Origin of the sequence: Microbacterium hydrocarbonoxydans (assembly GCF_000956475.1) — a bacterium.
Lineage (GTDB): Bacteria > Actinomycetota > Actinomycetes > Actinomycetales > Microbacteriaceae > Microbacterium > Microbacterium hydrocarbonoxydans_A.
Map to the genome: position 1 here is coordinate 853,660 of NZ_JYJB01000010.1, position 54,685 is coordinate 908,344.

At 68.7% G+C, this 54,685-nt stretch carries 59 protein-coding genes and 1 tRNA gene (2 of these 60 running past the window's edge); 24 read left to right on the forward strand and 36 right to left on the reverse strand.

All coding sequences use genetic code 11. The annotated features are described in order from the left end of the window. From RS84_RS16715 to prmC, 16 genes are all read right to left on the reverse strand, one after another. Positions 1-683: the 5' portion of a PP2C family protein-serine/threonine phosphatase gene (locus RS84_RS16715; protein WP_045258869.1), read on the reverse strand. 115 nt of this gene lie to the left of the window's left edge; only the first 683 of its 798 coding nucleotides appear in the window; the start codon lies at positions 681-683; the stop codon falls past the left edge of the window. A gap of 179 nt (positions 684-862) precedes the next feature. Beyond that, positions 863-1,771, reverse strand: a complete 909-nt coding sequence (locus tag RS84_RS19750) for a DUF5684 domain-containing protein (protein WP_052676416.1) — start codon at positions 1,769-1,771, stop codon at positions 863-865. Between the two features lie 153 nt (positions 1,772-1,924). After that, complete coding sequence (locus RS84_RS19755; RefSeq protein ID WP_052676417.1) at positions 1,925-2,530, reverse strand: DUF4870 domain-containing protein; 606 nt, start codon at positions 2,528-2,530, stop codon at positions 1,925-1,927. Between the two features lie 114 nt (positions 2,531-2,644). Then, positions 2,645-3,391 (reverse strand): YaaA family protein, encoded by a 747-nt coding sequence (locus RS84_RS16730; RefSeq protein WP_045258870.1) that lies wholly within the window; start codon positions 3,389-3,391, stop codon positions 2,645-2,647. Positions 3,392-3,458: 67 nt separating this feature from the next. Beyond that, positions 3,459-3,719 (reverse strand): F0F1 ATP synthase subunit epsilon, encoded by a 261-nt coding sequence (locus RS84_RS16735; protein ID WP_045258871.1) that lies wholly within the window; start codon positions 3,717-3,719, stop codon positions 3,459-3,461. A 2-nt stretch (positions 3,720-3,721) separates the two neighbouring features. Further along, positions 3,722-5,176, reverse strand: a complete 1,455-nt coding sequence (atpD, locus tag RS84_RS16740; protein ID WP_045258872.1) for a F0F1 ATP synthase subunit beta — start codon at positions 5,174-5,176, stop codon at positions 3,722-3,724. A 21-nt stretch (positions 5,177-5,197) separates the two neighbouring features. Beyond that, positions 5,198-6,097 (reverse strand): F0F1 ATP synthase subunit gamma, encoded by a 900-nt coding sequence (locus tag RS84_RS16745; protein WP_045258873.1) that lies wholly within the window; start codon positions 6,095-6,097, stop codon positions 5,198-5,200. Between the two features lie 20 nt (positions 6,098-6,117). Beyond that, the gene (atpA, locus tag RS84_RS16750; protein ID WP_045258874.1) at positions 6,118-7,758 is read right to left on the reverse strand and encodes a F0F1 ATP synthase subunit alpha; all 1,641 of its coding nucleotides are present in this window, start codon (positions 7,756-7,758) and stop codon (positions 6,118-6,120) included. 47 nt (positions 7,759-7,805) lie between these two features. Then, positions 7,806-8,594 (reverse strand): F0F1 ATP synthase subunit delta, encoded by a 789-nt coding sequence (locus RS84_RS16755; protein WP_045258875.1) that lies wholly within the window; start codon positions 8,592-8,594, stop codon positions 7,806-7,808. After that, on the reverse strand, positions 8,594-9,133 hold the full coding sequence (locus RS84_RS16760) for a F0F1 ATP synthase subunit B (protein ID WP_045258876.1): 540 nt from the start codon (positions 9,131-9,133) through the stop codon (positions 8,594-8,596). Before RS84_RS16760 ends, RS84_RS16755 begins: the two co-directional genes overlap by 1 nt. A gap of 25 nt (positions 9,134-9,158) precedes the next feature. After that, positions 9,159-9,395 (reverse strand): ATP synthase F0 subunit C, encoded by a 237-nt coding sequence (atpE, locus tag RS84_RS16765; RefSeq protein WP_045258877.1) that lies wholly within the window; start codon positions 9,393-9,395, stop codon positions 9,159-9,161. Positions 9,396-9,441: 46 nt separating this feature from the next. Beyond that, positions 9,442-10,224, reverse strand: a complete 783-nt coding sequence (atpB, locus tag RS84_RS16770) for a F0F1 ATP synthase subunit A (protein ID WP_082062240.1) — start codon at positions 10,222-10,224, stop codon at positions 9,442-9,444. A 147-nt stretch (positions 10,225-10,371) separates the two neighbouring features. Beyond that, positions 10,372-10,878 (reverse strand): hypothetical protein, encoded by a 507-nt coding sequence (locus tag RS84_RS16775; protein WP_045258878.1) that lies wholly within the window; start codon positions 10,876-10,878, stop codon positions 10,372-10,374. Continuing rightward, complete coding sequence (locus RS84_RS16780; RefSeq protein WP_045258879.1) at positions 10,878-12,065, reverse strand: glycosyltransferase family 4 protein; 1,188 nt, start codon at positions 12,063-12,065, stop codon at positions 10,878-10,880. The genes RS84_RS16775 and RS84_RS16780 overlap by 1 nt, the downstream gene beginning before the upstream one ends. Next, the gene (locus RS84_RS16785) at positions 12,062-12,772 is read right to left on the reverse strand and encodes an L-threonylcarbamoyladenylate synthase (protein ID WP_045258880.1); all 711 of its coding nucleotides are present in this window, start codon (positions 12,770-12,772) and stop codon (positions 12,062-12,064) included. The genes RS84_RS16780 and RS84_RS16785 overlap by 4 nt, the downstream gene beginning before the upstream one ends. Positions 12,773-12,813: 41 nt before the next feature. Next, positions 12,814-13,674: a peptide chain release factor N(5)-glutamine methyltransferase gene (gene prmC / locus RS84_RS16790; RefSeq protein ID WP_045258881.1), complete on the reverse strand. Its 861-nt coding sequence runs from the start codon at positions 13,672-13,674 to the stop codon at positions 12,814-12,816. Between the two features lie 99 nt (positions 13,675-13,773). Here prmC and cysK point away from each other — a divergent pair, with 99 nt between their 5' ends. Then, a complete protein-coding gene (gene cysK, locus RS84_RS16795) occupies positions 13,774-14,712 on the forward strand; it encodes a cysteine synthase A (protein ID WP_045258882.1) in 939 nt (312 codons plus the stop codon). Beyond that, positions 14,712-15,290 carry a serine O-acetyltransferase EpsC gene (gene epsC / locus RS84_RS16800; protein ID WP_045258883.1) on the forward strand — a complete coding sequence of 193 codons (579 nt, stop codon included), beginning with the start codon at positions 14,712-14,714 and terminating at the stop codon, positions 15,288-15,290. Before cysK ends, epsC begins: the two co-directional genes overlap by 1 nt. Positions 15,291-15,340: 50 nt before the next feature. Here epsC and RS84_RS16805 read toward each other — a convergent pair whose 3' ends face one another. Next, the gene (locus RS84_RS16805; protein ID WP_045258884.1) at positions 15,341-16,885 is read right to left on the reverse strand and encodes a CitMHS family transporter; all 1,545 of its coding nucleotides are present in this window, start codon (positions 16,883-16,885) and stop codon (positions 15,341-15,343) included. 146 nt (positions 16,886-17,031) lie between these two features. Between RS84_RS16805 and RS84_RS16810 the strand changes: the two genes are divergently transcribed. Together RS84_RS16810 and RS84_RS16815 are read left to right on the forward strand one after the other, a co-directional pair. Beyond that, positions 17,032-18,690 (forward strand): ATP-binding protein, encoded by a 1,659-nt coding sequence (locus RS84_RS16810; protein ID WP_321163042.1) that lies wholly within the window; start codon positions 17,032-17,034, stop codon positions 18,688-18,690. Then, the gene (locus tag RS84_RS16815) at positions 18,687-19,340 is read left to right on the forward strand and encodes a response regulator (RefSeq protein WP_045258885.1); all 654 of its coding nucleotides are present in this window, start codon (positions 18,687-18,689) and stop codon (positions 19,338-19,340) included. Before RS84_RS16810 ends, RS84_RS16815 begins: the two co-directional genes overlap by 4 nt. A 10-nt stretch (positions 19,341-19,350) precedes the next feature. Here RS84_RS16815 and prfA read toward each other — a convergent pair whose 3' ends face one another. From prfA to lysA, 5 genes are all read right to left on the reverse strand, one after another. Beyond that, a complete protein-coding gene (prfA, locus tag RS84_RS16820) occupies positions 19,351-20,430 on the reverse strand; it encodes a peptide chain release factor 1 (protein ID WP_045258886.1) in 1,080 nt (359 codons plus the stop codon). An 8-nt stretch (positions 20,431-20,438) separates the two neighbouring features. Continuing rightward, complete coding sequence (gene rho / locus RS84_RS16825) at positions 20,439-22,364, reverse strand: transcription termination factor Rho (RefSeq protein ID WP_045258887.1); 1,926 nt, start codon at positions 22,362-22,364, stop codon at positions 20,439-20,441. Positions 22,365-22,541: 177 nt separating this feature from the next. Then, positions 22,542-23,471, reverse strand: a complete 930-nt coding sequence (gene thrB, locus RS84_RS16830; protein WP_045258888.1) for a homoserine kinase — start codon at positions 23,469-23,471, stop codon at positions 22,542-22,544. Between the two features lie 2 nt (positions 23,472-23,473). Next, positions 23,474-24,781, reverse strand: coding sequence for a homoserine dehydrogenase (locus RS84_RS16835; RefSeq protein WP_045258889.1), 1,308 nt, complete (start codon positions 24,779-24,781; stop codon positions 23,474-23,476). A 55-nt stretch (positions 24,782-24,836) separates the two neighbouring features. Next, positions 24,837-26,255: a diaminopimelate decarboxylase gene (lysA, locus tag RS84_RS16840; RefSeq protein ID WP_045258890.1), complete on the reverse strand. Its 1,419-nt coding sequence runs from the start codon at positions 26,253-26,255 to the stop codon at positions 24,837-24,839. Positions 26,256-26,404: 149 nt separating this feature from the next. On the opposite strand from lysA, the gene RS84_RS16845 reads away from it, so the two are divergent. Then, entirely contained in the window at positions 26,405-27,454 is a 1,050-nt protein-coding gene (locus RS84_RS16845; RefSeq protein WP_045258891.1) for a YihY/virulence factor BrkB family protein, read from the forward strand. Positions 27,455-27,480: 26 nt separating this feature from the next. On the opposite strand, the gene RS84_RS16850 is transcribed toward RS84_RS16845, so the two are convergent. Next, positions 27,481-28,329 carry a DUF2993 domain-containing protein gene (locus RS84_RS16850; RefSeq protein WP_045258892.1) on the reverse strand — a complete coding sequence of 283 codons (849 nt, stop codon included), beginning with the start codon at positions 28,327-28,329 and terminating at the stop codon, positions 27,481-27,483. 26 nt (positions 28,330-28,355) lie between these two features. Beyond that, positions 28,356-30,020, reverse strand: coding sequence for an arginine--tRNA ligase (argS, locus tag RS84_RS16855; protein WP_045258893.1), 1,665 nt, complete (start codon positions 30,018-30,020; stop codon positions 28,356-28,358). A gap of 71 nt (positions 30,021-30,091) precedes the next feature. Here argS and RS84_RS16860 point away from each other — a divergent pair, with 71 nt between their 5' ends. After that, positions 30,092-30,898 carry an SGNH/GDSL hydrolase family protein gene (locus tag RS84_RS16860; protein ID WP_082062274.1) on the forward strand — a complete coding sequence of 269 codons (807 nt, stop codon included), beginning with the start codon at positions 30,092-30,094 and terminating at the stop codon, positions 30,896-30,898. Positions 30,899-30,914: 16 nt separating this feature from the next. Further along, a tRNA-Arg gene (locus RS84_RS16865) sits at positions 30,915-30,987 on the forward strand. A 71-nt stretch (positions 30,988-31,058) separates the two neighbouring features. Here the strand turns inward: RS84_RS16865 and RS84_RS19380 are convergent. Further along, positions 31,059-31,202, reverse strand: coding sequence for a hypothetical protein (locus RS84_RS19380; RefSeq protein ID WP_160298189.1), 144 nt, complete (start codon positions 31,200-31,202; stop codon positions 31,059-31,061). Positions 31,203-31,357: 155 nt separating this feature from the next. Between RS84_RS19380 and RS84_RS16875 the strand changes: the two genes are divergently transcribed. The 5 genes from RS84_RS16875 to RS84_RS16895 all read left to right on the forward strand — a co-directional run bounded on the left by RS84_RS16875 (position 31,358) and on the right by RS84_RS16895 (position 34,082). Then, positions 31,358-31,666, forward strand: a complete 309-nt coding sequence (locus tag RS84_RS16875) for a hypothetical protein (protein ID WP_045258896.1) — start codon at positions 31,358-31,360, stop codon at positions 31,664-31,666. Positions 31,667-31,736: 70 nt separating this feature from the next. Further along, entirely contained in the window at positions 31,737-32,168 is a 432-nt protein-coding gene (locus RS84_RS16880; RefSeq protein ID WP_200892031.1) for a MarR family winged helix-turn-helix transcriptional regulator, read from the forward strand. Between the two features lie 14 nt (positions 32,169-32,182). Continuing rightward, complete coding sequence (locus RS84_RS16885; protein WP_045258897.1) at positions 32,183-32,605, forward strand: organic hydroperoxide resistance protein; 423 nt, start codon at positions 32,183-32,185, stop codon at positions 32,603-32,605. Between the two features lie 11 nt (positions 32,606-32,616). Continuing rightward, the gene (locus tag RS84_RS16890; RefSeq protein ID WP_045258898.1) at positions 32,617-33,594 is read left to right on the forward strand and encodes a zinc-binding dehydrogenase; all 978 of its coding nucleotides are present in this window, start codon (positions 32,617-32,619) and stop codon (positions 33,592-33,594) included. Between the two features lie 86 nt (positions 33,595-33,680). Beyond that, positions 33,681-34,082: a RidA family protein gene (locus RS84_RS16895; protein WP_045259284.1), complete on the forward strand. Its 402-nt coding sequence runs from the start codon at positions 33,681-33,683 to the stop codon at positions 34,080-34,082. 36 nt (positions 34,083-34,118) lie between these two features. Here the strand turns inward: RS84_RS16895 and RS84_RS16900 are convergent, their stop codons facing one another. Genes RS84_RS16900 through RS84_RS16920 form a run of 5 tightly spaced genes read right to left on the reverse strand, consistent with a single transcriptional unit; the run spans position 34,119 to position 38,139 of the window. After that, on the reverse strand, positions 34,119-35,195 hold the full coding sequence (locus RS84_RS16900) for a DNA polymerase IV (protein WP_045258899.1): 1,077 nt from the start codon (positions 35,193-35,195) through the stop codon (positions 34,119-34,121). A gap of 52 nt (positions 35,196-35,247) precedes the next feature. Then, positions 35,248-35,640, reverse strand: coding sequence for a DUF1304 domain-containing protein (locus tag RS84_RS16905; protein ID WP_045258900.1), 393 nt, complete (start codon positions 35,638-35,640; stop codon positions 35,248-35,250). A 26-nt stretch (positions 35,641-35,666) separates the two neighbouring features. Further along, positions 35,667-36,524: a CPBP family intramembrane glutamic endopeptidase gene (locus RS84_RS16910; RefSeq protein WP_045258901.1), complete on the reverse strand. Its 858-nt coding sequence runs from the start codon at positions 36,522-36,524 to the stop codon at positions 35,667-35,669. Then, positions 36,521-37,246, reverse strand: a complete 726-nt coding sequence (gene trmB / locus RS84_RS16915; RefSeq protein ID WP_045258902.1) for a tRNA (guanosine(46)-N7)-methyltransferase TrmB — start codon at positions 37,244-37,246, stop codon at positions 36,521-36,523. Before trmB ends, RS84_RS16910 begins: the two co-directional genes overlap by 4 nt. A 50-nt stretch (positions 37,247-37,296) precedes the next feature. Beyond that, a complete protein-coding gene (locus RS84_RS16920; RefSeq protein ID WP_045258903.1) occupies positions 37,297-38,139 on the reverse strand; it encodes a DUF3097 domain-containing protein in 843 nt (280 codons plus the stop codon). 122 nt (positions 38,140-38,261) lie between these two features. Between RS84_RS16920 and RS84_RS19715 the strand changes: the two genes are divergently transcribed. The 4 genes from RS84_RS19715 (at position 38,262) to RS84_RS16940 (ending at position 42,391) form a co-directional block, all read left to right on the forward strand. Continuing rightward, positions 38,262-40,283: a TPM domain-containing protein gene (locus tag RS84_RS19715; protein WP_045259285.1), complete on the forward strand. Its 2,022-nt coding sequence runs from the start codon at positions 38,262-38,264 to the stop codon at positions 40,281-40,283. A gap of 55 nt (positions 40,284-40,338) precedes the next feature. Beyond that, complete coding sequence (locus tag RS84_RS16930; RefSeq protein WP_045258904.1) at positions 40,339-41,085, forward strand: PspA/IM30 family protein; 747 nt, start codon at positions 40,339-40,341, stop codon at positions 41,083-41,085. Positions 41,086-41,147: 62 nt separating this feature from the next. Beyond that, the gene (locus tag RS84_RS16935; protein ID WP_045258905.1) at positions 41,148-41,951 is read left to right on the forward strand and encodes an arginase family protein; all 804 of its coding nucleotides are present in this window, start codon (positions 41,148-41,150) and stop codon (positions 41,949-41,951) included. Then, positions 41,951-42,391, forward strand: a complete 441-nt coding sequence (locus tag RS84_RS16940; protein WP_045258906.1) for a hypothetical protein — start codon at positions 41,951-41,953, stop codon at positions 42,389-42,391. The genes RS84_RS16935 and RS84_RS16940 overlap by 1 nt, the downstream gene beginning before the upstream one ends. On the opposite strand, the gene RS84_RS16945 is transcribed toward RS84_RS16940, so the two are convergent. Genes RS84_RS16945 through RS84_RS16955 form a run of 3 tightly spaced genes read right to left on the reverse strand, consistent with a single transcriptional unit; the run spans position 42,382 to position 44,073 of the window. After that, a complete protein-coding gene (locus RS84_RS16945) occupies positions 42,382-42,846 on the reverse strand; it encodes an SIP domain-containing protein (protein WP_152641865.1) in 465 nt (154 codons plus the stop codon). The two genes, RS84_RS16940 and RS84_RS16945, sit on opposite strands and share 10 nt — an antisense overlap. A 34-nt stretch (positions 42,847-42,880) precedes the next feature. Then, positions 42,881-43,600 (reverse strand): tyrosine-protein phosphatase, encoded by a 720-nt coding sequence (locus tag RS84_RS16950; RefSeq protein WP_045258908.1) that lies wholly within the window; start codon positions 43,598-43,600, stop codon positions 42,881-42,883. Continuing rightward, a complete protein-coding gene (locus tag RS84_RS16955; RefSeq protein WP_045258909.1) occupies positions 43,597-44,073 on the reverse strand; it encodes a carboxymuconolactone decarboxylase family protein in 477 nt (158 codons plus the stop codon). The genes RS84_RS16950 and RS84_RS16955 overlap by 4 nt, the downstream gene beginning before the upstream one ends. A gap of 171 nt (positions 44,074-44,244) precedes the next feature. On the opposite strand from RS84_RS16955, the gene RS84_RS16960 reads away from it, so the two are divergent. The 6 genes from RS84_RS16960 (at position 44,245) to RS84_RS16985 (ending at position 50,173) form a co-directional block, all read left to right on the forward strand. After that, complete coding sequence (locus RS84_RS16960) at positions 44,245-45,156, forward strand: alpha/beta fold hydrolase (RefSeq protein ID WP_045258910.1); 912 nt, start codon at positions 44,245-44,247, stop codon at positions 45,154-45,156. A gap of 90 nt (positions 45,157-45,246) precedes the next feature. Next, positions 45,247-46,767 carry an ABC transporter substrate-binding protein gene (locus RS84_RS16965; RefSeq protein WP_045258911.1) on the forward strand — a complete coding sequence of 507 codons (1,521 nt, stop codon included), beginning with the start codon at positions 45,247-45,249 and terminating at the stop codon, positions 46,765-46,767. Positions 46,768-46,774: 7 nt separating this feature from the next. Further along, entirely contained in the window at positions 46,775-47,725 is a 951-nt protein-coding gene (locus RS84_RS16970) for an ABC transporter permease (protein ID WP_045258912.1), read from the forward strand. Next, complete coding sequence (locus tag RS84_RS16975; protein ID WP_045258913.1) at positions 47,725-48,591, forward strand: ABC transporter permease; 867 nt, start codon at positions 47,725-47,727, stop codon at positions 48,589-48,591. The genes RS84_RS16970 and RS84_RS16975 overlap by 1 nt, the downstream gene beginning before the upstream one ends. After that, positions 48,588-49,379 carry an ATP-binding cassette domain-containing protein gene (locus RS84_RS16980; RefSeq protein WP_045258914.1) on the forward strand — a complete coding sequence of 264 codons (792 nt, stop codon included), beginning with the start codon at positions 48,588-48,590 and terminating at the stop codon, positions 49,377-49,379. Before RS84_RS16975 ends, RS84_RS16980 begins: the two co-directional genes overlap by 4 nt. After that, the gene (locus tag RS84_RS16985) at positions 49,376-50,173 is read left to right on the forward strand and encodes an ABC transporter ATP-binding protein (protein ID WP_082062242.1); all 798 of its coding nucleotides are present in this window, start codon (positions 49,376-49,378) and stop codon (positions 50,171-50,173) included. The genes RS84_RS16980 and RS84_RS16985 overlap by 4 nt, the downstream gene beginning before the upstream one ends. On the opposite strand, the gene RS84_RS16990 is transcribed toward RS84_RS16985, so the two are convergent. From RS84_RS16990 to RS84_RS17000, 3 genes are read right to left on the reverse strand one after another with little or no spacing between them, the layout of a single operon-like run. Further along, complete coding sequence (locus RS84_RS16990; RefSeq protein WP_045258915.1) at positions 50,162-50,773, reverse strand: GNAT family N-acetyltransferase; 612 nt, start codon at positions 50,771-50,773, stop codon at positions 50,162-50,164. The two genes, RS84_RS16985 and RS84_RS16990, sit on opposite strands and share 12 nt — an antisense overlap. Positions 50,774-50,777: 4 nt before the next feature. Continuing rightward, positions 50,778-51,488 carry a uracil-DNA glycosylase gene (locus RS84_RS16995; protein ID WP_045258916.1) on the reverse strand — a complete coding sequence of 237 codons (711 nt, stop codon included), beginning with the start codon at positions 51,486-51,488 and terminating at the stop codon, positions 50,778-50,780. Next, positions 51,488-52,270, reverse strand: coding sequence for an SDR family oxidoreductase (locus RS84_RS17000; protein ID WP_045258917.1), 783 nt, complete (start codon positions 52,268-52,270; stop codon positions 51,488-51,490). Before RS84_RS17000 ends, RS84_RS16995 begins: the two co-directional genes overlap by 1 nt. A gap of 150 nt (positions 52,271-52,420) precedes the next feature. Here RS84_RS17000 and RS84_RS17005 point away from each other — a divergent pair, with 150 nt between their 5' ends. Together RS84_RS17005 and metX are read left to right on the forward strand one after the other, a co-directional pair. Continuing rightward, positions 52,421-53,743 carry a bifunctional o-acetylhomoserine/o-acetylserine sulfhydrylase gene (locus RS84_RS17005; RefSeq protein ID WP_045258918.1) on the forward strand — a complete coding sequence of 441 codons (1,323 nt, stop codon included), beginning with the start codon at positions 52,421-52,423 and terminating at the stop codon, positions 53,741-53,743. Between the two features lie 187 nt (positions 53,744-53,930). Further along, positions 53,931-54,685, forward strand: the 5' portion of a protein-coding gene (gene metX / locus RS84_RS17010) for a homoserine O-acetyltransferase MetX (RefSeq protein ID WP_045258919.1). 454 nt of this gene lie beyond the right edge of the window; the window shows 755 of its 1,209 coding nt (coding positions 1-755); its start codon is at positions 53,931-53,933; its stop codon lies beyond the right edge, outside the window.

Consider the following 54,685-nt stretch of genomic DNA (forward strand, 5'->3'; position numbering starts at 1 on the left):
GCTGCGCCGGGATCGGCGTTCTCGTTGAGGAAGTGCTGGATGCCGTAGTCGGTGAGTTCCTTCGTCAGACCGTCGGAGCAGATGACGAAGCGATCACCTGCGCGCACGTCGATCGTGACATAGTCCGGCGCGGTGAGCTCGCTCGCTCCGACGGCCCTCGTGATCACGTTGCTGTAGGGATGGCCTTCGGCCTCATCCGGGCTGATCTTCCCGGCTGCGATCAGCTCCTGCACGACCGAATGGTCGGTCGTCACCTGCACCAGACGACCTTCGCGCAGAAGATACACCCGGGAGTCGCCGATGTTGAGCGCCACCCAGTGCAGGTCGTCGCCGTCTGCTTCGAGGAACACGCCCGTCAGAGTCGTCCCCGTGCCCTCGTCGGTCGTCTCCGGGTGGGCGGCGATGTCCCCCACCACCAGCTCGAGAGCGCTTTCGATCCCCGGCCGGTTCACCTGGCCCTCGGCCAGCAGCGCCTCGAGACGAGCGATCGTGCGCTGACTGGCGATCTCGCCCCCCGCGTGTCCGCCCATGCCGTCGGCGACGATGAACAGCGGGTACTCCGCGAAGAAGGAGTCCTGGTTGGTGTCGCGGCGCAGGCCGACGTCTGTGACGCCGGCCCATTCGAGCTGGAACCGCCGACCCCCGGCATCGATGCCGCGTCTCTTGGTCGTCGTCTCAGCCACGTGCCGCCTCCGAACTGCCTGCGGCGATCTTCGGGGCCTCAGGATACAGACACATCGTAGTGGACTCGTGATCCCTCGTCGGCGTGATGACCATGACTCCCACGTTATCGCGCGCAGGACGGCGCATGTGACGACGCAGGGCCCTCGACCGAAGTCGAGGGCCCTGCGAAGAGACCGGCTCAGGCCGGCGGTTGCATCGGATCGGCCGGCGGGACCGGCGGCACCGGCGGAGCAGGAGGCTGGGGCGCCGCAGGCGGAGCCGCAGGCGGCTGGGGTGCTGCCGGAGGGGCCGACGGCGGCTGCGGGGCGCGCGGCGGGAAGACGGGAGGCTGGGGCGCGGCGGGCTGACCGTAGCTCGGCTGCGCAGGAGGAACAGGAGCACCGTACCCCGGCTGCGCATACCCCTGAGGTGCGCCGTATCCGGGCTGCGCCGGAGGAACCGGCTGGCCGTAACCGGGCTGGCCGTAGCCCTGCGGAGCGCCATAGCCCTGCGGAGCGCCGTAGCCCTGCGGAGCGCCGTAGCCCTGCGGAGCGCCATAGCCCTGCGGAGCGCCGTAGCCGGGCTGACCATATCCCTGCGGAGCTGCGCCTGCCTGCACGGGCACGCCCTGCCAGACAGTCCGGTCGGCGAAGAAGCCGTTACCCGCCCACGAGGCCGGCACGATGTTCGGATTCCAGCGCGAGCTGTCGAACGCCACGATCGCCATCCACACGACAGGGAGGAAGATGAACAGAACCACCCATACCGAGTCCTTCTGCAGCTTGAGGCCGATACGCCACGCGGCCAGGATCAGCAGCACCTGCATGGCGATGGCGAAGAGAACGCCGATGCCGATCCAGGCGAGCAGGATCGTTCCGCCGATGCAGTAGAGGAGCAGCCACGGACTCACGTCGCCGAGCTTCAGGAAGATCATCGTGTTGTAGACAGGGACCCACGCACGCCATCTGTCCGTGATGCCGGCCTTGTCGAAGATCTTCATCATCAGGAAGGAGCCGACCACATAGCCGATCACGCTGCTGATGAGGATGATGGTGAAGTAGATGCCGAGGAACGCGTAGGCGCCGCTCTCGTATCCGTCGTAACCCATGAGACTCACATTTCTCTGGTCGTGGGGGCGGCTCTCGCCCCGCATTGGAGCACGCTCCGCATCGGCCATGCTATCGGCGGACGCTCGCTCAGATCCGCGCTCAGCGCGAGAAAGGCCTCCGACTGCGGGTCGAAGGCCTTTCTCGGGACAGAACTACTTGACCCAGTTGGGCGCCAGGTAGAACTTGCCCTCCTGGCCGGCCGCGAGCTGCGGCGGGACGTTGATCGCGTGGATGATTCCGATGATCAGCTGCGCCAGGCTGACCAGCGGCAGCAGGAACGCGCCGATGATCACGAAGCTCAGCACCACGCACGCCGCGTAGGCGATCGCGAGGACGATCTGGAAGTTCAGGTTCGCCGCGTTCGCGCGCTGGTAGTTGGGCGCGACCTTGTCCTTCTCGATGAGGAAGAAGATCAGCGCGGGGATCCAGCCGAAGAACACCGACAGCCAGAGGTTGATGGTGATGTTCGGCTGCACTGCCGCACCGTAACCCGGCTGAGCGCCGTAAGGAGCGCCGGCGGGTGCGCCGTAGCCGGGAGCGGGAGCGCCCTGCAACGGCTGACCGTAACCAGGAGCGGGCTGACCGTACGCCGGAGCGGGCTGACCATAACCCGGAGCCTGGCCGTAGCCCGGTGCGGGCTGACCCTGAGCGGGCGGAACGGGAGCAGACGGAGCAGCGGGGGGTGCCGGCGGCACGTTGGCCGCGCCGGTCTGATCGCCGCTGGTCGGATCCGCGGGACCGGTTGCATCGTTAGACATGGGAATTCCCTCCTAATGCGGCCCGTGCCCGGGCCGAGCACCCACTACTCTCCCACACCGCCAAAGTGGAGGCAACGACGCCGCGCGAAGCATTTACCTACGCGTTACACGGGGTCATTCGTCGACGACGAGCTCGAGAACACCCTCTTCATCGGTATCGGTGAAGAGGATGCCGTTCGTCGCCGCCCACGCGCGCAGCCCTCTCAGCGTGCCGAACCGCGGACGCTGCTCCGCGAGTGCTCGCACGAGAAGCCCTTTGGACTTCTTGTTGAAGTGGTTGAGCGCCCGCCCGTGCGCGGTGACGACGCGGACATAGGCGGAGGGGACGGATGCCGGAACGGGACCGAGCGCCACATACGCCTCGCTCCGGAGATCGAGGACGAACGACGGAGACTCCTCCGCGATCGCAGACGTCGTGGCCTGCGCCCAGTGGCGGCGGAGCGCCTGCACACCGGGCAGTGACGTCCCTGCCGAGAGCCGATAGGCGGGAATCGCGTCGAGAGCGCCGACCGGGCCGAAAGGTGCGGAGTGGATCCAGACATGGGCGCCGAGCCAACGTCGCGATGCTGCCGACAGCGAGCCGGCATCGAGCGCGTCGTAGAGAACACCCGTGTAGCGATCGGCCGCCGGCATCGTGGCTGCGGAGCGCAGCATCCGATTGTGCTCCACGTCCCCCGCCTGTCGCGGGCTGAGACCGAGCACCTTGCGGGCCGCCTCTTCGTTGGCGGCCAGATCGACGAGGGCGTCGATGACCGCGTGGCGCTCCCCCGCGAGGCTGGGCAGCTCCAGCTCGTCGACGGCGAGAGGTGCGCCGGACCCGCCGGGATGCTTGGTCTCCGAGGGAGGGAGCAGGATCTTCATGAGACCTCCGGGTACACGCCGAAGCGCAAGGCCCCGAGGGGACCTTGCGCTTCGGACGGAAATCGGATCAGGCGATGAGTGCCGCGTTGCCGGCCACGATCGTCAGGTTGTTCCCCTCCATGGAGAGGAATCCGTCCTGAGCGTTGGCCAGCACCTTGGTGCCGTCTTCCTGGGTGATACGGACCTGGCCTTCAGCGAGGATCGCCAGCACCGGCTCGTGTCCGGTCATGAAGCCGATCTCGCCCTCGACGGTCTTGGCGACCACGAGGCTCGCCTCTCCCGTCCAGACCTCCGCCTCGGCGGAGACGAGGCTGACATGCAGCGCCATGATCAGGCGTTCTCCTTCTGGATCTTCGCCCACTGCTCTTCGACGTCGGAGATGCCACCCACGTTGAAGAAGGCCTGCTCGGCGACGTGGTCGAAGTCACCGCGGCAGATCGCATCGAACGACTCGATGGTCTCCTTGAGCGGGACGGTCGAGCCCTCGACACCCGTGAACTTCTTGGCCATGTAGGTGTTCTGCGAGAGGAACTGCTGGATGCGACGGGCACGGGCCACGACGATCTTGTCTTCCTCGGAGAGCTCGTCGACACCGAGGATGGCGATGATCTCCTGCAGCTCCTTGTTCTTCTGGAGGATCTGCTTGACCGTGGTGGCGACGCGGTAGTGGTCCTCGCCCAAGTAGCGGGGGTCCATGATGCGCGACGTCGAGGTCAGCGGGTCGATGGCCGGGTACAGACCCTTCGACGCGATCTCACGAGAGAGCTCGGTGGTGGCGTCGAGGTGGGCGAACGTGGTCGCCGGAGCCGGGTCGGTGTAGTCGTCGGCCGGCACGTAGATCGCCTGCAGCGAGGTGATCGAGTGACCGCGGGTCGACGTGATGCGCTCCTGGAGGAGACCCATCTCGTCGGCCAGGTTCGGCTGGTAGCCCACGGCGGAGGGCATGCGGCCCAGCAGCGTGGAGACCTCGGAGCCGGCCTGCGTGAAGCGGAAGATGTTGTCGATGAAGAGCAGCACGTCCTGCTTCTGCACGTCGCGGAAGTACTCCGCCATCGTCAGAGCCGACAGTGCGACGCGCAGACGCGTCCCCGGCGGCTCGTCCATCTGGCCGAAGACGAGGGCGGTCTTGTCGAAGACGCCCGCCTCCTCCATCTCGTGGATCAGGTCGTTGCCCTCACGGGTGCGCTCGCCGACACCGGCGAACACCGACACACCACCGTGGTCCTGCGCGACGCGCTGGATCATCTCCTGGATGAGGACGGTCTTGCCGACACCGGCACCGCCGAACAGGCCGATCTTTCCACCCTGCACGTAGGGGGTGAGGAGGTCGATCGACTTGATGCCCGTCTCGAACATCGTCGTCTTCGACTCGAGCTGGTCGAAGTTGGGAGCCTTGCGGTGGATGGGCCAGCGCTCGGTCACCTCGATCGTCTCACCGGGCTCGGCGTTGAGGACCTCGCCGATCACGTTGAAGACCTTGCCCTTGGTCACGTCGCCGACGGGGACCGAGATGGCCTCACCGGTGTCGCGAACCTCCTGGCCGCGGACGATGCCGTCGGTCGGCTTGAGGGCGATGGCGCGGACGAGGTCGTCGCCGAGGTGCTGCGCGACCTCGAGCGTGATCTCGGTGGACTCGTCGCCGATGGCGATCGTGGTCTTCAGCGCGTTGTAGATGTCGGGGATCGAGTCGTGCGGGAACTCGATATCGACAACCGGACCGTTGACGCGTGCGACGCGCCCGGCGACCGCGGTCGCCGGCTTGTCAGCCGTGGCGGTGGGGGTCATTTTCGTCTCTCTCCTGATGGTCTATTTGCTCGACGAGAGGGCGTCGGCGCCGCCGACGATCTCTGCGATCTGCTGCGTGATCTCCGCCTGGCGCGCGTTGTTGCGCAGACGGGTGTAGTCGGTGATGAGCTTGTCGGCGTTGTCGCTGGCCGACTTCATCGCCTTCTGCGTCGCGGCCTGCTTGGCGGCGGACGACTGCAGGAGAGCGTTGAAGACGCGGCTCTGGATGTACACCGGCAGGATCGCGTCGAGAACGGTCTCGGCATCCGGCTCGAACTCGTACAGCGGGTAGACGGTGCTGCCGGCCTCCGAGTCGTCGGCCTCCGCGATCTCCAGCGGAAGCAGGCGCACGGACTCCGGCTCCTGCGTCATCATGCTGACGAAACGGTTGAACACGAGGTGGATCTCGTCGACGCCACCGGCCTCTCCCCCGCGGGTGAAGGCCTCGAGCAGCGTGGCCGAGATCTCCTCCGCGGTGTGGAAGGACGGGGTGTCGGTGTCGCCGGTCCACTCCGCAGCTGACGCGATGCGACGGAACTGGAAGTACCCGACGGCCTTGCGGCCCACGAGGTAGAACACCGGCTCCCTGCCCTCCGAGCGCAGGAGCTCCGCCACCTCGAGACCCTCACGGAGGATCTGCGAGTTGAAGGCTCCTGCGAGACCGCGGTCGGACGAGAAGATCACGACCGCGGAGCGGCGGATGTTCTCGGGCTCGCGGGTGAGCGGGTGGTCGACGTTCGAGTGCGTCGCGACGGCGGACACGGCCCTCGTCACGGCACGCGCGAAGGGGCTGGACGCCTTGACGCGTGCCATCGCCTTCTGGATGCGCGAAGCCGCGATGAGTTCCATCGCCTTCGTGATCTTCTTGGTCGTCTGAGCAGAAGAGATCTTCTGCTTGTAGACCCTGAGTTGAGCGCCCATGAATCAGTACCTTCGCGCGATTACGCGCGACGACCCTTGACGATCTTCTCCTGGTTGACGTCCTCAGCCTCGGCTGCGGCGTGCTCCTCGTGACCAGGGGCGCCGATCGCGTGACCCTTGCCGCCCTGGAACTCCAGGATGAACGCGTCCGTCTGCTTGTTCAGCTCGGCGACGGTGTCGTCGTCCAGGACGTTCGTCTCGCGCAGGGTGTCGAGCACCTTGGTGTTGCGACGCAGGTAGTCGAGCAGCTCGCGCTCGAAGCGCAGCACGTCCTCGACCTCGATCGAGTCGAGCTTGCCGTTGGTTCCGGCCCAGATCGAGACGACCTGCTCCTCGACGGGGTACGGCGAGTACTGGGGCTGCTTGAGCAGCTCAGTCAGGCGCGCACCGCGCGAGAGCTGACGACGCGAGGCCTGGTCGAGGTCGGACGCGAACATCGCGAACGCCTCGAGCGAGCGGTACTGCGCGAGCTCCAGCTTCAAGGTTCCGGAGACCTTCTTGATCGACTTGACCTGAGCGTCACCACCGACTCGCGAGACCGAGATACCCACGTCGACCGCAGGACGCTGGTTGGCGTTGAAGAGGTCGGACTGGAGGAAGATCTGGCCGTCGGTGATCGAGATCACGTTGGTCGGGATGTACGCCGAGACGTCGTTCGCCTTGGTCTCGATGATCGGCAGGCCGGTCATCGAACCCGCGCCGAGCTCGTCGGACAGCTTCGCGCAGCGCTCGAGCAGACGGGAGTGCAGGTAGAACACGTCACCCGGGTATGCCTCGCGGCCCGGCGGGCGGCGCAGCAGAAGGGACACGGCGCGGTAGGCCTCGGCCTGCTTCGACAGGTCGTCGAAGATGATGAGGACGTGCTTGCCGCCGTACATCCAGTGCTGGCCGATGGCCGAGCCCGTGTACGGAGCCAGGTACTTGAAGCCGGCGGGGTCGGATGCCGGAGCCGCCACGATCGTGGTGTACTCCAGAGCTCCGGCCTCTTCGAGCGCGCCCTTCACCGAGGCGATGGTCGAGCCCTTCTGGCCGATCGCGACGTAGATGCAGCGAACCTGCTTGTTGACGTCGCCCGACTCCCAGTTGGCCTTCTGGTTGATGATCGTGTCGATCGCGATGGCCGTCTTGCCGGTCTGGCGGTCGCCGATGATCAGCTGACGCTGACCACGGCCGACCGGGATCATCGCGTCGATGGCCTTGATGCCGGTCTGCATCGGCTCGTGCACCGACTTGCGCTGCATAACGCCGGGTGCCTGGAGCTCGAGCTCGCGGACGCCCTCGGTCGCGATGGCGCCGAGGCCGTCGATCGGGTTGCCGAGGGGGTCGACGACGCGGCCGAGGTAGCCGTCGCCGACGGGGACCGAGAGGACCTCACCGGTGCGGGTGACCTCCATGCCGGCCTGGATGCCGGTGAAGTCGCCGAGGACGACCACGCCGATCTCGTGCTCGTCGAGGTTCAGCGCGAGTCCCTTGGTGCCGTCGGCGAAGGTGACGAGCTCGTTCGCCATGACACCGGGCAGTCCTTCGACGTGCGCGATGCCATCAGCGGCGTCGATGACGGTGCCGACCTCGGTCGCGGCGGCCCCTGTGGGCTCGTATGCTGCGGCGAAGTCCTTCAGCGCGTCACGGATGACGTCGGGGCTGATCGATAGTTCTGCCATTGTCTTCCCTTTGTATCTGGGTGCGCGGTTCCCCGCGCGAAGTCGTGTTAGCCGACGAGCTTCTGGCGAAGATCGGCGAGTCGGGCGGAGATGCTTCCGTCGATGACGTCATCGGCGATCTGCACGCGCAGGCCTCCGACCACGGTGGGGTCGATGACCACGTTCAGCGAGACCTCGCCCTCATAGCGGCTCGACAGAGCAGCACCGAGACGGGCGCGCTGCGCATCGCTGAGCGGCGTTGCGCTGTGCACCGTCGCGACCCGGCGGCCGCGCTGAGCCGACACGATGTTGATCGCGCGGTTCAGCAGCTGGCGGATGCGACGCTCGCGCGGCTGGCGAACCAGCGACGAGACGATCAGGGTCGAACCGGCGCTGACGCCGTCGGTGAGAAGACGCTCGACGAGAGCTCCCCGAGCGTCTGCTCCTCCGAGGCTGCTGCCCAGGGCGAGCTCAAGCTCGGGATTCGCGGCGATCACGCGGGAGAAACCGAACAGTTCCGCCTCGATGTCGGCCTGAGGGTCTGCGATCGCCGTGGCGCGGATCGCGAGCTCCTCGATGCCGTCGACGAGCTCGGCAGCCGACGACCAGCGTTCGGCCACGACAGCCCGCAGAACATTCTGCGCGTTCTGCGAGTATCCGCCGAACACCGCTGCCACGACGTTCTGCCGTGCCTCGGCCGGAGCCGAGGGGTCAGCGAGCGCGCCGCTCAGATGCGACGAGTCGCCAACGGCGCGTGCTGCGGCGAAGAGCTCCCGCGCAGTGTCGATGCTGACGCCCGACGCCGCGGCAAGCGCCTGAGTGGATGCCGCGAGTGCCTGAGTGGTCGCGCTGCCCATTACTTGGCCGCCTCGAGGTCCGCGAGGAACCGGTCGACGACAGCGGTCGCACGAGCATCGTCGGAGAGCGTCTCGCCGACCACGCCGCCGGCGAGGTCGAGAGCGAGCGAGCCGACCTCGGTGCGCAGCGAGACCAGAGCAGCCTGACGCTCGGCCTCGATCTGCGTGTGAGCGGTCGCGGTGATGCGTGCGGCCTCACCGGACGCGGCATCCTTCGCCTCGGCGACGATCTTCTTGCCGTCCTCGCGGGCGGCCTCACGGATCTCACCGGCCTCGGTGCGAGCCTCGGCGAGCTGACGCGTGTACTCCTCGAGCGCGGCCTCAGCCTGCTTCTGAGCCTCGTCGGCCTTGGCGATGTTCCCCTCGATCGCGGCAGAGCGCGCGTCGAGCAGTGCGTACATCTTGGGCAGTGCGACCTTCCACACCACCAGCAGGATGATGATGAAGCAGAGGCCCGACCAGATGATGTCGTACCACTCGGGGAGCAGCGGGTTGTGACCCGCCTCCTCCGCAGCGGACGTGACAAGAGCGTTCAGCATCCTGTCTCCTTATCGAAACTGGCGGTCAGGACTGGAAGATGAAGTAGGTCGCGATGCCGATGAAGGCGAGCGCCTCGGTGAAGGCGATACCGATCCACATCAGAACCTGCAGGCGGCCGGCCAGCTCGGGCTGACGGGCGACACCCTCGATCGTCTTGCCGACGACGATGCCGACGCCGATGGCCGGGCCGATGGCTGCGAGGCCGTAGCCCACGGTGCCGATGTTGCCGGAGATTTCAGCGAGAACCGTAGTTGCGTCCACGGGTTTTTCCTTTCGTTGGGTGGGAAGGCAGTTGTTGCCGACCCGCTCAGTGCTCTTCTGCGACCGCGAGCTGGATGTAGACCGCGGTGAGGATGGTGAAGACGTAGGCCTGCAGGAAGGCCACGAGGACCTCGAACAGGGTGAAGGCGAAGCCGAAGGCGAGGGTTCCGGCGCCGAGAGCGATCCACCCGCTGCCGAGGGTGAACACGAAGAACTGCGTCGCCGAGAAGAACAGCACGAGCATCAGGTGCCCGACGATCATGTTCATCAGCAGTCGGAGAGTCAGCGTGACGGGCCGGATGATGAAGGTCGAGATGATCTCGAGCGGCGTGACGATGATGTAGAGGAACGGCGGCACGCCCGAGGGGAACAGCGAGTTCTTGAAGAAGTTCTTGGGGCTCTTCTTGATGCCGGCGTAGATGAACGTCACGTAGCTGATCACCGCGAGCAGAAGAGGGACGGCGATGATGCTCGTGCCGGCGATGTTCAGGAACGGGATGATGCCCGTGAGGTTCATGAACAGGATCATGAAGAAGAGCGTGGTCAGGATCGGCAGGAACCGACGCCCGTCCTTGCGACCCAGCAGATCCTCCGCGATGTTCACGCGGACGAAGTCCAGGCCCATCTCGACGACGCTCTGGAAGCGACCGGGGACGACGCGCATCTTCCGCGTGCCGAGCCAGAGGACGAGCACGACGATCGCCGTGGCCAGGAACTGGATGAGGTGGATGCGGTGGATGACCAGCGTGCCGATCTGGAAGACGGCATCCGGGAAGAACTCATCGATCGACGGTCCGTGGAACTCGCCGTCGGAGGCGAGTTTGGGCATCAGGGTCGCAGCAAGATTGAACAGCGCGGGCTCCAGCTTCGGGGCACCGGTCAGAACCGGGGCGACGATGGTCGGTGTGCTTCACAGCGCAAGCGCTCGCGGACGAGCGGCGGGCACGTGTCAACCCTATCAGAATCTGAGGGTTGCCTAAGACGCCGGACCGTTGTCAGGAGTACGATTCGCAGCCCCCGGCGCACGGTCTTCCGGCACCTCGGTGGGCAGCGACGCGTCGCTCACGACGGGCAGACGCATCCTCATCAGGACGACGACGTCGATCACGAGCGACATCAGCACCCCGGCGACGATCGAGAGCAGGAACACGGTCGGATGGATCCACGGCTGACCGCTCACGAGCACCATCACGAGGAAGAAGACGCCGAGCTTGACGAGCCATCCGCCGAGCACGATCGCGAAGAACAGCTGCACGTACAGCGGCTCGCCGTACCAGCGGTTGGCGACGAGGATGCTGATGCCCGTGATCGCGAGGAACAGGGCCGCGATCAGAACGCCCAGGAGGCCGCTGGCAAGGCCAGAGCCCTGTGCGACCACGAAGCCGACGACCCCGGCGATCACCGCGAGGACAGCTGTGGCCACCGCCGACCAGATCAGGGTGCGCCGCAGGATCGGCGTGCTGGAAACGGGACTCGGGCTCATCAGGGCTCCACGGTGTTCTGGTCTGGGGCGGCGGTGCTCTCGGATGCCGCAGCACCCGCCTTCTTGCGGCTGCGGGTGGGGTTGAGCGTGATCACGAGGCAGGCCGCGATGCCGACGACGCCGAAGCCGACCCCGGGCAGGTACTGCCCTGGCCAGTCCTCGCGCGCGCCGACGTACATCAGCAGCACCGCGAGCGAGATCACGGCGGTCCAGGCGTAGAAGATCAGGACGGCGTCGCGGTCGCGATGGCCGAGATCGAGCATCCGGTGGTGCAGGTGCTTGCGGTCGGGTGAGAACGGCGACCGTCCGGCGCTCATGCGCCGCAGCACGGCGAGGCCGAAGTCGAGCAGCGGCAGGAGCACCACGAGCAGCGGGAGGAGGATCGGGATGAACGCGCCGAGGAGCCCGGAGCGCCCGATGCGCTCCGGGTCGATGACGGACGGGTCGAGCTGACCGGTCAGAGAGATGGCCGAGGTCGCCATCAGCAGGCCGAGCACGAGCGCGCCCGAGTCGCCCATGAAGATCTTCGCGGGACTCCAGTTCATCGGGAGGAAGCCGAGGCAGGCTCCGATCAGCACCGCGGCGAGAAAGGTGGAGAGGTTGAAGAAGCTCGACGCGCCGGTGTCTCGGGTGACGATGTAGGAGTAGGCGAAGAACACGCCGTTCGAGATCAGGCAGACGCCCGCGACCAGCCCGTCCAGCCCGTCGATGAAGTTCACCGCGTTCATGACGATCACGATCGCGAACATGGTCATCGTGATGCTGAGCCAGCTCGAGAACACGAGCATGTCGCCGAAGGGCAGCGAGAGGATCTGCAGTCCCCCGCCGATCGTGATGACGCCGGCCGCCAGGAACTGGGCGCCCAGCTTGATCATCCAGTCGAGGTCCCAGAGGTCGTCGACCACTCCGATCACCGCGATCAGGAGAGCCGCGGCGAGGATCGACCACATCGCCTGCGGCGGCATCCAGATCGTCGAGAAGAACGGGTTCGCCGCGGAGACGCCGAAGGCCGCCGCGATGCCGAGGAAGATCGCGACTCCGCCGAGGCGGGGGGTCGGGGTCTTGTGCACGTCGCGCTCGCGGATGCCCGGGTAGAGCTTGAACCGCAGGCTCAGACGCCACACCACCGCGGTCAGCGTGAAGGTGATCGCGGCGGTGAGGATGATCGTGAAGAGGTACTGCTTCACGAATCCCCGTCCGCCTCGGGCGCGGGCGCGGACTCCGGCTCGAGCAGGTCGCCGAGGATCTCCTCGAGCTGGGCGCGGCTCACCGCACCCTGCCTCAGGATGCGGACCTGAGGAGCATCCGCCTCTCCCCCGCGCGTCACGAGCGAGGTGGCATCGATGATGGTCGACGCCACGCCCTCTCCACTGGGTCCGCCGTCGAGGTACACCGCGACGCTGTCGCCCAGCATCTGCTCGGCCTCCGCGGCCGAGACCGCGGCCGGATGACCTGTGAGGTTCGCGCTGGAGACCGCCAGGGGGCCCGTCTCGGCCAGCAGCTCGAGTGCGACCCGCCCTTCCGGCATGCGCACCGCGACGGTGCCCTTCGTCTCACCCAGGTCCCAGACCAGCGATGGCTGCGCGGGGAGCACGATCGTGAGGCCGCCCGGCCAGAAGGCGTCGATCAGCCGCTGCACGGGCTCCGGCACGCTCTCCGCCAGAGCGACGAGCGTCTCGGGCGAGCCGATGAGCACGGGCGGCGGCTGGTCGCGCCCCCGGCCCTTCGCATCGAGGAGGCGCTGGACGGCCGTGGGCGAGAACGCGTCGGCCGCGACGCCGTAGACGGTGTCGGTGGGGATGACGATGAGCTCACCGCGGCTGATGGCCTGACGCGCATGGCGCATACCGGCGAGCAGCTGCGACTCGTCACCGCAGTCGAAGATGGAAGACATGACGTGTCGATTCTAGTCGTGGGCGTCTGTACGACCGCAGGTCACGGGCGCAGAGCGGTCGTCACCCGGTCGCGGAGGGTGAGATCGCGGTGCGTGGCGGCTGCCCGCCACCCGTCGGCGGTCAGGATGCTGCGGATCTGCTCGCCCTGCAGCTCGCCGTGCTCGATCACGAGCAGCCCGCCGGCGCGCAGGAGCTCGAGCCCCCTCGTGCTGAGGATGCGGACGACGTCCAGCCCGTCCTCTCCCCCGTACAGGGCCATCGCCGGGTCGAACAGCCGCACCTCGGGGTCACGAGGGATCGCCGCGTCGGGCACATAGGGCGGATTGGAGATGACGACGGATGCCGTGCCGTCGAGCTCGCGGAACGCGTGCGCCAGGTCGTCGTTCACCAGCGTGAGGTTGTCGACGCCGGCGGCGTTGCGCTGCGCCCATGGGAAGGCGTCGGGCGACAGCTCGGCCGCGTACACCCGAGCGTGCGGCACCTCGGTCGCCATCGCGAGCGCGATCGCTCCGCTGCCCGTGCCGAGATCGATGCCGATCGGCTCGGGTTCGGCATCGTTGAGCAGCGCGTCGATCGCGTACTGCACCACCGTCTCGGTCTCGGGTCGCGGCACGAAGACACCGGGTCCGACCGCGAGCTCGAGGTGACGGAACGGCGCGGTGCCGGTGATGTGCTGAAGCGGCTCTCGGGCGCTGCGACGAGCGATCACGGCTTCGAACGCCGCCGCATCGGCATCCGACGCGGCGTCGCCGCGGATGATCGCCGCCTGCACCTCTCCACGGCGGATGCCGAAGACGTGGGCCGCGAGAAGCTCCGCATCGACCTGGGGATCGGGAACGCCGGCCTCCGCGAGGCGCTGCGCGGCGGCGCGCACGAGCGCGGCGATGGTGGTGTCGGGCATGCTCTCCAGCGTAGAGCGCAACGGTCCGTCACATATGCGCTGCGCAAAGCATGCTCCCCTAGGCTTGCGGCAGTCACCCCGTCTTGGAAAGGCTCACACATGCCCGGCATCCATTCCGACATCACGACCGCGTTCGGCAACACGCCGCTGGTCCGTCTGAACCACGTGACCGAGGGCCTCGGCTCCGAGGTCCTCGCGAAGCTCGAGTACTTCAACCCCGGCTCCAGCGTCAAGGACCGTCTCGGCATCGCGATCATCAACGCAGCCGAGAAGGACGGCTCGCTGAAGCCGGGCGGCACGATCGTCGAGGCCACGAGCGGCAACACCGGCATCGCCCTGTCGCTGGTCGGAGCTGCCCGCGGCTACAAGGTCATCCTGACCATGCCCGCATCCATGTCGAAGGAGCGCCGAGTCCTGCTGAAGGCGTTCGGCGCCGAGCTCGTACTGACGGACCCCACCGTGGGCATGAAGGGCGCCGTCGCCGAGGCCGAGCGCATCGCCGCCGACACCCCCGGTGCGATCCTCGCCCACCAGTTCGAGAACGCGGCCAACGCGCAGATTCACCGCGAGACCACCGCCGAGGAGATCTGGCGCGACACCGACGGCGAGGTCGACATCTTCGTCGCCGGCATCGGCACTGGCGGCACCATCACCGGTGTCGGACAGGTGCTCAAGGAGCGCAAGCCCGGCGTGCAGGTCATCGCCGTCGAGCCGACCGCGTCGCCGCTGCTCTCGCAGGGCACGCCCGGGCCCGCGAAGATCCAGGGCATCGGCCCGAACTTCGTGCCGCCCATCCTCGACACCACGGTCTACGACGAGGTCGTGACAGTCGAGTTCGAAGACGCACTGGCGACCTCGCGTGCACTCGCCGCGCGCGAGGGCCTGCTCGTCGGCATCTCCAGCGGCGCCGCCGCCTGGGCTGCGCTGCAGGTCGCCGCCCGCCCCGAGAACGCGGGCAAGAAGATCGTCGTGATCATCCCCGACACCGGTGAGCGCTACCTCTCCACTGCGCTGTTCGAGGACCTTCGCGAGGACTGATGCACCTTCCGATGTGGGTCGGGCGGATGCGCGAGGACGTCGCATCCGCCCGGCTTCGCGACCCCGCAGCCCGCGGCGGACTCGAGATCGCGATCCTGTACCCCGGTCTGCACGCCATCTGGGCGCATCGGGTGAACCACGCCCTGTGGGTGCGCGGACTGCGCTTCCCCGCCCGCCTCGGCTCCCAGGTCAGCCGCTGGCTGACCGGGGTCGAGATCCACCCCGGCGCGACCATCGGCCGTCGCTTCTTCATCGACCACGGCATGGGCGTGGTGATCGGCGAGACCGCGGAGATCGGCGACGACGTGATGCTCTATCACGGCGTCACGCTCGGCGGCCGCACCCGCGACTCCGGCAAACGGCACCCGACGCTGGAAGACGGCGTCGTCGTCGGAGCCGGCGCGAAGATCCTCGGCCCCATCGTGATCGGCGCGGGTACCGCGATCGGCGCGAACGCCGTTGTCACGAAGGACGCCCCCGCCGACTCGGTGCTCACCGGCATCCCCGCCAAGGCGCGCTCTCGCGTCGCCGGCGAGAACCTGGCGCACCTGCTGGCCGCACCCGACTACTCGATCTGATCAGCGCACGCGAAGAGGGATGCCGGGTGTCCGGCATCCCTCTTCGTCGTTCACTGCGCCACGAAGAACGGGATCGCGCCCGTGACCATGCCGACGCCGAGCATCACAAGCGAGACGATCGCGGCGCGCCACAGCACCTTGCGGTGATGGTCGCCCAGGTTCACGCTCGCGAGCGAGACCAGCAGCAGGATCGCGGGGACGAGCGGGCTCTGCAGGTGCACGGGCTGGCCCGTGATCGACGCTCTCGCCATCTCGACCGGGTCGATCCCGAAGTGCGCTGCGCTCTGCGAGAGCACCGGCAGGATGCCGTAGTAGAACGCGTCGTTCGACATGAAGAACGTGAACGGGATCGACAGGATGCCGGTGATGGGCGCGAGGAACGGTCCGAGAGCGGGCGGGAGCACATTCGTGATCCAGTTCGCCATGGCGTCGACCATTCCGGTGCCGGTGAGCACGCCCACGAGGACGCCGGCGGCGATGACCATGGAGACGACGCCGACGATGCTGGGGGCGTGCGCGACGATCTCGGACGCCTGGTCCTTGATGGTGCGGAAGTTGAGCAGGAGGGCGATACCCGCACCGACCATGAACACGTAGGGCAGCGGCAGGATGTCGAGCACCAGCAGCACCATCACGGCCACGGTGAGCACCAGGTTGAACCAGATCAGCTTCGGACGGAGCGTGGTGCGAGCCGGATCCAGCATCGTGTCGGCCATCGCGGTGTCTGCGGGGTCGACGCTCGCGGCGGCGACCGGGCCGTGACCGCCGGCGACCACGACGACGTTGCCCGTGTGCAGCGAGGCGCGCGCGCCCGGCTTGGGCTCTGCGCCGCGGAAGATCCTCGGCACGGTCGACAGGGCGCCCCCGTCGGCACTCGTGAGCAGTCCTTCGGAGTCGAGACGCCCGAGACGGCGGCGCTCCTGCAGGCCGAGGATCCAGGCGAAGCCCAGCGTCACGACGAGCCCGGCGCCCAGCGCCGGCAGCATCGGCACGAAGATGTCGGTCGGCTGCAGTCCCAGAGCCGTCGCCGCGCGAACAGTCGGTCCGCCCCACGGCACGATGTTCAGCGTGCCGTTCATGAGACCGGCGACGCAGGTGAGGACGACCGGGCTCATTCCGAGACGCAGGTAGATCGGCAGCATCGCCGAGGTCGTGATGATGAAGGTCGTGGAGCCGTCTCCGTCGAGCGACACCGCCCCGGCGAGGATGGCCGTGCCGAGAACGACCTTGGCCGGATCGTCGCCGAGCAGGCGTGTGATCACACGGATGAGCGGGTCGAACAGGCCCACGTCGATCATGATCCCGAAGAACATGATCGCGAACATCAGCAGCGCAGCCGTCGGCGCCATCTTGCCGATCGAGTCGAGGATCATGTCGCCCAGACCGAGGCCGGCGCCCGCGAACAGGCCGAACGCCGTCGGCACGAGGATCAGGGCGACCATGGGCGTGAGCCGCTTGGTCATGATGAGCGTCATGAACGCCAGGACCATGGTGAATCCGAGAAGGACGAGCACCCATTCCGGTGGCACGAACGCCACATCGTACGTGGGCGCCTCGTCGGCGGCCGAGAGCAGGCCGGTGAGCGCATCAGGCATGCGTTGACTCCTTCGTCGTATCTCCGTCGGCGATGACGGATCCTGAAGAGACTAGGGAATCGACGCTCCCCGGGTGCGGTATCCCGCATTCCCGGCCGTTGTGCGCGTAGCGTGAGTTCTGCGCATATTGCGCGAGAGGAGCACCGGTGCCCGGAAAGACGACGTCGATGAGGCCGCGCTTCGCCACGCGCGCCCTGCTGCTTCACCTCGCCACCGTTGTTCTCGTCGTCGTGCTGTGCACCAGTGTCTACCTGGTGCTCGCCGTGCAGCAGCTGCGCGCCGACGCCGAATCGACCGCGCTCGGCATCGCCCGCACGCTGGCGGAGGACCCGCAGGTCCGTGACGAGGTCTCCCGCATCTCGGCATCAGATCAGGCGCCGGATGCCGACGCCCTCCGCGACGGCGACCTGCAGCGCATCGCGTCCGGCGTCGCGGCACGCACCGGCGCGCTGTTCGTCGTGATCACCGACGATCACGGCATCCGCCTCGCCCATCCCACGCCGTCCCGCATCGGCGAGGAGGTCAGCACCCCGTACCAGCAGGTGCTGGAGGGCGAGGAGATCGTGGACTGGCAGACGGGCACTCTGGGCGAGTCCGCCCGCGCGAAGGTCCCTGTGCGCGATGACAGCGGCACGCCGGTCGGCGAGGTCAGCGTGGGCTTCGAGCGGGCCGGGGTCTTCGACGACCTCCCACCCCTGCTCACCCTGATGGCCGCGACGGCGGCAGGTGCCCTGGCGATCGCCGTGCTCGCCTTCCTGCTGTTGCGCCGCCGCTGGGAGCGACTCACGCTCGGCGTGCAGCCTGAAGAGCTCGTCGCACTCGTGCAGAATCAGGCGGCGGTGCTCAACGGCGTGGACGACGGAGTGCTCGCGGTCGACACGCGCGGCGTGGTGCGCGTGAGCAACGACGCATCCGACCGCCTGCTCGCACTCGACTCCCCCGTCGGCGCCCGCCTGGCCGATCTCGACCTCCCGCAGGCAGTGCGCGACGCGGTGACGGGAGCGCCCCGCGCATCGAGCACGGTCGTGGCTGATCGGATGCTGTACCTCGATTCTCGTCCGGTGGTGCGCGACGGGCGCTCGCTGGGACGCGTGCTGATCGTACGGGATCGCACCGACCTCGTCGCGCTGACCGAGCGGCTGGAGACCGTGCGCACGATGACCGCCGCCCTGCGCGTGCAGAGACACGAGTTCGCGAATCGCATGCACGTGGTGGCGGGGCTCATCGACGCCGACCGCGGCTCCGACGCCCGGGCCTTCCTCGGGGAGCTGATCGGACGCGGATCGGTGAACTTCCCCGTCGCCGGACTCGAGCTCCTCGCCGACCCCTTCCTGCACTCGTTCCTGGGCGCCAAGGGCATCGAGGCCGGCGAGCGCGGTGTCGCTCTGCGCATCGCCGAGGACACGCAGCTGATCGGAAGCGTGATCGCGGCCGAGGACGTCGCGGCCGTGCTCGGCAACCTCGTCGACAACGCCGTCACCGCGGCCGTGGCCGGCGAGCGGACTCCGCGCTGGGTCGAGGTGGCCGTGCTCGGCGACGGCGACGCGCTCGTCGTGACCGTCTCGGATTCGGGCGCCGGCCTCGCGGGCGTCGATCCGCTCGTTCCCGGATCGGGCCGCGACGACGACTCCGACCGGGTGCACGGTCACGGGCTGGGCATCCCGCTCTCCCGCGAGATCGCCCGTCGCAGCGGCGGAGACCTGTGGGTCATCGATCCTGGCGGCCCCGACGGCGGCGCCGTGTTCGCGGCGCGCATCGGAGGCGCGGTCGATCCAGCCTCGACAGAACTGAAGGAGCGGCCATGACCGGAACCCTGCGAGTCCTCATCCTCGACGACGATTTCCGCGTCGGGCAGCTCCACCAGGGCATCGTCGACGATCACCCCGGATACACGGCGCTGACTCCTGTGCGCTCGATCGCCGAGGCGAGAGACAGCATCCGCTCGTCGTCACCGGACCTCCTCCTCGCCGATGTCTTCCTCCCCGACGGCGACGGCATCGGCCTCGTGCGCGACGCCGGGGTCGACGCGATACTCATCTCGGCGGCCGACGACGCCGCCACCGTGCGCCGCGCTCTGCGGTCGGGGGCGGTCGGATATCTCGTCAAGCCCTTCGAGCGCCGGGCGCTCACAGGCCTGCTCGACCGCTTCGCGCGCTACCGGAACCTCGTGAGCGGCGACCGCCCGCTCCGTCAGGAGGACGTGGATCGTGCGCTCGCGATCCTGCACGGCGCCGGCGAGCCCGTCTCGCTGTCGCGATCAGCGACGGAGCAGCTCGTCTTCGCCGCTCTCGGAGACGGCGAGGCCTCGGCCGCCGAGGTCGGCGAACGCGTCGGCATCTCCAGGGCCACCGCGCAGCGGCATCTGGCTGCCCTGGCTGCTCGGGATGTCGTCGAGGTGCGCCTTCGCTACGGAGCCACCGGGCGCCCGGAGCACCGGTACGCGGCGCGCGCCTGAGCCGGACGCGTCAGGACTCGGAGCCGAGAGCGGCGAGGCGCGCCTCTTCATCGGCCTGGATGGCGGATTCGATGATCGGCTCGAGAGCGCCGTCCATCACCTGGTCCAGGTTGTACGCCTTGAATCCGGTGCGGTGATCCGCGATGCGGTTCTCCGGGAAGTTGTAGGTGCGGATGCGCTCGGAGCGATCCATCGTGCGGATCTGCGACTTGCGGGCGTCGGATGCCACGGCATCCAGCTCCTCCTGCTGCCTGGCGAGCAGGCGGGCGCGCAACACGCGCATCGCCGCCTCCCTGTTCTGCAGCTGCGACTTCTCGTTCTGCATCGAGACGACGATTCCCGTGGGCACGTGCGTGATGCGCACCGCCGAGTCGGTCGTGTTCACCGACTGGCCGCCGGGACCCGACGAGCGGAACACGTCGATCTTCAGATCGTTCTGGTCGATCTGGATCTCCTCCGGCTCGTCCACCTCGGGGAAGACCAGCACGCCCGTCGTCGAGGTGTGGATGCGCCCCTGCGACTCGGTCGCCGGGACCCGCTGCACACGGTGCACTCCGCCCTCGTACTTGAGGTGAGCCCACACGCCCTGCGCAGGGTCGGTGGATGAGCCCTTGATCGCGACCTGGACGTCCTTGTAACCGCCGAGGTCGGACTCGTTGCGCTCGAGGAGCTCGGTCTTCCAGCCCTTCGACGCCGCGTACTGGATGTACATGCGCAGCAGGTCGGCGGCGAACAGCGCCGACTCCGCACCGCCCTCGCCCGCCTTGATCTCCATGATCACGTCACGGGCGTCGTCGGGGTCGCGCGGGATCAGCAGACGTCGCAGCCTCTCCTGTGCGGCTTGCAGCCCCTCTTCGAGAGCCGGCACCTCCTCGGCGAAGGCGTCGTCCTCACGGGCCAGTTCCCGCGCTGCGTCGAGGTCATCGGATGCCGCCACCCACGCATCGTAGGCGGCGACGATCCGCGACAGCTCGGCATAGCGGCGGTTGACCCGCTTGGCCCGTGCAGCATCCGCGTGCACCGCCGGGTCGGAGAGCTCCTCCTGGACCCGGCGATGCTCGTCGATCAGAGACTGTACGGACTCGAACACGCCCGACCTCAGCGGATGTTGCTGTCGTGACCGCCCGCAGGCAGCGTCGGGATCGACTTCTGCATCTGCACCAGGAACTCGACGTTCGAGTGGGTCTCCTTGAGCTTGCCGAGCACGACCTCGAGGGCCTGCTGCTGGTCGAGACCCGCGAGGGCGCGACGCAGCTTCCAGGTGATCTTGACCTCGTCGGAGCTCAGCAGCATCTCCTCGCGACGGGTGCTCGAGGCGTTGACGTCGACCGCGGGGAAGATGCGCTTGTCGGCGAGGGCCCGCGACAGGCGCAGCTCGCTGTTGCCGGTGCCCTTGAACTCCTCGAAGATGACCTCATCCATCTTGGAGCCGGTCTCGACGAGCGCGGTGGCGAGGATCGTGAGCGATCCGCCGTTCTCGATGTTGCGCGCGGCTCCGAAGAAGCGCTTCGGCGGGTAGAGGGCAGAGGCGTCGACACCGCCGGTGAGGACACGACCCGACGCCGGTGCCGCGAGGTTGTACGCACGACCGAGGCGCGTGATCGAGTCGAGCAGCACGACGACGTCGCGGCCCAGCTCGACGAGGCGCTTGGCGCGCTCGATCGCAAGCTCGGCGACCGTGGTGTGGTCCTCAGCGGGGCGGTCGAACGTCGAGGCGATGACCTCGCCCTTCACGGTGCGCTCCATGTCGGTGACCTCTTCGGGGCGCTCGTCGACGAGCACGACCATGAGGTGGACCTCGGGGTTGTTGATCGCGATGGCGTTCGCGATCTGCTGCAGCACGATCGTCTTGCCGGCCTTCGGCGGCGCGACGATGAGACCGCGCTGGCCCTTGCCGATCGGTGCGACCAGGTCGATGATGCGCTGGGTCAGCTTCTCGGGGGCCGTCTCCAGGCGCAGGCGCTCCTGCGGGTAGAGCGGGGTGAGCTTGCCGAACTCCACGCGGTTGGCGGCGTCATCGACCGACAGCCCGTTGACCGAGTCGACCTTGACCAGCGCGTTGTACTTCTGGCGGCCCTGCTGCTCGCCCTCGCGAGGCTGCTTGATCGAGCCGACGATCGCGTCGCCCTTGCGCAGGTTGTACTTCTTGACCTGACCGAGGGAGACGTAGACGTCGCTGGGGCCGGCGAGGTAGCCGGTGGTGCGCACGAAAGCGTAGTTGTCGAGCACGTCGAGGATGCCGGCGATCGGGATCAGGACGTCGTCCTCGCCGATCTCGGTGTCGAACTCGTCGACAGGGCCGCCGGTGCGGCGCTTGTTGCGCTGACGGTTGCGGCCACCTGCCGAACCCTCGTCGTCACCGGACTGGTTGTTCTGCTGCTGGCTGCCTTCGTTCTGCGACTGACCGGCTGCGCCGTTCTGGCCGCGTCCGCGGTTCCGGCTGCGGCTGCGGCTGCGGCCGCGACCGCCCTGCTCGTCGCCATCACCCTGCTCGGGGGCGGAGGAGGCGTCGTCCGCGGCAGCGGCGTCGGCCTGCTTCTCGGTGGCTGCGTCGGCCTTCTCGGCAGGCGCTGCCGGAGCGTCGGCGGCGTCGGCGGCCTCGACGGGCTTCTTCGCACCACGGCGACCACGAGGAGTCTTGGGAGCTGCGTCTGCAGCGGGAGCATCGGCAGCAGGGGCCTCGGATGCAGGAGCCTCGGGCGCCTGCGCCGGCTCGGCCGCGGGGGCCTCTGCGGTCTCGGCATCGGCCTTCTTGGCCCGGCTGCGACGCGGAGCCTTCGCCTTGGGCGCAGCCTCGGCCGCGGGCGCGTCGGAAGCAGCAGGAGCTTCGGATGCCGGAGCCTCGGCTGCCGGAGCCTCGGCGGCGGCCTTCTCCGCCTTCGCGGCGGCCGTCGCGGTGGTGGCACGACGGGGCGCGCGCTTGCGGGCGGGCGCCGCAGGCGCCTCGGCGACGGTGTCAGCGGCGGGCGCCGCGTTCTCGTTCACAACGGATGAGTCGTTCTGGGTCTCGGAGAAATTCTCCACGAGTACTCCCTCTTTGGTCTCGGAGACATGAGCGTTCCGCGCACAACGGGTGCTGCGCGCGATCGCACTGGCTGACGCTCGGCGACAGCCTGCCTTGGCACAGACTCGCAGAGGAGAAGTGCTTCAAGGGTTTGCGTGCGGGTCCTGCAGAGTTGCAATGGGGCCAGATTCACGCAGTTACGTGGAGCCCTCCGCTCGTTCCCCCACTGTACCACCACGCACGTCGACCGCGAGCAGCAGCGCGTCCCACGGGGTGTCTGTGACGCCGGCTGCCAGTTCCACGGCATCCTGGCGGCTTCCCGGGCCATCGGCGAGCACCAGGACACTGGGTCCCGCCCCCGAGACGACGGCGGCGAAACCTGCCGCGCGCAGAGCCTGAACCAGCCGCTGCGTCTCGGGCATGGCCTCGGCCCGATAATCCTGATGCAGCCTGTCTGCCGTGGCGTCGAGCAGCAGCTCGGGGCTCTGCATGAGAGCCGCGATCAGCAGAGCGGAGCGCGAGACGTTGAAGACAGCGTCCTCGGTCGACACCTGCGGGGGCTGCAGCGATCGGGCCTTCGACGTCGACATCGTGTAGGAGGGCACGAGCACGAGGGGCGAGACGCCGCGGTGCACCAGCAGCTTCTTGTGCTGCGGGCCTCTCTCCCCCATCCAGGCGATCGTAAGGCCGCCGAACAGGGCAGGAGCCACGTTGTCGGGGTGCCCCTCGAGTTCGGTGGCGAGGCGCAGCAGATCGTCGTCGCCGATCTCCACGTCGCCCTCGAGCAGTCCCTTCGCGGCGAGGATGCCGGCGGTCACCGCCGCGCCGGACGAACCGAGTCCGCGGCCGTGCGGCACGCCGTTCTCCGCGACGATGCGCAAGCCGGGCATCTCACGCCCGACGTCCTGGTAGACATGCGCGATCGTGCGGACGATCAGGTTCGACTCGTCGCGCGGGATCTCATCGGCGCCCGTCCCTGACACCTGGATCTCGAGCTGCCCTGCCGGGAGCTCCGTGACGAGCAGCGTGTCGTAGATGCTGAGCGCGAGACCGAGCGTGTCGAAACCCGGACCGAGATTGGCGCTGGTGGCGGGAACCGTGACCTCGACGGTGCGTCCGAGCACCATCGTCACTCGCCTTCCACGCGCAGGACCGAGACCACCCGCTCGACGACGGAGCTCTCGGCGAGAGCGTCGACCGTCGCGCTGAGCGCCTCCTCGGTCGCGCGGTGCGTGCCGATGATGAGCCGAGCCGTGGGCTCGGACTCGCCCTCGACGGTCTGCACCACGGTCGCGACCGAGACGCCTCCGTCACTGAGGATGCCGGCGACCGTGGCGAGCACGCCCGCAGCATCCGCCACCTGCAGCGTGATCTGGTAGCGCGTCGTGACGTGGCCGATCGGCACGATCGGCAGGTTCGCCCTCGTCGACTCGCCGACGCCGACGCCGCCGGCGATGTGGCGGCGAGCGGCGGAGACGACGTCGCCGAGCACCGCCGAGGCGGTCTGCACGCCGCCGGCGCCTGCGCCGTAGAACATCAGGGAGCCTGCGGCCTCGGCCTCGACGAACACCGCGTTGTTCGCGCCGTGCACGTTCGCGAGCGGATGCGACTGCGGCACCAGCGCCGGATACACGCGCACCGAGATCGACTCGGCGCCGTTCGCCTCGATGCGCTCGCACACTGCGAGCAGCTTGATCACGAAGCCCGCGGCGCGCGCCTCTTCGATCATGGAGGCCGTGATCGAGGAGATGCCCTCGCGATGCACGGCGTCGAGCGGGACCGCAGTGTGGAAGGCGAGGCTGGCGAGGATCGCCGCTTTCTGCGCGGCATCGTAGCCCTCGACGTCGGCGGTCGGGTCGGCTTCCGCGTACCCGAGGCGCTGGGCATCGGCGAGCACGTCTGCGAAGTCGGCGCCCTCCGTGTCCATCCGATCGAGGATGTAGTTCGTGGTGCCGTTGACGATGCCCATGATGCGCACGACACGGTCGCCTGCGAGCGAGTCGCGCAGGGGACGGATGATCGGGATCGCGCCGGCCGCCGCAGCCTCGTAGTACACCGACGCGCCGACGCGATCCGCAGCTTCGAAGAGCTCGGGACCGTGCGTGGCGAGCAGCGCCTTGTTCGCGGTCACCACATCGGCGCCGGAGCCCAGGGCGAGAAGGATGTTCGCCCTGGCGGGCTCGATGCCGCCGATGAGCTCGATCACGATGTCCGAGCCGAGGATGAGCGATTCGGCGTCGGTCGTGAACAGCTCCTTGGGCAGATCGACGTCGCGCCGCGCGTCGACGTCTCGCACCGCGATGCCGGCGAGCTCGAGAGCGGCTCCTGCCCGGTCGGCGAGCTCGTCGCCGTGTCGCAGCAGCAGGCTGGCGACCTGGGAGCCCACGGCTCCGGCGCCGAGCAGCGCCACCCGCAGTCGTCGATACTCAGCAGTCATGGGGACTCCTTCGGAGGTGTGTCTGTGCCGGGCGCCACGCAGGGCCGGCAGAAGGTCAGCGTTCGCTGCGGGTCGCGGATGCCGGGACGATCCCGGCATCACGTGCCAGCACGTCGGCGATGTTCTCGCCACGCACGATGACCTGCGTGCGGCCGTCGCGCACGGCGACGACCGGTGGACGGGGAACATGGTTGTAGTTGCTCGCGAGAGGTGCGCAGTAGGCCCCGGTCGAAGGCACCGCGAGCAGATCGCCAGGCACGAGGTCGGCCGGGAGGTACTCGTGATCGACGACGATGTCGCCGGACTCGCAGTGCTTGCCCACCACGCGACTGAGCTGGGGCGCGCCGAGGCCTGCGCGCGATGCGAGGCGGGCCGAGTACTGCGCGCCATACAGGGCGGGGCGGGCGTTGTCGCTCATGCCGCCGTCGACGCTGATGTAGCGGCGCACCGCTCCTGAACCGAGCTCGACGTCCTTGGTGGTGCCCACCTCGTAGAGGGTGACGCCCGCGGTCCCGACGATCGCACGTCCGGGCTCGAACGCGAGTGCGGGCACCTCGATGCCTCTCGCCGCACACCCTTCGGCCACCGCCGCGACGATCTCTCCCGCGAGGGTCTCGATCGGCTCGGGGGTGTCGACGCGGGTGTAGGCGATGCCGAAGCCGCCGCCGAGGTTCAGCTGCGGAACCGGTCCCCCCTCCAGCAGCGCGGCGTGGAGTTCGAGCACGCGGGACGCTGACTCGCGGAACCCGGCGACGCCGAAGATCTGCGAGCCGATGTGGCAGTGCAGGCCCGCGAAGTCGAGCCCCGGGATGTCTCGGATGCGAGCGACTGCGGCCTCGGCATCCGCCAGCGGGAACCCGAACTTCTGGTCTTCGTGCGCGGTCGCGAGGAAGCTGTGCGTCTCGGCGTGCACGCCGCTGATCACGCGCACGAACACGCGCTGGGTGGCGTGCGTGCGTGCGACGATCGCCGCGAGTCGCTCGATCTCGATGGCGCTGTCGATGATGATCGAGCCGACCCCGACCTCGACGGCTCGTTCGAGTTCGGCGACCGACTTGTTGTTGCCGTGGAAGCCGATCGCTGCGGGGGCGACGCCTGCCGCGAGAGCCACTTCGAGCTCGCCTCCTGTGCAGACGTCGACGCGGAGCCCCTCGTCGACGACCCAGCGCGCGACGGTCGTGCACAGGAAGGCCTTGCCGGCGTAGTACACCTGTGCGGTCGTGCCCTGCTCGGCGGCGGCCGCGTCGAACGCGATCCGGAACGCGCGGGCGCGGGAGCGCACCTCGTCCTCATCGATCACGAGCAGCGGGGTGCCGTAGGTCTGAGCGAGATCCGTCGCACTGACACCGGCGATCTCCAGCGTCCCGTCCGCGTCACGGGCCGCCGATGCGGGCCAGACCGAAGGGACCAGGTCATTGGAGTCGTCGGGCACGACGAGCCATTCCGGGGCGAGCGAATCGACAGGGGAAAGCAAGGAGCACCAATCGTGGATGATTCTCGAGCGCGATCGCGCACAGCGAGGATGACCCGATTCTAGGGCACCGGCGCGCGGCTCTTCGTCACGGTGACGCGCCGCGTCAAGCCCCTGGGGCGCCGCTCCCCCGGCTCGTAATCTGGTGCGTGATGACCACAGACACGTCTTCCTCCGACAGCGGCCGCCCCGGCGTCGTTCAGCGCGCGAGTGCGGCAGCCATCCGATGGGCGCTCGCCCTGCGTCCGGTGCGGGCCGTGCTGCTCTACTCCGAGCGCCGCGGCCCCATGCTCGCCGACAGCGTCACATACCGCGCGCTCTTCAGCGTGTTCGCCGGCGTGCTCCTCGGGTTCTCCGTCGCCGCCCTGTGGCTCACCGGAAATCCGGTCGCATGGAAGGCCATCGTCAGCGCCGTCGAGACGGCCATTCCCGGGCTCATCGGCGAGAACGGCGTCGTCGACACCGCCGACCTCAGGCAGCCCGTGTCTCTGTCGATCGCGGGGATCATCTCCCTCGTCGGACTCGTCGGGGCGGCGCTGGGCGCCATCGGCTCGCTCCGAACGGCGATCAGGGTCATCGCGGGCACCGCGCACGACGATGTGCTCTGGGTGTGGGTCGTCCTGCGCAATCTGCTGCTCGCGATCGTCATCGGCGCATCGTTCGCGGCATCGGCGGTGATCACTGTCGCCGGCCGTACCGGCATCACGTGGCTCCTCGGAGTCGTCGGTCTCCCCGACCGCTCCCCCGTGACGGAGTGGTCGATCCGCCTGCTCTCCCTGCTCGTCGTGTTCGCGCTCGACGCAGCCCTCATCGCGGTCGTCTTCCGGCTGCTGTCCGGAGTCCGCGCCGCCGGGCGCTCGGTGCGGGGCGGTGCGTTGCTGGGAGGTGCGGGTCTGCTCGTGCTGCAGGAGCTGTCCAGCCTGTTCGTCGGGGGCGCGTCGAGCAATCCGCTGCTCGCGTCGTTCGCCACGCTGCTGGCGCTGCTGATCTGGCTGAACCTGTCGGCGCAGGTGATGCTCATCGCGTGCGCCTACATCGTCACGGCGCATGAGGAGGAGTCCGATCGCGTGCACGCGCGCTTCGGCGCGACGACCTTCGAGGCACGCCGGCTGCAGCGCGCGGAGATCGAGTACTCGATCGCTCAGGACGCGCTGCGCGCCGCGCAGGATGCCGCAGCCGACGCGCATCGAGAGAAGGCCTGACCTCCGTTCGGCGGGTGTGAAGCCGCTCAGCGCCCCGGGCAGACGCCCTTCTCGAGCAGAGCCGGATCGGTGGCGATCGCACCGTTCACGTCGATGTCGATGACCGCCTCGCTGCCCTCGATCGCGAGACCGGTGAGGGTGAGCCCGGCCGGCAGCTGATCGGCGATGCAGATGCGCTGCGGCTCTGTGAGGCGCTCTCCGACCGATCCGAGCGACGAGCCGACCTGAGATGCATCGACCGCGAGTCCGCCGACCGTGAGCCGCACGGGCGTCAGCTCCACGTCGCCCTCCGCGACGCCGGGAGTGAGGGTGAGCGAGATCGGAACCGCCAGTCCCAGCACGTTCACGGATCCTGCGACCGTCGCGTCCGGCGCGTCGAAGGAGACGGAGTCGACGGGCAGATCGGAGCTCGCGAGCAGAGTCGTGAACTGGGACTCGTCGATGCGGATGGTCCCGTCGGCGCCCGCCAGTTCGCCGCCCTGAAGCGGGATGCCGGTCGCGGTGACGTCGACCGCGCCGGTGATGCCCTGGAGCGTCACGGCATCCGTCGACAGGTGCAGGCTGTCGAGGCGCCCGCTGATCAGCTGCGGGATCAGAATCCCCGAGGCATCCACGTCGAGCTGCTGGTCGGCGGGGAGGTCGAGCTGCTCGATCACGATGCCTCGCACGATGCCCGGCAGCAGGGCCCGCGCCAGGAGCTCGCTCGCGACCGCGAGCGCCGCGATCACGAGCGCCACGATGAGCAGCACCCACGGCCAGCGCCTCCTGCGCCGTGGGCGAGGCGCGGCATCCGCCTTCTGCTCCCCCGGGATGACGAGCGTCTCGTGATCTCCGCTGGGGGCGGGGTACGGCAGGGTGTGGTTGTCGTCGCTCATCGATCCATCCTGACGCACCCGCCGAGTCACATGCGCTCGGGTGCGGAGACTCCCAGCAGCGCCAGTCCGTTGCGGAGCACCTGGCCGGCGGCGTCGTTCAGCCACAGCCTGGTGCGGTGCACGCTCTCGATCGGGTCGTCGCCCTGCGGGATGACGCGGCAGTTGTCGTACCACCGGTGGTACAGGCCTGCGAGCTCCTCGAGATAGCGCGCGACGCGGTGCGGTTCGCGGATCTCCGCCGCGAAGCCGACGATGCGCGGGAACTCCTGCAGCGCCCCGAGCAGGGCCGCCTCGGTCTCGTGCGTCAGCGTCTCGGGTGCGAACTCGCTGCGGTCGACGCCAGAATCCGCCGCGTTGCGCGCGACGTTGTGCGTGCGCGCGTGGGCGTACTGCACGTAGAAGACGGGGTTGTCGTTCGTGCGCTTCTGCAGCACGTCGAGATCGATGTCGAGGTTCGAATCCGCCGAGCTGCGCGTCAGAGCGTACCGAGCGGCATCGACGCCGACGATCTCGACGAGATCTTCGAGGGTGACGACCGTTCCTGCGCGCTTCGACATCCGCATCGGCTTGCCGTCGCGCACGAGGTTGACCATCTGGCCGATGAGGATCTGGAGGTTGACGTTCGGCTCGTCGCCGAAGGCCGCGCACATCGCCATCAGACGCTCGACATACCCGTGGTGATCGGCGCCGAGCATGATGATGCAGCGGTTGAAGCCGCGCTCGCGCTTGTCGAGGTAGTACGCGAGATCGCCCGAGATGTATGCCGGCTGGCCGTCGGACTTGATGACGACGCGATCCTTGTCATCGCCGAAATCCGTCGTGCGCAGCCACAGCGCGCCGTCGGCCTCATACATGTGGCCCAGCTCCTGGAGCCGGGCGATCGCCCGTGTCACAGCGCCCGACTTGTGGAGGTCATCCTCGTGGAAGTACACATCGAAGTCGACGCCGAAGTCGTGCAGGCTGGACTTGATCTCGTCGAACATGAGGCTCACGCCGCGTGAGCGGAAGGTCTCCTGGAGAGCCTCCGGAGACAGCGCGGCCAGATCGCCCTCGTAGGCGAGTTCGACGCGCTTCGCGATGTCGAGGATGTACCCGCCGCCATAGCCGTCCTCCGGAGTGGGCTCACCCAGATGCGCGGCGACGAGGCTCCTCGCGAAGCGGTCGATCTGCGAACCGTGATCGTTGAAGTAGTACTCGCGGGTGACCTTGGCGCCCTGCGCGGAGAGCATGCGCGCGAGCGAGTCGCCGACCGCGGCCCAGCGTGTGCCGCCAAGGTGGATCGGGCCGGTCGGGTTCGCGGAGACGAACTCCAGGTTGATGATCTCGTCCGCGCGCGAGTCGCTGGTGCCGTAATCCACCCCCGCGTCGACGATGGTCTTCGCGAGAACGCCGGCGGCTGCGGCGTCGAGACGGATGTTGATGAACCCGGGGCCGGCGACCTCGGCGCTGGCGACGCCGTCGACCGTGGCGAGGCCGTCTGCGATCTGCTGTGCCAGCTCGCGCGGGTTGGATCCGAACGCCTTTGCGAGGCGCATGGCGATGTTCGACGCCCAATCGCCGTGGTCGCGGTTGCGGGGACGCTCGAAGACGATGTCGGATGCGGAGAGCCCGAGCGGCTCGCCCGGGCGTCGCTCGGCGGCAATCGGTGCGAGGACGGCGAGAAGGGCTTGGGCGAGCGTTTCAGGGTTCATAGGCTCCCCAGTTTACGGCGCGTCGAGGCATCGGAATTTGCAGGGCGGATGCCGTGATCTACAGTCATGCCATGAATGCCGCGTCCCGTCGCCGCCGCACGCTTCCTGCAGTGCTCACCATCGCCGTCCTCGTGGCGCTCGTCGCCGTCACGCTGGGCGTCTGGCGACCGTGGTCCTCGACGTCGTCCACCGCACAGGTCGCTGGTGCAGGATCTGCGGAATCGGTCAGGATCGCCCCCGCTCCGCTCGTGCTGCCGGAGCATCCGTCCGTCCTCGTGTTCGGCGACTCATGGACCTACGGGTCGGCGGCATCCGAGCCGACCCTCGGGTACGCGTACGTCCTCGCAGAGCTGCTCGACGGGGCGACCACCGTGAACGGCATCCGTGGCAGCGGGTACCTCAAGCCCGGCATCGACGGGCCGGCGTTCGGCGAGCGCATCGCGGCGCTCGACCCGGCTCTGGCGCCCGATCTCGTGATCATCCAGGGCTCGATCAACGATCGGGAGCAGGGCGAGGCCGGATACCGCGAGGCCGTGAATGCCGCGTGGGACGCGATGTCCGCCATCTACCCCGAGGCGCAGATCGTGATCCTCGGACCGGCTCCGCACATTCTGCCCGTCGGCGCCGGCACCGCCCGCATCGACGCCGATCTCGCAGCCCTCGCCGCCGAGCGCGGCTGGTGGTACATCTCCCCCATCGCCGAGAACTGGATCACCCCGGAGAACTACCTCGATGTGATCGACGTGGACTTCGGACGCCGGCATCCCTCCACCGACGGACACCGGTATCTCGCCGAAAGACTGGCGGCCGATCTCGTCGAGATGGGCGCGGCCCCGGTGACAGCGGCGGGTGCGTCGGAGAGCACCTCCAACCAGTGATATTGTCGTTCGGTGCGCCTCCGTAGCTCAGGGGATAGAGCGCCGGTTTCCGGTACCGTAGGTCGGGGGTTCGAATCCCTCCGGGGGCACGTTTTCGCGAAGAGGTCCGTCCAGTCGGACGGACCTCTTCCTCGTTTCGGCGGGGGTGACGCGCCGGGTGTCAGTGCGCCTGCGGCGCGATGTGGATCGGCTTCATCGAGCGCGCGCGGTCGAGCTGGATCGCAGCTCCCTGGTCCGTCTGTTCGGGCACGGGGGACGTCGGCTCCACTTCAGTGAGATCGCCCGGCACATGATCCTTGCTCATGTGCCGACCGTACCCGCGCGAGATGTACGCGCTCACAGGAACCGGTCGACACGTGCACCCGGGACGTCGTAGCCTGAAAGGGCATTCCCGGCCGGCGGCGGGAATTCCGCTCAATTCATCCGGATACCGGGGAGCTGACGGACAGGGGTTCACCCATGGGCATCCTTTTCTACGACGGTTCCTCCGCACCGATCCGCATCGAGGATCGTGCACTCGCACACCTGAAGGTCGTGATCGCCACGAAGCTGAGGCGACATGAGAGCTTCACCATGTCCTGGCAGCATCCGTCGGGCACGTCGCCCGGGCGCTCGACGATCTGGCTGCATCCGTCGATCCCCCTGCGGTTCGAATTCGACACTCCCGAACGGCCCGCACTGAACGTCCGCTGGATCGAGGAGATGATGCGGTCGGTCAACTCGTCGGGCGGCATCAACCTCCTCGACGAGGTCATCGAGCCCTTGTGAGGCCTGACAAGCTCCGTCCGCGCGGCGGATTTAAGTTGTGCACAATTGAATTGCGTGCAATACTTCTTGCATGCCCGTGATCGATGAGATGGTGTGCTTCTCCCTCTACTCCGCCGCCCGCGCGACGACGCAGGCGTACCGCACGCTCCTCGCGCCGTGGGGGCTCACCTACCCGCAGTACCTCGTGCTGGCGATCCTCTGGAACGAGGGCGAGCAGACGATCGGCTCGCTCGGCGAGATGATGCAGCTCGACTCCGGCACGCTCTCTCCACTGGTGCGCCGCCTCGAGCAAAGCGGCTACGTCACGAAAGCCCGCAATGCCGCAGATGAGCGCGTCGTCACGGTGCAGCTCACCGACGAAGGCCAGGCCCTTCGCGCCGAGGTCGCACCGATCCGCGCGCAGATCGCCGAGCTCGCGGGCATCCGCGACGACGCCCATCGCCGCCGCCTGATCGCCGAACTCCAAGAACTCACCGCCCTGCTGCAGAACAGCACCCACTGAAAGGAATCCACACGATGGAAGCCCTGTACACCGCCGAGGCCCTCGCCACCGGCGCCGGCCGCAACGGCCGCGTCGCGACGAGCGAAGGCCGTCTCGACTTCACCCTCGCCGTCCCGAAGGAGCTCGGCGGCTCCGGCGACGGTGCGAACCCCGAGCAGCTGTTCGCCGCGGGATACGCGGCCTGCTTCCACTCGGCGCTGCAGACCGTCGCCCGCGCGCAGAAGGTGTCGATCGCCGACTCCTCGGTCGGCGCTCGCGTGCAGATCGGCTCGAACGGAGAGGGCGGCTTCGGCCTCGCCGTGCAGCTCGAGGTCGTCATCCCCGACCTCCCCCATGAGCAGGCGATCAGCCTCGCGAACGCCGCCCACCAGGTGTGCCCGTACTCCAACGCGACGCGCGGCAACATCGACGTCGACATCACCGTCTCGGACGACTGAGGAGCAAGACCATGCGCGCACTCATCCACCACTCCTTCGGCGAGCCCGAAGACGTCCTGACCGTCGAAGACCGCCCGCTGCCAGAACCCGGCCCCGGCCAGGTGCGGCTGCGCATCGTGCTCTCTCCGATCCACAACCACGACATCTGGACGATCCGCGGCACCTACGGCTTCAAGCCGGAGCTCCCGGCGGCCTCCGGCACCGAGGCGCTCGGCATCGTCGATGCGCTCGGCGAAGGCGTCGACGCTCTCACCGTCGGCCAGCGCGTCGCGACCGGAGGCACCTTCGGCGCCTGGGCCGAATACGTCGTCGCCTCGGCCGCCGGGCTCATCCCGGTACCTGAAGCGCTGCCCGACGAGGCCGCCGCCCAGCTCGTGTCGATGCCGTTCAGCGCGATCAGCCTGCTGGAGTTCCTCGACGTGAAGCCCGGCGACTGGATCGTCCAGAACGCCGCGAACGGCGCAGTGGGACGGATGCTGGCGCAGCTCGGCGCCGCACGCGGCGTCAACGTGCTCGGCCTGGTCCGCCGCGCGGAGGGCGTCGAGGAGCTGCGCGCTCAGGGCATCGAGAACGTCGTCGCGACGGATCAGGCCGACTGGCGCGAGGGCGTAGCCGCTCTCACGGGCGCTCCGGCGATCGTCGCCGGAGTCGACTCGGTCGGCGGCTCCTCGGCAGGAGACGTGCTCTCGCTGCTCGCCGAGAACGGCACCCTGGTCGCGTTCGGCGCCATGAACTCCCCCGTCATGGAGATCGCGTCCGGCGACGTGATCTTCAAGCAGGCGACCGTCAAGGGCTTCTGGGGAAGCAAGGTCATCCAGACGATGGATGCCGCGAAGCGCGGCGCCCTGTTCGGAGAGCTCGTGCAGCGAGTGGGCGACGGGACGCTCACCCTGCCCGTCGCCGGCGTGTTCGACGCGGCGGAGGCTGCGGAGGCGATGCGGGCGAGCAAGACACCCGGACGTGTGGGCAAGGTGCTGCTGAAGTTCTGAGCGGCATCGATGGAAGGGGCGAAGGCTGTGGGAGCCTTCGCCCCTTCGCGTCCCTGATGTCCGAGGCTCTCGCCATACTGTTCGGCATGGACATCACACTCATGCAGCCTGCAGGACTCGTCGTCAGTCCTGCGTTCAGCCACGTCGCCGTGGTTCCCCCTGGCGCGACGACCATCTACGTCGGCGGCCAGAACGGCGTCGACGAGACCGGCGCGCTCATCTCATCGGATGCAGGCGAGCAATCGCTGCGCGCACTGCAGAACGCACGCGTCGCTCTCGAGGCCGCGGGAGCCGGCCTCGACGACGTCATCAGCTGGACCGTCCTGATCCATCAGGACGCCGATCTGCGCGCGGCCTACGGCGCGGTCGCCTCCACGCTGGCACGCGACGGAGCACCGCCCCTCGTGACGGCGGCGATCGTGGCGGGCCTCGGCGTGCCTGGCGCCCTGATCGAGGTCAGCGCAGTCGCGGCGGTGGTTCGCGACTGACGCTCGTCACGGAGCCTTGAGACGGGTCCGCGGTCGTCAGATCCGGCCGCGGACCGGCGTCCGCTCCACGGCGTCACCGCCCTCCGGCATGGACATCTCCGCCCTGACCCCGAGCAGCCTGACCTCTCGTTCGGGATCCAGAGCGGCACCGAGAGCGACGGCCGCGGCGATAGCCTCCTCGCGCCGCTCGGTCGGCTGAGCGAGCTTGCGACCGAATGTCTTCGTCTCGAAAGGCGCGTAGCGCACCTTGAGGTGCACGCGGACCACGGGGCGGCCCTCGGCGGCGCAGTCGTCGAACGCGCTGCCGGCGAGATCTCTCACAGCCGCCTCGACCTCCTCGGGTGTCGTGAGGTTCTGCTGGAACGTCGTCTCACGGCTGTGACTGCGCGCGACCCAGGGCGTGTCGTCGACGACGGCCGGGCCGATCCCCGATCCCAGTTCGCGGTACCAGACGCCCATGCGCGGCCCGAACTCGGCCACGAGCTCGTCCTGATCCGCATCAGCCAGCTGTCGAACGGTCTTCACGCCATGATCGGCGAGGCGCTTGCTGACCTTCGGGCCGACGCCCCACAGGTCTCGTGTCGGCTTCTCCCCCATCACGTCGAACCAGTTCGCCGTGGTGAGGCGGAACATCCCACGCGGCTTTCCGAACTCGGTCGCGATCTTCGCGCGCACCTTGTTGTCTCCGATGCCGACCGAGCAGTGCAGCCCGGTCGCCTCGAGCACGGCGGACTGCGCGGCCGCGGCGACCGCCTCAGGATCGTCGGTGGAGACGCCGAGGAAGCACTCGTCCCAGCCGATCACCTCGAGCACGACACCGGGCAGCGCCCGCAGGGTCGACATGACCTCGTGCGACGCCGCCTCGTACGCCTCGTGATCCACGGGCAGGAACAACGCTCCCTCCGGGGCCTTGCGAGCAGCGATCTTGAGCGGCATCCCCGAGCCGATCCCGAACGCGCGCGCTTCGTAGGACGCGGTCGAGACCACCGCGCGCTCTGCCGGATCTCCCCGCCCGCCGACGATCACGGGGAGACCCGCCAGCTCGGGCCTGCGCAGCACCTCGACGGCTGCGATGAACTGATCCATGTCGACGTGCAGCACCCACTCAGCCATGCACACGAGTGTGGCGGCTGCGCGAGGCGCTGTCACCCCCCGATGGGTCGGCTCAGTTCAGTGCGACGCCGATCGCGGTGACGACGACGGCCAGCAGCGGAAGCGTGCCCTGCATGATCGCGGCGCGCGCCTTGGAGCGGTCGGAGAGGATCAGCACGAGGGCAGCGGCGAGCATCATGCCGGTGCCGGCGAAGACGAGGGTCAGGCCGACCGTGACGGCGCCCAGGATGACCAGGCCCACGCCGAGCAGCGCCGTGAGCGCGAGGAACAGGTTGTAGAAGCCCTGGTTGAACGCCAGCTGCTTCATCGTGACAGCATCCGCCTCGCTGGCGACGCCGAAGATCTTGCGGGTCTCGGGCTCGGTCCACTTGAGGGACTCGAGCGCGAAGATGAAGACGTGGAAGGCGGCCGCAGCAGCGGCGAGGACGAGTCCGGCGATGATCATTCCCCCATCATCTCGCATGCAGACCTTCACACGAGGAAGATCGGCAGCAGTCCGGGGTTGTGCGCATGCACGAGCACGGCGAACACCACGGCGTCGAACAGCAGATGCACCGTGACGACGTAGGCGAGGGAGTGCGTGCGCAGGAAGATGAATGCCTGCAGCAGCGCGAACGGGATCGTCAGAACGGGCCCCCATGCCCGGTAGCCGAGCTCCCAGAGGAACGACACGAACACGATCGCCTGGAGCGCGCCTGCGAGAGCATCCGGAAAATGCCTGCGCAGCAGCGCGAACACCGTGCAGATGAAGAACAGCTCATCCCAGATGCCGACGGCTCCCACTCCGACGAACAGCCGCGCGATCAGCTCAGGCGAGTCGACCACGGGCCAGTTCTGGTAGACGCCGCTGGTGATGAAGTAGAACGGCAGGATCAGCCAGCCCAGGAGCAGCACGGCCGCCAGCCAGCCCCACTGCAGGCGACCCCAGCGACGACGGGCGCGCCAGGGGAACCCGATCGCCCGGTCGCGGAAGACGTATCGCGACACCAGGTAGGGCACGGCGACCGCTCCTCCGAGTGCCAGAGTGAACCGCAGCATCGCGAGGTTGTCGAGTTCGGCGGCCAGCGGGATGATGCTGACGATCAGCAGGCCGAGCGCGATCAGCGCGAGATCTCGGGTCAGCGAGGGCTGCCTCGCTCCCGTGCTCTCGACCACGCCCCGCGCGGCGCGTCGTCGCTCGACGACCCACGCGATCCCGATGCCCACAGCGAGCAGCAGCCAGCCGAGCCATGCGATCCGCAGCACGAAGAACGCGGGCGCGGCGGCGCAGACGAGCAGGGCGGGAGCGAGACCGGGCCAGATGGCCTCGTCGCGCGGCACGGCGGTCATGCCCGGAGTGTTCTCCGGTAGACGAGGTCGCGGATGTCCCTGCCCTTCGCGATGCCCTTGCGCTCGAACGCGGTCATGACACGGCCATCGAAGCGCTCGGCCCACTCGCCCTCGAAAGCACGCTCGAACAGCGGGTCGGCGTCGAGCACCTCGCGCATCTGCAGCGCGTACTCCTCCCAGTCCGTCGCGAGTCGCAGGAGACCGCCGTCACGCAGCGCGCGGGCCGCGGTCGCCCCGAAGCCGTCACGAACGAGCCGGCGCTTGGTGTGCTTCTTCTTGTGCCACGGATCGGGGAAGAAGATCCAGACCTCGGCCGCCGCGCCTTCGGGCAGGTAGGAGGAGAGCACCTCCGGAGCGTTCGCCTCGACGACGCGCAGGTTGTGAGCGCCTGCGCGCTCGGCGTCGAGCATCGTGCGGGCGAGCCCGGCGCGGAACACCTCGACCGCGAGGAAATCGTCACCGGGACGCGACGACGCGGCCGCCACGATCGCATGTCCCTGCCCGGAGCCGACCTCCACGATCAGGTCGGCGTCGCGGCCGTACTCGGATGCCGGGTCCAGACGCGCCTCCGGGTGCACCGAGGTCCACGCGACGTCTCTCGGCACGTCGAGCAGGTAGCGCGGGGCGAGCTCGTCGAAGGCGCGCTCCTGCGCATCGGACATCCGTCCGCTGCGGCGCACGAAGGACACCGGTTCATCGCGGAAAGTGCGGGGTTCGGGCATTCTTCCAGGGTACCCGGGTGCTTCGACGGACTCGGCAGCCCTGAAGCCGGTCAGCGCCCGGCCGGCTCGGTGACGAAGTCGATCAGCTCCTCGACACGGCCCAGCAGCGCGGGCTCGAGATCGCGATAGGTGTGCACCTTCGACAGAATGCGCTGCCAGGCGAGCCCGGTGTCGGCCTGCGTCTCGTACGGCCAGCCGAACGCACGGCAGATGCCGGTCTTCCAGTCCGTGCCGCGCGGGATCTCCGGCCACTTCGCGATGCCGAGCGCCTTCGGGGTCACACACTGCCAGACGTCGACGAAGGGATGCCCGACGATGCGGATATGACGCCCGTGCGGCCCGCGCGCGACGGCATCCGCGATCCTCGACTCCTTCGAGCCCGGCACCAGATGGTCCACGAGCACGCCGTAGCGTCGGGTCGCGCTCGGCGGCTCGGCGGCGAGCAGCTCGTCGAGCAGGTCGACGCCCTGCAGGAACTCGACCACGACGCCCTCGACGCGCAGGTCGGCGCCCCAGACCTTCTCCACGAGTTCGGCGTCGTGCTTGCCCTCGACGAGGATTCGGCTGGGCAGGGCGGTGCGGGCACGCTGATCGGCGACGACGAAGGACCCTGATGCCGTACGCCGAGGCCCCTGCGGCGCCGCCTTCGGCGCGACGAGCTTCACGGGCCTGCCCTCGACGAGGAACCCGCCGCCGAGCGGGAACAGCCTCTTGCGGCCCTTCCAGTCCTCGAGCTCGACGTTTCCGGCCTGCACCTTCGTCACCGCACCGCAGTATCCGTCGCCGGCGACCTCGATCACGAGGTCGAGCTCGGCCGGCACCTCGGGCACCTGCTTCGCGGAGCGCTCCCGCCAGCCCGCGGCGAGCACATCCGATCCGTACCTGTCCTCCATGCCCTCCAGCGTATGTGTCTGCGCTGACGGCGAACGCCCATCGAGGCGCGGATGCTGTCGCGTGTCGTCGTGTGTGCATAGACTCGACGCATGGGGCACGGCGGCCGGTCGGAGGGATGCAGATGAGGACTCGCTGGCTCGCGCTGTCCGCGGTGATGACGGCTCTCCTCGCGGGAATGCTCTCCGCCTCTGCGGCGTCTGCGACCGATCCGGTTCAGCTCGATCAGGGCTATGTGACCGACGACGCCGGCGTCCTCAGCCCGACCGAGAAGAATGAGCTCGAAGCGCGTCTGCAGACGCTGACCGAGAACTCCACGGCCGATCTGTTCGTCGTGCTGGTCGACGATTTCACCTCGCCGTCCGACAACGTCGAGTGGGCCGACACCGTCGCCGATGACAACAATCTCGGGCCCGAGCAGTACCTGCTCGCGATCGCGGTCGAGGGGCGCAGCTACTACATCTCCGCAGCCCAGGACGGACCGCTCAGCGACGGCAAGCTCGACGACGTCGAGGAGAAGATCCAGCCGCTCCTCGCCCAGCAGGACTGGGACGGAGCGATCACCCTTGCAGCCGACGAGATCCAGGGCGACGGCGGAGCCGGCGCGGTCCGCACGTTCCTGGTCATCGGGGCGATCGTCCTCGCTGCGCTGCTCATCGGGCTGGTCGTCGTCCTCGTCAGGCGCGCCCGCCGCAACGCCGCTGTGCGCGCACGCGGCGCCATGCCCGAGAAGCCCGACCCGAACGACCCGTTCTCATCCCTCACCGACGAGCAGATCCAGACGCAGGCGGGTGCCGCACTCGTGCGCGCCGACGACGCGCTCGCCTCCAGCAAGGAGGAGCTCGGCTTCGCCGTCGCCCAGTTCGGCGACGCCGCCACCTCGCAGTTCAGCGCTGCGATCGAGACGGCCAAGACGAAGATGTCCGAGGCCTTCGACATCAAGCAGAAGCTCGATGACGAGATCGAGGACACGATCTACGACCGCCGTGCCTGGCACATCCGCATCATCCAGCTCTGCGACGAGATCGACGACGTGCTCGACGACAACACCGAGGCCTTCGACGCTCTGCGCAAGCTCCAGGAGAACGCACCGCAGGAGCTCGAGCGCGTGCGCGGCGAGCGTGCTGCGCTGCAGCCGATGCTCGCCGATGCGGCTCCCGCCCTCGCCGCACTCGCAGCCGAGTACGGCACCGCGGCTCTGAGCACGGTCGCCGACAACCCCGCTCAGGCCCAGGAGCGGGCAGCGCTCGCCGACCGCTCGATCGATGCCGCCGCCGCCGCGATCGCGGCAGGCAAGTCCGGTGATGCGGCGTTCGCGATCCGCACGGCCGAGCAGTCCGTGGCGCAGGCGGGGCAGCTGGCCGCGGCCATCACCACCCTCGGCGCCGACCTCGCCGGAATCGAGTCGCAGGCCCGGGCGCTCATCACCGAGCTGCAGGGCGACATCGCGACGGCGCAGCAGCTCCCCGACGTCGCGGGCGCAGGCGCCCAGGTCGCGGCGAGCGTTCAGCAGCAGCTGCAGCAGGCTCAGGCCGGGCTGACCGGCGTCTCCCGCAACCCGCAGCGCGTGCTGGAGGCGCTCACCGAGGCGAACACGCAGATCGACGCGGCGATCGCTCAGGGCCGCGAGAGCGTCGAGCGCGCACGTCGCACGCAGCAGATGCTCGAGCAGACCCTCGCTCAGGCCGACGCGCAGGTCCGCTCGGCGAGCGACTTCATCCAGACGCGGCGAGGCAGCATCGGCGCCACGGCACGCACCCGGCTTTCGCAGGCCGAAGCCGGGCTCGGCGAAGCGATCGGTCTGCGCGCCTCCGACCCCGAGCAGGCGCTCGCCGTCGCGCAGAACGCGCTCGAGCTCGCCCGCCAGGCCGCCTCCTACGCCCAGTCCGACGTGTCGTCCTACTCCACGGGCGGCGGATGGGGTGGCGATCCCTTCGGCGGCTCGCGGTCGAGCGGCTCCGGCCTCGGCGGCGACATCCTCGGCGGCATCATCGGCGGCCTCCTCGCAGGCGGCGGAGGCGGCTCCTCCCGCAGCAGCAGCTGGCGCTCCAGCGGCGGCGGATTCCGCAGCTCCGGCTTCGGCGGAGGCGGCGGCGGGCGATCCGGCGGCGGACGATCCGGCCGCTCCGGCGGCGGACGCTTCTGATTTCCATAGGCGCACAAGTGAAGATCTCAAGCAGGACCCTCTGAAAGGAAACCGCATGACCAAGCAGTCCATCTTCGGACGAATCTCGACCCTCGTCCGCGCGAACATCAACGCGCTCCTCGACTCCGCCGAGGACCCGCAGAAGATGATCGACCAGCTCGTCCGCGATTACACCAACAACATCGCCGATGCCGAGTCCGCGATCGCAGAGACGATCGGCAACCTGCGTCTGCTCGAGCGCGACCACGAGGAAGACGTCCAGGCCGCCACGGAGTGGGGCAACAAGGCGCTCGCGGCCAGCCGCAAGGCCGACGAGATGCGGGCCGCGGGCAATGCGGCCGACGCCGACAAGTTCGACAGCCTCGCCAAGATCGCGCTGCAGCGTCAGATCAGCTCCGAGCGCGAGGCCTCGGCGGCCGAGCCTCAGATCGCGTCGCAGACCGAGATCGTCGAGAAGCTCAAGTCGGGCCTCAACGGCATGAAGGAGAAGCTCGGCGAGCTGAAGAACAAGCGCAGCGAGCTGCTCGCTCGTGCGAAGGTCGCCGAGGCTCAGACCAAGGTGCAGGACGCGGTCGGCTCGATCAACGTGCTCGACCCCACCAGCGAGCTGGGCCGGTTCGAAGACAAGGTCCGTCGCCAGGAGGCTCTTGCTCAGGGCAAGGCGGAGCTCGCGGCATCCAGCCTCGACGCGCAGTTCGAGAGCCTCGAAGACCTCGGTGAGCTCACCGAGGTCGAGGCACGGCTCGCAGAGCTCAAGGCGGGCGGCAGCACCGCTCCGCGACAGGCCATCGAAGGCTCCTGACACACCCTGCGGATGCCTCGGACCCCGGTCCGGGGCATCCGCTCCTTTCTTTGGAGGCACCCGTGGTGCGTTTCCTGGTCGTCCCGCAGTGGCAGGGCTCCCCCGCCACCCGAGCGATGCTGCTGATCGACGGAGCCACCGCGATCGCCGGTGATCTGCCGCGTGCGGCGACGACGGTGCTCGAAGTCCCCGTGGAAGCAGGTGAATCCCTGGGCACCGGCGTGCGCCGGCTGAGCTCTCTGCTGCGGACGCGAGAAGTGGTCGCAGAGGCGATGTCCGCCGACACCGTGGTGATCGGCGGCGACTGCAGCGTCACGGTCGCCGCTCTCGCAGCTCTCCCGGGCGGGACGGACGATCTCGCCATCGTCTGGTGCGACGCTCACGCCGATATGAACACCCCAGAGACCTCGCCGTCGGGTGCGTTCTCCGGAATGGCGCTGCGCGCCGTGCTCGGCGAAGGAGAGCCCCAGCTCGCGCTCTCCCCCGGCATCCCGCGCGACCGCGTGGTCGCCGTCGGCATGCGCAATCTCGACGACGACGAGGTCTCGCAGGTCGAGGGCCTCACATCGATCTCAGCCTCAGACCTCGATTCGGTGGATGCGGTGGCCGACGCCGTCGTCGCGACCGGCGCCGGCAGGGTCTGGGTGCACATCGACGTCGATGTGCTCGACCCGTCCGAACTCTCCGGCGTCTCCGACGCCGCGCCTTTCGGGGTCACGACCGCAGCCCTCAGTGCCGCGATCCGTCGGCTGCGCGAGCGCGTTCCCCTGGCCGGGGCGACCATCTCGGGGTTCGCGCCCCGCACGCCCGCCGACGCGGTCGACGACCTCGGCGCGCTCCTCAGACTCATCGGCGCCATCGCGTGATGGACGACTGGCGCCCTGCTGCCGAGGCCGCCCTCGCACGCGGACGCCGCTTCGACCGGCGCATCCCCTCGTTCCTGCTGCGCTCTCCGATCAGCCGGGTCGGCTACTGGTGGGGCACTGCGGTCGGATGGCTCTGGGGTTCGCTGTGGAGCACCGGCCCCGTCGAGCGACGGCAGGGTCTCTGGGTCTTCCGCGGAATGCCCAGCTGGACGTACAACCGCGGCGGCGTGTGCGTGGGCGGATGCTTCCTCACCGGCGATGCCCGTCCCAGCGATGCGGTGCTGAAGCACGAAGCGGTCCACAAGGTCCAGTGGCTCCGATACGGGTTCCTGATGCCGGTGCTGTACCTGTTCGCCGGCCGCGACCCGCTGCGCAACCGCTTCGAGATAGAGGCGGGCCTGGAAGACGGCGGCTACGTGCGCCGCGGACGTCAGCGCTGAAGCAGGCCGAAGCGCTCCGGTACCTGGATCTGCGAGGGCTCGACTCCGAGCTCGGAGGTCAGGTGGTCGACGATGTCGGCGGTTCCGAGGAAGCCGCCGAGCAGCGTGACGTGAGTCTCGAGCTCGTCATCGCACAGCATCTCATCGGCCCACGCACACGTCGCCCTGGCAAGCGCCTCACCGGGGGCGCACGCGCGACCGGTGCCAGGTGCGCCTGAGCGGTCCCCGCGAGCGAGCCACGTCACGGTCATGCGACCGGGTGCGTCGACCCGTGAGATGTCGCCGGCTTCGGGCACTTCGATGAAGATGCGCCCCGAGGCGCACAGCGGAAGCGTCGCGAGGAACGCCTCGAGCTCGAGCAGCGAGTTCTCATCGGCGGTCACCAGGTGGTGCGCGCGACGACGTGCTGCGCGGCGTTCCGCGCGCGTGCTGCGAGTCTCGAGAGAGGTGCTCATGATGCCTCTATCGTATCACCCAGCCAAGGCTTGCCTAACCTTCGGACGACGATTCGACCAGAGCGGCCTTCAGGGCGCCGAGTTCTGCATCCGTCATCCCGTTGGCGCGGAGGTATCCGGCAGCCGAGCCCCAACGCTCGTCGATCTTCTCGAGCAGCGCCCGCATCACGGGAGCGGGCGATCGAGTCGCGAGAGCGACCGCGTGCACCGCGTCGGGATGCTGGGCACGCAGATACGCCGCGATGCGCTGCGTGCGCTCCCGCGGCAGGTGAGACTCCGTGAGAGCGTAGTCCGCGATGATCGCGTCGCGATCGGCGTCGACTGCGGCGAGGGCGAGAGCCACGGTGACACCGGTGCGGTCCTTCCCCACCGTGCAGTGAACGAGCGTCGGCTCGCCCCTGGCGATGATCCGGATCGCCTCGACGAGTCGCTCGCCGCTCTCCTCGAGCAGGTGCAGGTAGAGGTCGTCGAGGCTCGTGTCGGCGTCGAAGAAGGAGCGCACTGAGCCGAGGAACAGCGGCAGGTGCGTCGTCGCCGGCCCTTCGATGCCTGTCGGCTCCGCCGCGATCTCCTCGCCGTCACGCAGGTCGACGATGTGTGCGATCAACTCGCTCAGCTCGGTCGCACCGGCAGGTGTCGCACCCGACAGCTGTCCCGACCGGAGGAGCATCCCCGACCGGATGCGGCCACCCGCCGCCGCCATGCCGCCGACGTCCCTGACGTTCGAGACGCCCTCGATGTCGAGGACGGTCATACCTGCGCCTGCGGCGAGCGCGGCGGCACCGGGTAGCGACCCGCGATGACGATCCTGTTGAAGGCATTGATCGAGACGCATGCCCAGCTCAGCGCCGCGTACTCCTTCTCTGTGAACACGCTGCCGACCCGGTCGTAGACCTCGTCTGAGATGCCCTCTTCGGCGATGAACGTGAATGCCTCTGCGAGCTCGAGGGCTGCTCGCTCGCGATCGGTGAACACACCGCTCTCACGCCAAGTCGCGATCTGCATGAGCTCGTCGGCGTCGAGCCCTGCCTTGAGCGCGCGGTCGACATGGATGCGCGTGCAGAAGCTGCACCCGTTGAGCTGGGAGCAGTGCAGCATGACGAGCTCCTTGAGTCGATCGTCGATGCCGTTGGCGGCGCAGATCTCGCCGACGGTCTTCGAGAACTCGTCGAGGGCGTGGTAGGCGGCCGGTTCGGTCTTGGAGAGGTGCACTCGCGTCTCACTCATGCCTCAATGATATTCGCCGCGCCGTCAGCGACGGTCGACAAAGGTTCTCCAGTCGGAATGCAGATCGCTGATCCTACTCGGCGCTCTCCTAGCAAAATAATCACTATTAGCCGCACATTGGTGAGCAGATTGATCTCCGGTTTCGTGGACGGGATGCCCCGGGAGCAGAATATGGACGTGGCGACCGACACCAGCGAGTTCCGCTATCTTCCCGCACAGGCCGACGCTCTCGGCGTTCCGCTCCCCCGCGTCGAGCGGCTCTCGCTCGAGCTTCCCGACGGCCGGATGCTGAGCGCTCTGCGCTTCGGCACCGAACCTCCCCGGGTCACGCTGCTGCACGGCGCGGGACTCAACGCGCACACCTGGGACACCACGGCGCTGGCGCTGCAGCATCCGCTCCTCGCGATCGACCTCGCAGGTCACGGCGACTCCTCATGGCGAGACGACGCCGACTACACCGCCGGCCCGCTCGCCGCCGACGTCGCGCAGGCGCTGGACGCCTGGACGACGCAACCGCAGATCGTCGTCGGCCAGTCCCTCGGCGGGCTCACGGCTGCGGCCCTCGCCGCATCCCGTCCCGACCTCGTGTCCGAGATCATGGTGGTCGACATCACCCCCGGCATCGACGTCACCGCCGGCCCCGCGGCGCTTCGCGCCTTCTACGAGGGGCCGACCGACTTCGCCACCCGTGACGAACTCGTCGACAAGGCGATCTCGCTCGGCTTCGGCGGCACACGCCCTGAGACCGAACGCGGCGTCTTCCTCAACACGCGCATCCGCGACGACGGCCGCGTGGAGTGGAAGCACCACTTCGCCCACCTGGCGGCACAGGCGCTCGCCGCCCACGACGCCGGCACGCCCGCGTCGCCCTCAGCACGACACGAGAGCGGGTGGGGCGACCTGGCTGCCGCCTCCGCGCCGATCACGCTGGTCAGGGCGACAAGAGGCTTCGTGAGCGATGCGGACGCAGCCGAGTTCCAGCGCCGCGTGCCGCCGGCGCGCGTCATCACGATCGACGCCACCCACAACGTGCAGGAGACCGCACCCACCGAACTCGCCGCACTCATCTCCGCCGTTCTGTGACGTTCCGTTCCACATCCCGCCCGTACCCGCTCGCCCTTCTCTAAGCTCGACCCACCGGCACACAGCACCTGCCGACCGAGAGGAAATCCCATGTTCCGTCGCACCCGACGACTCGCGCTGATCTCCGCGATCGCGGCCACCGCCGTGATCCTCAGCGCCTGCACCGGCACCGCCGCTCCCGACCCCGGAGCCACCTCACCCGGAAAGCCCGACCCCGACGCCACGCTGCAGGTCGGCCTCGTTCTCGAGCCGACCAACCTGGACATCCGCCACACCAGCGGCGCCGCCCTCGAGCAGATCCTCATCGACAACATCTACGAGGGCCTGGTCAGCCGCACAGAGGACAACGAGATCGAAGCGCGCCTGGCCTCCGACTACGAGGTGTCCTCCGACGGCCTGACATACACGTTCACTCTGAACGACGGCATCACCTTCCACAACGGCACAGCACTCACCTCCGCCGATGTGGTGGCATCGTATGAAGCCGTCCGCACCGATGCGACGGTGCAGGGCAACGCCGAGTTCGCCGACGTGGCCTCGATCACGGCGCCGGACGCCGCGACCGTGCAGATCGTGCTGAACAAGCCGAACCAGAACTTCCTCTTCTCCCTCACGGGCCCCGCCGGGCTTGTGTTCCAGGCCGGTGACACCACCGACCTCAAGACGGCCGAGAACGGCACCGGTCCGTTCACGCTCACCCGGTGGAGCAAGGGCAACGCCATCACGTTCGCCCGCAACGACTCCTACTGGGGAGAGAAGGCCGGCGTCGCGGAGGTCGAGTTCCAGTACATCCCCGACTTCACGGCCGGCGTGAACACCGCACTCGACGGCGGGGTGCAGGTGCTCACCGCCGTCGACCCGAACCTCGTCTCCGAGTTCGAGGGCACGGACTTCACGCTGACCACCGGCCGCACCACCGACAAGGCCACCCTGGCGTTCAACAACGCCAAGGCGCCCCTCGATGACGTGCGGGTGCGCGAGGCGCTGCGCCTGGCGATCGACCACGAGGCGCTCGTCGAGGCCGTCGGCGCCGGCACCACGCTGTACGGTCCGATCCCCGAGCTCGACCCCGGCTATCAGGACCTGTCCGGCGTGATCTCCTACGACCCGGAGAAGGCCAAGGCGCTCCTCAAGGAGGCAGGCCAGGAAGATCTCGAGCTCACTCTGACGATCCCCTCGTTCTACGGCACCACGGTTCCGAAGGTCCTGATCTCCGACTTCGCGAAGGTCGGCGTCACGCTCGAGGTCGAATCGGTCGAGTTCCCGGCCTGGCTCGAAGACGTCTATACGAACCACGACTACGACCTGAGCTTCGTGCTGCACGTCGAGCCCCGCGACTTCGGCAACTTCGCGAACCCCGACTACTACTTCGGCTACGACAACCCCGAGGTGCAGAGCCTCTACACGAAGGCGCTCGAGACCGTCGACGCCGACGAGTCTGCGAAGCTCCTGGCCGAGGCCGCGAAGATCGTCTCCGAGGACCACGCCGCGGACTGGCTCTACAACGGCGAGACCATCACCGCGGTGAGCCCCGCAGTGTCCGGGTTCCCGAAGGACTCCATCAACTCGCGCATCGACCTCGCCGGCGTCACCGTCAGCACCGAGAAGTAACCGTCAGGTGCTCCGCTACGCGCTCGTCCGAGGGGCCCTGCTCATCGCAGGGCTCCTCGTGTCGAGCGTGCTCATCTTCCTGACGCTCCGGGTCTTCCCCGGAGATGTCGCGCAGCTCATCGCCGGAACCCAGGCGTCCCCCGCGGAGGTCGATGCGCTCCGCGAGTCCCTGGGGCTGAACCGCCCGCTGCCCGCACAGTACGTCGAATGGATCGGCGGCATCCTGCGCGGAGATCTCGGCACCTCGCTGCTCTCGGGAGCATCCGTGGGTGAAGAGCTCGCCCTCAAGGCGCAGGTGACGGTTCCGCTCGGGCTGCTCGCGCTCCTGATCGCCGTTGTGATCGCCGTGCCCTTCGGAATCCTGTCGGCGCTGCTGCGCGGACGCCGCACCGGCACCGCGCTCAGTGTGGGCGCGCAGGCGCTCGCCGCCGTGCCCGTCGTATGGGCAGGCATGATGCTGATCGTCGTGTTCTCGGTGTGGCTGGGCGCTCTGCCGCCCCAGGGCTTCCCCCGGACCGGCTGGTCCACCCCCGGGAAGGCGCTGGAGTCGCTCCTGCTCCCTGCCCTCACGATCGGCATCGTCGAGGGCGCCATGCTCATGCGATTCGTCCGCAGCGCGACCCTGCAGGCGGCCGGTCAGGACTTCGTCCGCACCGCCGCGGCAAAAGGCCTCACCCGCACGCGCGCACTGATCCAGCACGGCATCCCTGCCGTCGGCCTGTCCATCATCACCGTGCTCGGACTCCAGATCGCCGGAATCATCGTCGGCTCGGTGGTGATCGAGCAGCTGTTCACGCTCCCCGGCATCGGACGGATGCTGGTCGCCGACGTGGGCACGCGCGACCTCATCAAGGTGCAGAGCGAGCTGCTGGTGCTCACAGGGTTCGTGCTGGTCGTCGGATTCGTCGTCGACCTGCTGCACCGCGCCATCGACCCCCGGCAGCGGGAGGCGTCGTGATGCCGCTCTGGCTCCGCCGCCTGTGGGCGACATCGACCGGATGCTTCGGCGTGATCGTCGTGTCGATCATCGCGCTGCTCGCACTGGCGTCGCTGATCTGGACGCCATTCGACCCGCAGGCCTCGGAGATCAAGGACCGCTGGATGCCGCCGGGCTGGCCGCACCTGCTCGGCACCGACGATACCGGCCGGGACATCCTCAGTCTGATCATGGCGGGCGCGCGCACCACCGCGTTCGTCAGCATCGGAGCGGGCGTGGTCGCGACCCTCGTCGGCATCGCTCTGGCGGCTCTCGGGGCACTCACCGCCCGCTGGCTGCGCGAGACGATCGCGGTGCTGGTGGACATCCTGATCGCCTTCCCCGTGCTGCTCATCGCCATGATGATCTCCTCCGTGTGGGGCGGCTCGCTCTGGGTCGTGATCTGGTCGGTCGGGATCGGCTTCGGCGTGAACATCGCCCGCGTCACTCGCCCCGAGCTCCGAAGGGTGCAGCAGAGCGACTTCGTGCTCGCCGCACGCGCCTCAGGCCTCACGACAGGCCAGAGCCTGATTCGACACCTGCTCCCCAACGTCGCCCCGGTGTTCATCGTGCAGCTGTCATGGTCGATGGCGGTCGCCGTGCTCGCCGAGGCGGGCCTGTCGTACCTCGGCTTCGGCGCGTCCGTGACAGAGCCCAGCTGGGGACTGCTGCTCGCGGATCTGCAGCGCTACATCGGGGTGCATCCGCTCTCTGTGATCTGGCCAGGCCTCGCCATCACGATCACGGTGCTGGCGCTCAACCTCCTGGGCGACGGGCTGCGCGAGGCGACGGATCCCACCCTGCGCCATCGCGCCGCCGAGGTGCACACACCGGGGGTGGTCGCATGAGCCTGAGTGTGCACGACCTCGTGCTCGAGATCGACGGACGCCGGGTCGTCGACGGGATCTCCTTCGATGTCCCTGACGGCTCGAGACTCGGCCTGATCGGCGAATCGGGGTCGGGCAAGTCCCTCACAGCCCTCGCGGTGCTCGGGCTGCTGCCCGACGGGGCCCGAGCGAGCGGCAGCATCCGCTGGAACGGCACAGAGCTGATCGGCATGCCCGACCGCGAACTCGCGACGCTGCGCGGCGACGACATCGGCATCGTGTTCCAGGAGCCGCGCACAGCCCTGAATCCGATCCGCACGGTCGGCCGGCAGATCGCCGAGTCGATCCGCATCCACACCGGCATCGGGCGCCGTGAGGCGCGCGAGCGCGCCATCGCCGAGGCCGCACGCGTGCGCCTTCCCGATCCGGAGCGCATCGTCGATCGGTATCCGCATCAGCTCTCGGGCGGCCAGCGGCAGCGCGTCGCGATCGCGATGGCCCTCGCGTGCCGCCCGAAACTCCTGATCGCCGACGAGCCGACCACGGCGCTGGATGTCACGATCCAGGCAGAGATCCTCCGGCTGCTCCTCGACCTCGTGGAGAACGAGGGCATGTCGCTGATGTTCATCACGCACGACCTGGCCGTGCTCGCACAGGTCGCGACCGAGGGCGTCGTGCTCGAGCACGGGCACGTCGTCGAGTCGGCATCCGTTGAGACGCTGCTCACGGCGCCGTCGTCTCCGATCACGCAGGGACTGCTGCGCGACGCGACAGCGACACTCTGGCGACCGGACGGAGGCCAGGAATGAGCCTGATCGAGACCCGTGGCCTGAGCCGGGAGTTCGTCGTGCCCAAGCGGTCGGCGTGGGAGCGCACGCGCACGCAGACCGCGCTCGCTCCGACCGATCTCGACGTCGTCGAAGGATCATCGGTCGGGATCATCGGAGAGTCCGGATCGGGCAAGTCCACACTGGTCAAGCTGCTGCTCGGCCTCGATCGTCCGACGGCGGGCACCGTGACGATCGACGGACGAAGAGTCGATGCGGCGGCGTCCGCTCGTTCCCTGCACTGGTTGCGCCGGCGCACCGGGCTCGTCTTCCAGGACCCCTATGCCTCGCTCGACCCGCGGATGACCGCAGCGCAGATCATCGGCGAGCCGCTGTGGGCCCTGGGCATCGAGGAGGAGGATCATCCGGCGAGGATCAGGGAGGTCCTCGAGCAGGTGGGTCTGGAAGCGGGGATGGCCGATCGCTATCCGCACGAGTTCTCCGGAGGCCAGCGCCAGCGCATCGCCCTGGCGCGCGCCATCGTGCACCGACCGAGCATCCTGGTCGGCGACGAGCCGCTGTCGGCGCTCGACGTCACCGTGCGGGCGCAGATCCTCGCGCTGCTGATGGAGCTGCGCCGAGATGCCGGTCTCACCCTGGTCATGGTCTCGCACGACATCGGCGTGGTCCAGAACCTGTGCGACACGGTCGTCGTCATGAAGGACGGCCTGATCGTGGAGCGCGGCTCGACCGAAGAGGTCCTGCGGCATCCGCAGGAGGCCTACACGAAGGCGCTGCTGGCGGCGATCCCGGTGATCCCCGGTTCAGCGGCCTGAGCCGAAGAGCTTGCGTCGCCGCACCGGCTTCAGAGCCTTCTTCATGTAGATCGTGCCGAGATCGCGGCCGAACTTGTGCCCCACTCGGCCCATGCGCCCCGCCTCGACGAATCCGAGCTTGGCGTGCAGTCGGATCGACGCCTCCGCCTTGCTGTCGCTGATCACGGCCACCATCTCGCGGATGCCGCGCTGCTCGCACGCGTCGATCAGCGCCTGCAGCAGCACGGCGCCGAGGCCCTTGCCTCCGGCACCGGGGCCCAGGTAGATCGAGTCCTCGACCGTGTAGCGGTAGGCGTTCTTGCCCGCCCAGGGCTGCGCGACCGCGTAGCCGAGAACAACCCCGCCGGGCGATACGGCCACGAGAAAGGGCAGCTGCAACCGGGTGAGCAGCGCGAACTTCTCACGCCAGTACGGGATGCTGCTGCGCCCCTCATCGAGGGTCACGACGGAGTTGCTCACGAAGTGGTTGTAGATCTCGCGGATGTGCGGGAGATCGGACGCCCTGGCAGGACGGATCGCATACGCGAACACCTCCGGGGCCGCAACCGGACGCAGGTGACGCGGCAGCACGCGCCGTCGATCGCCGGGTTCGAACTGCATGCGCTCAGCCTAGAGCGTGCTCGCCGAAGACGCGCCAGTCGACCGGCTGCGCTCCCTGCTGCTCGAGCAGCGCGTTCGCCCTGGAGAACGGCCGCGAGCCGAAGAAGCCGCGACTGGCCGAGAGCGGAGAGGGATGCGCCGATGCGATCGTCGGCGTGTCGCCGAGGAGGGACTGGAGGCCTGCGGCGTCCCTCCCCCACAGGATCGCGACGAGCGGGCGCTCGCGCGCCACGAGCGCACGGATCGCGAGCTCGGTGACCTTCTCCCAGCCCCAGCCCCGGTGCGACGCCGCCTCGCCGGGACGCACCGTGAGCACGCGGTTCAGGAGCAGCACGCCCTGATCGCTCCACGCCGTGAGGTCGCCGTGGGGCGCCGGAGGGAGGCCGAGATCGTCCTGACGCTCCTTGTAGATGTTGCCGAGGCTCCTCGGCACCGGGCGCACCTCGCGGTCCACCGCGAACGACAGCCCGATGGGGTGCCCGGGCGTCGGATAGGGATCCTGTCCGGTGATCAGGACCTTGACGTCGGCGAGAGGGCGCTGGAATGCGCGGAGCACGTGCGGCCCCGCAGGCAGATAGCCTCTGCCGGCGGCCTGTTCCTCACGCAGCCGCTGCCCGAGCTCGGTGATCAGAGGCTGTGCGGGCGCGAGAGCCTCGGCCCAGCCCTGATCGATCTGCCCGTCTGCTGCCAGCTCGGCGAGAGTGCGGCCGGGCATCACTCGCCCGTGCGCACGCGCAGCGGCCCGCGTGCGAGCAGGTGGTTCGCCGACTGCGCGACCGGGCGCATCGTGATCAGGTCGAGGTTCACGTGTCCTGGTGCATCGAGCGCGTAGGCGATGACGTCGGCGACATCGGAGGCCTCCAGCGGCGCCTCGACGCCCGAGTAGACGGCCTCCGCGGCGATCGCGTCGCCCCGGAGACGGTTGAGCGCGAACTCCTCGGTGTGCACCATGCCCGGTGCGATCTCGGAGACCCGGATGGGCTCGCCGTTCAGTTCGAGGCGCAGGGCGTGCACGAGCATCGCCTGCGCGGCCTTGGCCGCGTTGTAGCCGCCGCCTCCGGCGTAGGCGACCTGCGCAGCGGTCGATGTGACGAACACGGTGTCGGCGTGGCCGTCGGCCGCGGCCGTGCGACGAAGGAGAGGCAGGAATCCTGCGACGAGGCGCTGGCTGGCGAGCACGTTCGCGTCGTACATCCACTGCCAGTCGTCCACGGATGCGTCCTCGACGCGGTCGGTGCCGCGAGCGCCTCCGGCCACCTGCACCAGAGCGTGCACCGGCCCTGTGTCTGCGACCTCCGACACGAGCTCCGCGACGGCATCCGCGTCCGTCAGGTCGCAGGCGATCACCTGCGCACCGGTCTCCTCGGCGAGCGCCGCCAGGCGGTCAGCGCGCCGGGCGACGCCGACGACATCCCATCCCCGGGCTCGCAGGGCGCGCACCGTCGCCTCGCCGATCCCGGAACTCGCACCCGTCACCACTGCACGCCTGTTCACCATGCCTCCACCGTACGACGTTCCGCCTCGGAACACGGAAGCGGGGTTGTTACGTCACATTTCCCATCCGTTGTTGACAGACGAGCTTGTTCCGTACTCTCTCAGCAACGGCATCCGCCGCCCTTCCGCTTTTCACGTTCCAGGGGGAACAACATGTCCGCACCCGAGACCTGGCGTTTCGAGACCAAGCAGATCCACTCCGGCGCCGCTCCCGACCCGGTGACCAAGGCTCGTGCCACGCCGATCTACCAGACCACGTCCTACGTGTTCGACAGTGCGGACCACGCCGCGAACCTCTTCGCGCTCGCGGAGTTCGGCAACATCTACACCCGCATCCAGAACCCCACGCAGGACGTGCTCGAGCAGCGTCTCGCGGCCCTCGAGGGCGGCACGGGTGCGCTGGTGCTCTCGAGCGGCCAGGCCGCGTCGACCTTCGCGATCCTGAACATCGCCGAGGCGGGCGACCACTTCGTCGCATCGAGCTCGATCTACGGCGGCACCTACAACCTCTTCAAGTACACGCTCGCCAAGCTCGGCATCGAGGTCACGTTCGTCGAGAACCAGGACGACCCCGAGGAGTGGCGTCGCGCCGTCCGCCCGAACACGAAGCTGTTCTTCGCCGAGACGATCGGCAACCCGCAGATCAACGTGCTCGACATCCGCACGGTCGCGGACATCGCACACGAGAGCGGTGTGCCGCTCATCGTCGACAACACGATCGCGACCCCGTACCTGATCCGCCCGTTCGAGCACGGCGCCGACATCGTCATCCACTCGGTCACGAAGTTCCTCGGCGGTCACGGCACCACGATCGGCGGTGCGATCATCGACGGCGGAACGTTCGAGTGGTCGAAGAACGTCGACAAGTTCCCGGGCCTCACCGTTCCGGACCCCTCCTACCACGGCGCGAGCTACACCACGGCTGTCGGCGACCCGCTGGCCTACATCATCAAGGCGCGCGTGCAGCTGCTCCGCGACCTCGGATCGGCCATCGCCCCGCAGAGCGCCTGGAACCTGATCCAGGGCATCGAGACGCTGTCGCTGCGCATCGAGCGCCACGTGCAGAACGCGCAGGAGATCGCCGAGTGGCTCGATAACCGCGACGATGTCGCGACGGTCAACTACTCCGGCCTGCCCTCGTCCCCGTGGTATGCGGCGGCGAACACCTACGCGCCCAAGGGCGTCGGCGCCGTGCTCTCGTTCGAGCTCAAGGGCGGTGTCGAGGCCGGGCGCGAGTTCGTGAACAGCCTGTCGCTGTTCAGCCACCTCGCCAACATCGGCGATGTGCGCTCGCTCGTCATCCACCCGGCGTCCACCACGCACGCGCAGCTCACCCCTGAGCAGCAGCTGACCGCCGGCGTCACGCCCGGCCTCGTGCGCCTGTCTGTGGGCATCGAGAACATCGAGGACCTCAAGGCCGACCTCGACCAGGCTCTCGCCGCGGCGCGCCGCGTGTCGGAGGCCGCTCGCGCCTGAGGCCCCTGAGCCGGGCCCACGCGCCCCGAGGCTCGGCCCAGCGCGCAGCGATGGGCGGAGTGGGCGTGGGGATCGAAGGGCTCCTCCTCAGAGGCAGAGGTGCCCCGGACTCCGGTCCGGGGCACCTCTTCCTCTACGACGGCGTAACCTTCGCCGGACCGCCCGTGCGCCGGGCGAGAATGGAACCATGGACTGGCAGACGACCTCGGAAGACACGGTGCCCTCGGCGCCGGTGACGGAGGCCGACGTCCGCCTGCTCCGCGCGAGGCCGCCGGCGACCGGCGCGTGGCGCGACGGCGATCCGATCGGAGGGCGTCAGTTCGCCTCCTCCGGCCCGTTCCGCACCGAGAGCGGCGCAGAGCTGCCCGGCATCCGCCTGGCCTTCGAGACCTGGGGCGAGCTCAACGAGGCCCGCGACAACGCGATCCTCGTGCTGCACGCGCTCACCGGCGACAGCCACGTCCGCGGGGATGCCGGAGCGGGTCACCCCACAGCGGGCTGGTGGGAGGACATCGTCGGGCCCGGCGCGCCGCTGGACACCGAACGATGGTTCGTGATCGCGCCGAACATGCTGGGCGGATGCCAGGGCTCGACGGGCCCCGCGAGCATCGCCCCGAACGGCTACGAGTGGGCCTCGCGGTTTCCGTACCTCACGATCCGCGACCAGGTGGCCGCGCAGGTGCGCCTCGCGGACGCACTCGGCATCGACGCCTGGGCCGCGGTCATCGGCGGCTCGATGGGCGGCATGCACGCTCTCGAGTGGTCGATCATGCACCCCGAGCGGGTCGAGCGGCTCGCCGTGCTCTCCTCCCCTCCGATCACGACGGCAGATCAGATCGCCCTCAACACGGTGCAGCTCGAGACCATCCGCATGGACCCGCGGTTCCTGGGCGGCGAGTACTACGACCTCTCCGACGGCGACGGCCCGCACAAGGGCCTCGC

Bases quoted from the DNA above. Each gene is read 5' to 3' on its own strand.
- RS84_RS19750 (WP_052676416.1), bottom strand. From the start codon at position 1,771: ATGGGTTACGACGGATACGAGAGCGGCGCCTACGCGTTCCTCGGCATC.
- RS84_RS19755 (WP_052676417.1), bottom strand. From the start codon at position 2,530: ATGTCTAACGATGCAACCGGTCCCGCGGATCCGACCAGCGGCGATCAG.
- RS84_RS16730 (WP_045258870.1), bottom strand. From the start codon at position 3,391: ATGAAGATCCTGCTCCCTCCCTCGGAGACCAAGCATCCCGGCGGGTCC.
- RS84_RS16735 (WP_045258871.1), bottom strand. From the start codon at position 3,719: ATGGCGCTGCATGTCAGCCTCGTCTCCGCCGAGGCGGAGGTCTGGACG.
- atpD (WP_045258872.1), bottom strand. From the start codon at position 5,176: ATGACCCCCACCGCCACGGCTGACAAGCCGGCGACCGCGGTCGCCGGG.
- RS84_RS16745 (WP_045258873.1), bottom strand. From the start codon at position 6,097: ATGGGCGCTCAACTCAGGGTCTACAAGCAGAAGATCTCTTCTGCTCAG.
- atpA (WP_045258874.1), bottom strand. From the start codon at position 7,758: ATGGCAGAACTATCGATCAGCCCCGACGTCATCCGTGACGCGCTGAAG.
- RS84_RS16755 (WP_045258875.1), bottom strand. From the start codon at position 8,594: ATGGGCAGCGCGACCACTCAGGCACTCGCGGCATCCACTCAGGCGCTT.
- RS84_RS16760 (WP_045258876.1), bottom strand. From the start codon at position 9,133: ATGCTGAACGCTCTTGTCACGTCCGCTGCGGAGGAGGCGGGTCACAAC.
- atpB (WP_082062240.1), bottom strand. From the start codon at position 10,224: ATGCCCAAACTCGCCTCCGACGGCGAGTTCCACGGACCGTCGATCGAT.
- RS84_RS16775 (WP_045258878.1), bottom strand. From the start codon at position 10,878: ATGAGCCCGAGTCCCGTTTCCAGCACGCCGATCCTGCGGCGCACCCTG.
- RS84_RS16785 (WP_045258880.1), bottom strand. From the start codon at position 12,772: ATGTCTTCCATCTTCGACTGCGGTGACGAGTCGCAGCTGCTCGCCGGT.
- prmC (WP_045258881.1), bottom strand. From the start codon at position 13,674: ATGCCCGACACCACCATCGCCGCGCTCGTGCGCGCCGCCGCGCAGCGC.
- cysK (WP_045258882.1), top strand. From the start codon at position 13,774: ATGCCCGGCATCCATTCCGACATCACGACCGCGTTCGGCAACACGCCG.
- epsC (WP_045258883.1), top strand. From the start codon at position 14,712: ATGCACCTTCCGATGTGGGTCGGGCGGATGCGCGAGGACGTCGCATCC.
- RS84_RS16805 (WP_045258884.1), bottom strand. From the start codon at position 16,885: ATGCCTGATGCGCTCACCGGCCTGCTCTCGGCCGCCGACGAGGCGCCC.
- RS84_RS16815 (WP_045258885.1), top strand. From the start codon at position 18,687: ATGACCGGAACCCTGCGAGTCCTCATCCTCGACGACGATTTCCGCGTC.
- thrB (WP_045258888.1), bottom strand. From the start codon at position 23,471: ATGGTGCTCGGACGCACCGTCGAGGTCACGGTTCCCGCCACCAGCGCC.
- RS84_RS16835 (WP_045258889.1), bottom strand. From the start codon at position 24,781: ATGACTGCTGAGTATCGACGACTGCGGGTGGCGCTGCTCGGCGCCGGA.
- RS84_RS16845 (WP_045258891.1), top strand. From the start codon at position 26,405: ATGACCACAGACACGTCTTCCTCCGACAGCGGCCGCCCCGGCGTCGTT.
- RS84_RS16850 (WP_045258892.1), bottom strand. From the start codon at position 28,329: ATGAGCGACGACAACCACACCCTGCCGTACCCCGCCCCCAGCGGAGAT.
- argS (WP_045258893.1), bottom strand. From the start codon at position 30,020: ATGAACCCTGAAACGCTCGCCCAAGCCCTTCTCGCCGTCCTCGCACCG.
- RS84_RS16860 (WP_082062274.1), top strand. From the start codon at position 30,092: ATGAATGCCGCGTCCCGTCGCCGCCGCACGCTTCCTGCAGTGCTCACC.
- RS84_RS19380 (WP_160298189.1), bottom strand. From the start codon at position 31,202: ATGAGCAAGGATCATGTGCCGGGCGATCTCACTGAAGTGGAGCCGACG.
- RS84_RS16875 (WP_045258896.1), top strand. From the start codon at position 31,358: ATGGGCATCCTTTTCTACGACGGTTCCTCCGCACCGATCCGCATCGAG.
- RS84_RS16880 (WP_200892031.1), top strand. From the start codon at position 31,737: ATGCCCGTGATCGATGAGATGGTGTGCTTCTCCCTCTACTCCGCCGCC.
- RS84_RS16885 (WP_045258897.1), top strand. From the start codon at position 32,183: ATGGAAGCCCTGTACACCGCCGAGGCCCTCGCCACCGGCGCCGGCCGC.
- RS84_RS16890 (WP_045258898.1), top strand. From the start codon at position 32,617: ATGCGCGCACTCATCCACCACTCCTTCGGCGAGCCCGAAGACGTCCTG.
- RS84_RS16895 (WP_045259284.1), top strand. From the start codon at position 33,681: ATGGACATCACACTCATGCAGCCTGCAGGACTCGTCGTCAGTCCTGCG.
- RS84_RS16900 (WP_045258899.1), bottom strand. From the start codon at position 35,195: ATGGCTGAGTGGGTGCTGCACGTCGACATGGATCAGTTCATCGCAGCC.
- RS84_RS16905 (WP_045258900.1), bottom strand. From the start codon at position 35,640: ATGATCATCGCCGGACTCGTCCTCGCCGCTGCTGCGGCCGCCTTCCAC.
- RS84_RS16910 (WP_045258901.1), bottom strand. From the start codon at position 36,524: ATGACCGCCGTGCCGCGCGACGAGGCCATCTGGCCCGGTCTCGCTCCC.
- trmB (WP_045258902.1), bottom strand. From the start codon at position 37,246: ATGCCCGAACCCCGCACTTTCCGCGATGAACCGGTGTCCTTCGTGCGC.
- RS84_RS16920 (WP_045258903.1), bottom strand. From the start codon at position 38,139: ATGGAGGACAGGTACGGATCGGATGTGCTCGCCGCGGGCTGGCGGGAG.
- RS84_RS19715 (WP_045259285.1), top strand. From the start codon at position 38,262: ATGAGGACTCGCTGGCTCGCGCTGTCCGCGGTGATGACGGCTCTCCTC.
- RS84_RS16930 (WP_045258904.1), top strand. From the start codon at position 40,339: ATGACCAAGCAGTCCATCTTCGGACGAATCTCGACCCTCGTCCGCGCG.
- RS84_RS16940 (WP_045258906.1), top strand. From the start codon at position 41,951: ATGGACGACTGGCGCCCTGCTGCCGAGGCCGCCCTCGCACGCGGACGC.
- RS84_RS16945 (WP_152641865.1), bottom strand. From the start codon at position 42,846: ATGAGCACCTCTCTCGAGACTCGCAGCACGCGCGCGGAACGCCGCGCA.
- RS84_RS16950 (WP_045258908.1), bottom strand. From the start codon at position 43,600: ATGACCGTCCTCGACATCGAGGGCGTCTCGAACGTCAGGGACGTCGGC.
- RS84_RS16955 (WP_045258909.1), bottom strand. From the start codon at position 44,073: ATGAGTGAGACGCGAGTGCACCTCTCCAAGACCGAACCGGCCGCCTAC.
- RS84_RS16960 (WP_045258910.1), top strand. From the start codon at position 44,245: ATGGACGTGGCGACCGACACCAGCGAGTTCCGCTATCTTCCCGCACAG.
- RS84_RS16965 (WP_045258911.1), top strand. From the start codon at position 45,247: ATGTTCCGTCGCACCCGACGACTCGCGCTGATCTCCGCGATCGCGGCC.
- RS84_RS16975 (WP_045258913.1), top strand. From the start codon at position 47,725: ATGCCGCTCTGGCTCCGCCGCCTGTGGGCGACATCGACCGGATGCTTC.
- RS84_RS16980 (WP_045258914.1), top strand. From the start codon at position 48,588: ATGAGCCTGAGTGTGCACGACCTCGTGCTCGAGATCGACGGACGCCGG.
- RS84_RS16985 (WP_082062242.1), top strand. From the start codon at position 49,376: ATGAGCCTGATCGAGACCCGTGGCCTGAGCCGGGAGTTCGTCGTGCCC.
- RS84_RS16990 (WP_045258915.1), bottom strand. From the start codon at position 50,773: ATGCAGTTCGAACCCGGCGATCGACGGCGCGTGCTGCCGCGTCACCTG.
- RS84_RS16995 (WP_045258916.1), bottom strand. From the start codon at position 51,488: ATGCCCGGCCGCACTCTCGCCGAGCTGGCAGCAGACGGGCAGATCGAT.
- RS84_RS17000 (WP_045258917.1), bottom strand. From the start codon at position 52,270: ATGGTGAACAGGCGTGCAGTGGTGACGGGTGCGAGTTCCGGGATCGGC.
- RS84_RS17005 (WP_045258918.1), top strand. From the start codon at position 52,421: ATGTCCGCACCCGAGACCTGGCGTTTCGAGACCAAGCAGATCCACTCC.